Annotated in this window: 53 protein-coding genes (1 of these 53 running past the window's edge); 35 read left to right on the top strand and 18 right to left on the bottom strand. The window is 71.0% G+C overall.

Features of this window, described 5'->3' with window-relative positions; translation table 11 throughout:
• The 6 genes from AB0M54_RS09475 to AB0M54_RS09450 form a co-directional block, all read left to right on the top strand.
• Nucleotides 1-1,732, top strand: the end of a protein-coding gene (locus tag AB0M54_RS09475; RefSeq protein ID WP_364470117.1) for a GH92 family glycosyl hydrolase. 2,456 nt of this gene lie to the left of the window's left edge; 1,732 of the gene's 4,188 nt are visible here — the last part of the coding sequence; its start codon lies beyond the left edge, outside the window; the stop codon is at nt 1,730-1,732.
• 140 nt (nt 1,733-1,872) lie between these two features.
• Entirely contained in the window at nt 1,873-2,535 is a 663-nt protein-coding gene (locus AB0M54_RS09470) for an HAD hydrolase-like protein (protein ID WP_364470115.1), read from the top strand.
• 88 nt (nt 2,536-2,623) lie between these two features.
• Complete coding sequence (locus AB0M54_RS09465; RefSeq protein ID WP_364470113.1) at nt 2,624-3,382, top strand: SDR family oxidoreductase; 759 nt, start codon at nt 2,624-2,626, stop codon at nt 3,380-3,382.
• Nucleotides 3,382-6,399 (top strand): SUMF1/EgtB/PvdO family nonheme iron enzyme, encoded by a 3,018-nt coding sequence (locus AB0M54_RS09460; RefSeq protein WP_364470111.1) that lies wholly within the window; start codon nt 3,382-3,384, stop codon nt 6,397-6,399. The genes AB0M54_RS09465 and AB0M54_RS09460 overlap by 1 nt, the downstream gene beginning before the upstream one ends.
• Nucleotides 6,396-6,617: a hypothetical protein gene (locus AB0M54_RS09455; RefSeq protein WP_364316376.1), complete on the top strand. Its 222-nt coding sequence runs from the start codon at nt 6,396-6,398 to the stop codon at nt 6,615-6,617. Before AB0M54_RS09460 ends, AB0M54_RS09455 begins: the two co-directional genes overlap by 4 nt.
• Nucleotides 6,618-6,739: 122 nt before the next feature.
• Entirely contained in the window at nt 6,740-7,591 is an 852-nt protein-coding gene (locus tag AB0M54_RS09450; RefSeq protein WP_364316378.1) for a hypothetical protein, read from the top strand.
• Here the strand turns inward: AB0M54_RS09450 and AB0M54_RS09445 are convergent.
• The 5 genes from AB0M54_RS09445 to AB0M54_RS09425 form a co-directional block, all read right to left on the bottom strand.
• Nucleotides 7,556-8,008 carry a hypothetical protein gene (locus tag AB0M54_RS09445; RefSeq protein ID WP_364470109.1) on the bottom strand — a complete coding sequence of 151 codons (453 nt, stop codon included), beginning with the start codon at nt 8,006-8,008 and terminating at the stop codon, nt 7,556-7,558. The genes AB0M54_RS09450 and AB0M54_RS09445 overlap by 36 nt on opposite strands.
• Before the next feature lie 95 nt (nt 8,009-8,103).
• Complete coding sequence (ligD, locus tag AB0M54_RS09440) at nt 8,104-9,048, bottom strand: non-homologous end-joining DNA ligase (RefSeq protein WP_364470107.1); 945 nt, start codon at nt 9,046-9,048, stop codon at nt 8,104-8,106.
• 1 nt (nt 9,049) lies between these two features.
• On the bottom strand, nt 9,050-9,391 hold the full coding sequence (locus AB0M54_RS09435; protein ID WP_364316385.1) for a hypothetical protein: 342 nt from the start codon (nt 9,389-9,391) through the stop codon (nt 9,050-9,052).
• A 45-nt stretch (nt 9,392-9,436) separates the two neighbouring features.
• Nucleotides 9,437-10,441 (bottom strand): MerR family transcriptional regulator, encoded by a 1,005-nt coding sequence (locus AB0M54_RS09430; protein ID WP_364316387.1) that lies wholly within the window; start codon nt 10,439-10,441, stop codon nt 9,437-9,439.
• Between the two features lie 67 nt (nt 10,442-10,508).
• The gene (locus AB0M54_RS09425; RefSeq protein WP_364316390.1) at nt 10,509-11,600 is read right to left on the bottom strand and encodes an acyltransferase; all 1,092 of its coding nucleotides are present in this window, start codon (nt 11,598-11,600) and stop codon (nt 10,509-10,511) included.
• Nucleotides 11,601-11,767: 167 nt separating this feature from the next.
• On the opposite strand from AB0M54_RS09425, the gene AB0M54_RS09420 reads away from it, so the two are divergent.
• From AB0M54_RS09420 to AB0M54_RS09405, 4 genes are all read left to right on the top strand, one after another.
• On the top strand, nt 11,768-12,769 hold the full coding sequence (locus AB0M54_RS09420) for a LacI family DNA-binding transcriptional regulator (RefSeq protein ID WP_364316393.1): 1,002 nt from the start codon (nt 11,768-11,770) through the stop codon (nt 12,767-12,769).
• Nucleotides 12,770-12,887: 118 nt separating this feature from the next.
• Nucleotides 12,888-14,150 (top strand): extracellular solute-binding protein, encoded by a 1,263-nt coding sequence (locus AB0M54_RS09415; protein WP_364316396.1) that lies wholly within the window; start codon nt 12,888-12,890, stop codon nt 14,148-14,150.
• A gap of 119 nt (nt 14,151-14,269) precedes the next feature.
• Nucleotides 14,270-15,142 carry a sugar ABC transporter permease gene (locus AB0M54_RS09410; RefSeq protein ID WP_364317158.1) on the top strand — a complete coding sequence of 291 codons (873 nt, stop codon included), beginning with the start codon at nt 14,270-14,272 and terminating at the stop codon, nt 15,140-15,142.
• The gene (locus AB0M54_RS09405; protein WP_364316399.1) at nt 15,139-16,029 is read left to right on the top strand and encodes a carbohydrate ABC transporter permease; all 891 of its coding nucleotides are present in this window, start codon (nt 15,139-15,141) and stop codon (nt 16,027-16,029) included. The genes AB0M54_RS09410 and AB0M54_RS09405 overlap by 4 nt, the downstream gene beginning before the upstream one ends.
• Nucleotides 16,030-16,191: 162 nt before the next feature.
• Here the strand turns inward: AB0M54_RS09405 and AB0M54_RS09400 are convergent, their stop codons facing one another.
• Entirely contained in the window at nt 16,192-16,539 is a 348-nt protein-coding gene (locus AB0M54_RS09400; protein ID WP_364316402.1) for an MmcQ/YjbR family DNA-binding protein, read from the bottom strand.
• Nucleotides 16,540-16,585: 46 nt separating this feature from the next.
• On the bottom strand, nt 16,586-17,986 hold the full coding sequence (locus AB0M54_RS09395; RefSeq protein ID WP_364470105.1) for a hypothetical protein: 1,401 nt from the start codon (nt 17,984-17,986) through the stop codon (nt 16,586-16,588).
• A gap of 76 nt (nt 17,987-18,062) precedes the next feature.
• Between AB0M54_RS09395 and AB0M54_RS09390 the strand changes: the two genes are divergently transcribed.
• Entirely contained in the window at nt 18,063-18,935 is an 873-nt protein-coding gene (locus AB0M54_RS09390) for a DUF1932 domain-containing protein (RefSeq protein ID WP_364316406.1), read from the top strand.
• A gap of 14 nt (nt 18,936-18,949) precedes the next feature.
• Here the strand turns inward: AB0M54_RS09390 and AB0M54_RS09385 are convergent, their stop codons facing one another.
• From AB0M54_RS09385 to AB0M54_RS09375, 3 genes are read right to left on the bottom strand one after another with little or no spacing between them, the layout of a single operon-like run.
• Nucleotides 18,950-20,092, bottom strand: a complete 1,143-nt coding sequence (locus AB0M54_RS09385) for an epoxide hydrolase family protein (protein WP_364316409.1) — start codon at nt 20,090-20,092, stop codon at nt 18,950-18,952.
• Nucleotides 20,089-20,916 (bottom strand): LLM class flavin-dependent oxidoreductase, encoded by an 828-nt coding sequence (locus AB0M54_RS09380; RefSeq protein ID WP_364470103.1) that lies wholly within the window; start codon nt 20,914-20,916, stop codon nt 20,089-20,091. The genes AB0M54_RS09385 and AB0M54_RS09380 overlap by 4 nt, the downstream gene beginning before the upstream one ends.
• A gap of 12 nt (nt 20,917-20,928) precedes the next feature.
• Nucleotides 20,929-21,540: a TIGR03086 family metal-binding protein gene (locus AB0M54_RS09375; protein ID WP_364316414.1), complete on the bottom strand. Its 612-nt coding sequence runs from the start codon at nt 21,538-21,540 to the stop codon at nt 20,929-20,931.
• 51 nt (nt 21,541-21,591) lie between these two features.
• Here AB0M54_RS09375 and AB0M54_RS09370 point away from each other — a divergent pair, with 51 nt between their 5' ends.
• Nucleotides 21,592-22,035 carry a MarR family transcriptional regulator gene (locus AB0M54_RS09370; RefSeq protein ID WP_364470101.1) on the top strand — a complete coding sequence of 148 codons (444 nt, stop codon included), beginning with the start codon at nt 21,592-21,594 and terminating at the stop codon, nt 22,033-22,035.
• Between the two features lie 21 nt (nt 22,036-22,056).
• On the opposite strand, the gene AB0M54_RS09365 is transcribed toward AB0M54_RS09370, so the two are convergent.
• The 3 genes from AB0M54_RS09365 to rnhA form a co-directional block, all read right to left on the bottom strand.
• A complete protein-coding gene (locus AB0M54_RS09365) occupies nt 22,057-23,568 on the bottom strand; it encodes a multicopper oxidase domain-containing protein (protein ID WP_364470099.1) in 1,512 nt (503 codons plus the stop codon).
• Nucleotides 23,565-24,050, bottom strand: coding sequence for a hypothetical protein (locus AB0M54_RS09360; protein WP_364316421.1), 486 nt, complete (start codon nt 24,048-24,050; stop codon nt 23,565-23,567). Before AB0M54_RS09360 ends, AB0M54_RS09365 begins: the two co-directional genes overlap by 4 nt.
• A gap of 73 nt (nt 24,051-24,123) precedes the next feature.
• Nucleotides 24,124-24,639, bottom strand: coding sequence for a ribonuclease HI (rnhA, locus tag AB0M54_RS09355; protein WP_364316424.1), 516 nt, complete (start codon nt 24,637-24,639; stop codon nt 24,124-24,126).
• A gap of 273 nt (nt 24,640-24,912) precedes the next feature.
• Here rnhA and AB0M54_RS09350 point away from each other — a divergent pair, with 273 nt between their 5' ends.
• The 21 genes from AB0M54_RS09350 (at nt 24,913) to AB0M54_RS09250 (ending at nt 46,549) form a co-directional block, all read left to right on the top strand.
• A complete protein-coding gene (locus tag AB0M54_RS09350; RefSeq protein WP_364470097.1) occupies nt 24,913-25,941 on the top strand; it encodes an ABC transporter ATP-binding protein in 1,029 nt (342 codons plus the stop codon).
• A complete protein-coding gene (locus AB0M54_RS09345) occupies nt 25,938-26,696 on the top strand; it encodes an ABC transporter permease (RefSeq protein WP_364470095.1) in 759 nt (252 codons plus the stop codon). Before AB0M54_RS09350 ends, AB0M54_RS09345 begins: the two co-directional genes overlap by 4 nt.
• Before the next feature lie 143 nt (nt 26,697-26,839).
• Nucleotides 26,840-27,700, top strand: coding sequence for an ABC transporter ATP-binding protein (locus tag AB0M54_RS09340; RefSeq protein WP_364316431.1), 861 nt, complete (start codon nt 26,840-26,842; stop codon nt 27,698-27,700).
• A complete protein-coding gene (locus AB0M54_RS09335) occupies nt 27,697-28,506 on the top strand; it encodes an ABC transporter permease (protein ID WP_364316433.1) in 810 nt (269 codons plus the stop codon). The genes AB0M54_RS09340 and AB0M54_RS09335 overlap by 4 nt, the downstream gene beginning before the upstream one ends.
• 468 nt (nt 28,507-28,974) lie before the next feature.
• Nucleotides 28,975-30,048: a sensor histidine kinase gene (locus AB0M54_RS09330; protein WP_364470421.1), complete on the top strand. Its 1,074-nt coding sequence runs from the start codon at nt 28,975-28,977 to the stop codon at nt 30,046-30,048.
• A gap of 26 nt (nt 30,049-30,074) precedes the next feature.
• A complete protein-coding gene (locus AB0M54_RS09325; protein ID WP_364470419.1) occupies nt 30,075-30,725 on the top strand; it encodes a response regulator transcription factor in 651 nt (216 codons plus the stop codon).
• An 89-nt stretch (nt 30,726-30,814) separates the two neighbouring features.
• Entirely contained in the window at nt 30,815-31,039 is a 225-nt protein-coding gene (locus AB0M54_RS09320; protein WP_364316438.1) for a hypothetical protein, read from the top strand.
• 2 nt (nt 31,040-31,041) lie between these two features.
• On the top strand, nt 31,042-31,944 hold the full coding sequence (locus tag AB0M54_RS09315) for an FAD:protein FMN transferase (protein ID WP_364470093.1): 903 nt from the start codon (nt 31,042-31,044) through the stop codon (nt 31,942-31,944).
• Nucleotides 31,941-32,576 (top strand): ferric reductase-like transmembrane domain-containing protein, encoded by a 636-nt coding sequence (locus AB0M54_RS09310; RefSeq protein WP_364316443.1) that lies wholly within the window; start codon nt 31,941-31,943, stop codon nt 32,574-32,576. The genes AB0M54_RS09315 and AB0M54_RS09310 overlap by 4 nt, the downstream gene beginning before the upstream one ends.
• Nucleotides 32,577-32,880: 304 nt before the next feature.
• Nucleotides 32,881-33,948 carry an NADH-ubiquinone oxidoreductase-F iron-sulfur binding region domain-containing protein gene (locus AB0M54_RS09305; protein ID WP_364470091.1) on the top strand — a complete coding sequence of 356 codons (1,068 nt, stop codon included), beginning with the start codon at nt 32,881-32,883 and terminating at the stop codon, nt 33,946-33,948.
• Nucleotides 33,945-34,154: a ferredoxin gene (locus AB0M54_RS09300; RefSeq protein ID WP_364316449.1), complete on the top strand. Its 210-nt coding sequence runs from the start codon at nt 33,945-33,947 to the stop codon at nt 34,152-34,154. The genes AB0M54_RS09305 and AB0M54_RS09300 overlap by 4 nt, the downstream gene beginning before the upstream one ends.
• A 403-nt stretch (nt 34,155-34,557) precedes the next feature.
• Nucleotides 34,558-36,003, top strand: a complete 1,446-nt coding sequence (locus tag AB0M54_RS09295; protein WP_364470089.1) for a sugar transferase — start codon at nt 34,558-34,560, stop codon at nt 36,001-36,003.
• Nucleotides 36,004-36,085: 82 nt separating this feature from the next.
• Entirely contained in the window at nt 36,086-36,886 is an 801-nt protein-coding gene (locus AB0M54_RS09290) for a phosphatase PAP2 family protein (RefSeq protein ID WP_364316454.1), read from the top strand.
• Complete coding sequence (locus tag AB0M54_RS09285; protein ID WP_364316457.1) at nt 36,883-37,833, top strand: glycosyltransferase; 951 nt, start codon at nt 36,883-36,885, stop codon at nt 37,831-37,833. The genes AB0M54_RS09290 and AB0M54_RS09285 overlap by 4 nt, the downstream gene beginning before the upstream one ends.
• Nucleotides 37,834-37,841: 8 nt before the next feature.
• Nucleotides 37,842-39,761 (top strand): hypothetical protein, encoded by a 1,920-nt coding sequence (locus AB0M54_RS09280; RefSeq protein ID WP_364316460.1) that lies wholly within the window; start codon nt 37,842-37,844, stop codon nt 39,759-39,761.
• 30 nt (nt 39,762-39,791) lie between these two features.
• On the top strand, nt 39,792-41,411 hold the full coding sequence (locus tag AB0M54_RS09275) for a hypothetical protein (protein WP_364470087.1): 1,620 nt from the start codon (nt 39,792-39,794) through the stop codon (nt 41,409-41,411).
• Nucleotides 41,404-42,315 (top strand): glycosyltransferase, encoded by a 912-nt coding sequence (locus AB0M54_RS09270; RefSeq protein ID WP_364316465.1) that lies wholly within the window; start codon nt 41,404-41,406, stop codon nt 42,313-42,315. The genes AB0M54_RS09275 and AB0M54_RS09270 overlap by 8 nt, the downstream gene beginning before the upstream one ends.
• Before the next feature lies 1 nt (nt 42,316).
• Nucleotides 42,317-43,597: an O-antigen ligase family protein gene (locus AB0M54_RS09265; protein ID WP_364470085.1), complete on the top strand. Its 1,281-nt coding sequence runs from the start codon at nt 42,317-42,319 to the stop codon at nt 43,595-43,597.
• Nucleotides 43,594-45,099 carry a polysaccharide biosynthesis C-terminal domain-containing protein gene (locus tag AB0M54_RS09260; protein WP_364470083.1) on the top strand — a complete coding sequence of 502 codons (1,506 nt, stop codon included), beginning with the start codon at nt 43,594-43,596 and terminating at the stop codon, nt 45,097-45,099. The genes AB0M54_RS09265 and AB0M54_RS09260 overlap by 4 nt, the downstream gene beginning before the upstream one ends.
• Complete coding sequence (locus AB0M54_RS09255; RefSeq protein ID WP_364316472.1) at nt 45,096-45,980, top strand: sulfotransferase; 885 nt, start codon at nt 45,096-45,098, stop codon at nt 45,978-45,980. The genes AB0M54_RS09260 and AB0M54_RS09255 overlap by 4 nt, the downstream gene beginning before the upstream one ends.
• Nucleotides 45,977-46,549: a GNAT family N-acetyltransferase gene (locus AB0M54_RS09250; protein WP_364470081.1), complete on the top strand. Its 573-nt coding sequence runs from the start codon at nt 45,977-45,979 to the stop codon at nt 46,547-46,549. Before AB0M54_RS09255 ends, AB0M54_RS09250 begins: the two co-directional genes overlap by 4 nt.
• A 10-nt stretch (nt 46,550-46,559) precedes the next feature.
• Here the strand turns inward: AB0M54_RS09250 and AB0M54_RS09245 are convergent, their stop codons facing one another.
• The 5 genes from AB0M54_RS09245 to AB0M54_RS09225 are packed head-to-tail and all read right to left on the bottom strand — an operon-like array spanning nt 46,560 to nt 50,783.
• Complete coding sequence (locus tag AB0M54_RS09245; protein ID WP_364470079.1) at nt 46,560-47,231, bottom strand: hypothetical protein; 672 nt, start codon at nt 47,229-47,231, stop codon at nt 46,560-46,562.
• Between the two features lie 60 nt (nt 47,232-47,291).
• Nucleotides 47,292-47,990 (bottom strand): GNAT family N-acetyltransferase, encoded by a 699-nt coding sequence (locus AB0M54_RS09240; RefSeq protein WP_364316479.1) that lies wholly within the window; start codon nt 47,988-47,990, stop codon nt 47,292-47,294.
• A gap of 9 nt (nt 47,991-47,999) precedes the next feature.
• Nucleotides 48,000-49,238: a hypothetical protein gene (locus AB0M54_RS09235; RefSeq protein ID WP_364316482.1), complete on the bottom strand. Its 1,239-nt coding sequence runs from the start codon at nt 49,236-49,238 to the stop codon at nt 48,000-48,002.
• Between the two features lie 3 nt (nt 49,239-49,241).
• Entirely contained in the window at nt 49,242-50,042 is an 801-nt protein-coding gene (locus tag AB0M54_RS09230; protein ID WP_364316485.1) for a glycoside hydrolase family 16 protein, read from the bottom strand.
• A gap of 12 nt (nt 50,043-50,054) precedes the next feature.
• Nucleotides 50,055-50,783 (bottom strand): alkaline phosphatase, encoded by a 729-nt coding sequence (locus AB0M54_RS09225; protein ID WP_364470077.1) that lies wholly within the window; start codon nt 50,781-50,783, stop codon nt 50,055-50,057.
• Nucleotides 50,784-50,885: 102 nt separating this feature from the next.
• Here AB0M54_RS09225 and AB0M54_RS09220 point away from each other — a divergent pair, with 102 nt between their 5' ends.
• The gene (locus AB0M54_RS09220; protein ID WP_364470075.1) at nt 50,886-52,073 is read left to right on the top strand and encodes a hypothetical protein; all 1,188 of its coding nucleotides are present in this window, start codon (nt 50,886-50,888) and stop codon (nt 52,071-52,073) included.
• Nucleotides 52,074-52,197: 124 nt separating this feature from the next.
• Nucleotides 52,198-56,843 (top strand): Calx-beta domain-containing protein (locus AB0M54_RS09215; RefSeq protein ID WP_364470073.1); only part of this gene is annotated, 4,646 nt, incomplete at its 3' end.

Genomic DNA, 56,843 nt, shown 5'->3' with positions numbered 1-56,843 from the left:
CACGCCGAGCGACTCCACCGGCGAGGCCATGTCGTGGGCGATGGATGGTTACATCAACGACTTCGGCATCGCCAACATGGCGGCGTCGCTGGGCCACGACGAGGAGGCGGAGTACTTCCGCAACCGGGCGCTGAACTACGTCAACATGTTCGACCCCTCGGTCGGCTTCTTCCAGGGCAAGAACTCGGCCGGCGGCTGGCGGCAGGGCCCGCAGCAGTACGACCCCGAGGTGTGGGGCTACGACTACACCGAGACGGACGGCTGGAACATGGCCTTCCACGTGCCGCAGGACGGGCAGGGCCTGGCCAACCTGTACGGCGGTAAGGCCGGGCTGGCGAAGAAGCTGGACACGTTCTTCGCGACGCCGGAGACGGCCACCAAGCGCGGCTCGTACAACTCGGTCATCCACGAGATGCTCGAGGCGCGGGACGTGCGGATGGGCCAGTACGGCCACAGCAACCAGCCGTCGCACCACATCATCTACATGTACGACTACGCCGGTCAGCCGTACAAGGCGCAGAAGCTGGTCCGCGAGGCGCTGTCCCGGCTCTACCTGGGCAGCGAGATCGGCCAGGGCTACCCCGGCGACGAGGACAACGGCGAGATGAGCGCCTGGCAGGTGTTCGGCGCGCTGGGCTTCTACCCGCTCCAGATGGGCAGCCCGCAGTACGCGATCGGCTCGCCGCTGTTCACCAAGGCCACGGTCAACCTGGAGAACGGCAAGAAGATCGTCGTCAACGCGCCTTCGAATTCCGCGACGAATGTGTACGTGCAGTCGCTGAAGGTGAACGGTTCTGAGTATTCGTCCACCTCGTTGCCTCACGACCTGCTCGCCGACGGCGCGACGCTGGACTTCGAGATGGGTTCGCAACCGTCGTCGTGGGGCGCGTCATCGCCCCCGCCGTCGATCACCACCGGTGACGCGGTGGCCGATCCGCTGCGTGACCTGACCGGTCCGGGCAAGGGCACCGCGTCCGAGGCCGCCCTGGTCGACGACACCACGGCCACCCGGGCCACCCTGGCCGGGAACGCGTTCCAGTACCAGTTCGCCTCGGGCGGCGAGCAGGCCACCTTCTACACGCTCACGTCCGGCAACACGGCGGGCGACCCGGCGGCGTGGAAGCTGCGGGGCTCGTACGACGGAACCACCTGGACGACCCTGGACGAGCGCAGCGGCCAGACCTTCGACTGGCGCCTGCAGACCCGCCCGTTCAAGATCGCCAGCCCCGGCCGGTACGCCTACTACCGCCTCGAGGTGACCGCCGGCACTCCGGCGCTGGCCGAGGTCGAACTCCTCGGCAAGCCGAAGCCCGCCTGCACCACCACGATCGGTGACCGGGTCGTCGGCGGCTTCACCGTCCGTTCCGGCGTCACCTGCCTCACGGCCGGCGCCACCGTCAACGGCACGATCACGGTCAAGGACGGCGCCTCGCTCTACACCAACGGCGCCACGATCAAGGGCGACGTGACCGCCACCGGCGCGGGCACCCTCTCCGTCCTGAACAGCACGATCACCGGCACCCTCAAGGCGGTCGACTCGGGCCCGGTCAGCGTGGAGAACTCAGTCGTCCGCGGCACCGTCACCATCCGCCGCAACAACACCGCCACGGTGATCGCCGCCAACCGCATCACCGGCACGCTGACCTGCTCCGGCAACGACCCGGCGCCGGTCGACAACGGCCTGCCCAACCGGGTCAGCGGCAGCAGACAGGGCCAGTGCGCCAAGCTCTGAGGTAGTTCGACATCGGGTGTGCCCGTACCGCTTTTCATGGGTACGGGCACACCCGCGTTCCGTCCCCACTCCGCGACCTGAGCGGCCCGTCCAGGCCGTGCCGCGCCCGCCGGGCGTGAGTGGTGCGAGACCATGACCCGATGAAGGCGCCTCTCGACTCCGTCCTGCTCGACCTCGACGGCACGCTGGTGGATTCCGAAGCGGGCATCCTCGGATCCCTCCGCGCGGCGTTCGCCGAGGTGGGGCTGCCCGTCCCTGAGCAGGGTCTCGGCCGTGACCTGCTCGGGCCGCCGCTCTACGTCAGCCTGCCGCCGCTGGTGGGCGAGGCCGCGACCGAGGCGATCGTGCTCGCCTACCGGCGGATCTACGCCGACACCGGCTGGCTGCTGAGTACCCCGTACGACGGAATCGGCCCGGTGCTGCGCCGCCTCGCCGACCGCGGTCTGACGCTCGCCGTGGCCACCAGCAAGCAGGAGGCCGCGGCCGAGTTGATCGTCGAGAAGCAGGGCTGGGGCGATTTGATCACCTACGTCTGCGGCGACACTCCCCGCGCGGAGCGCCCCACCAAGGCGGCGGTGATCGCCGAGGCGCTGACCCGCGTGGGCAGCAGGGCCGGGGTCATGATCGGCGACCGGCACTTCGACGTCGAGGGCGCCCGGGCGCACGGTCTGGGCTGCGTCGGCGCGGGCTGGGGATACGCCGCGCCGGCTGAATTGATCGAGGCGGGCGCGCTGACCGTATGCGCCCATCCCGCCGACCTCATTCCGGCGATCCCTCAAATGATCCCCGCCGGACGAGGGTGATCGCCCTAGCCGATTCCGTGAGCGAAGTACTACCCTGCGCTATGGGAGACGCGGTCTCCAATAGACGGTCGTCCATGTCGGAGGCGATATGCTGGGTCCGGCCGGCAGTGAGGTCTCGAATCCACTCCGAGTGCTGGTCACCGGTGGAACCGGCACTCTCGGCGAGGCCATGGTCGTCGCATTCGCCAAGGCCGGTCACCGGATCACCTTTCAATATCTCCGCAACGACCGGGCCGCCGATCGGATTGTGGACACTTTCGGCGCCACCGCATTTAAGATCGACTTTTCTCGCGATTTCGAGCTTCCGACGGCCGACTTCGACGTCCTGATCAATTGCGCGGGCATCAACGTCTCCGAGGACGAGTCACACGCGGTCGACCCGGCCGTCTGGGACCGCATGCTGCGGATCAACGTGACCGTCCCGTTCCTGCTCGCCCAGGCGATCGTCCCGGGCATGCTGCGCCGCGGATGGGGACGGATCATCAACATCGGCTCGATCTACAGCCTGCGCGGCGCGACCCGGCGGGCTCCTTACGTGGCGTCCAAACACGCGCTGAGCGGGTTGACCAAGGTGATGGCGCTGGAGTACGCCCGCACCGGCGTCACCTGCAACGAGATCTGCCCTAGTGCGGTCGAGTCGGACATGATCAATCGCATTGCCCAGATCCGCGCCGGAATGCGCGGTTCGACGGTCGACGACGTACTCGACGAATACCGATCGTGGAACCCGTTCGGCCGGATGGCGACGGCCGGCGAGATCGCCGCCGCCGTTCTATTCCTGGCGAGCGCCGAGGCCGGATTCGTCAACGGCGTATCCATCCCGGTCGACGGTGGGCAGATCGTCTGATGACCGCGGAGCGATCGGGGCGGAACATTCGATTCGGGATCTGGGGTGAGAGCCACGTCGCGGCGGACGAGTTGCGGCTGCGACTGTCCGAGGGTGGTCAGCAGGCGGTGATCATGAACGGCGACCGGGACACGCTGATCGAGTGTCTGGTCGTGCTGACCCGTCGCGAGCTGCGCCGAACGGAACTGGCCGCGCTCACCGATCTCGCCAACCGCGCGACGATGACGGTCGGGGTGGAGCCCAGCTCGGACACCGGGAACCCGGCGGGCTGGCCGCGGGACGCGAGCCTGCGGTGGAACGGCCAGATCGGAGACCTCGCCAAGGTGGCCGGCGACCTGATGAGCCTGGTCCGGCCGACCGGTCCGGTGTTCAGCACCCTGCCGATGCTGCTGCCCACCGAGGAGCCCCCGCCCGAGGCCGCGGTCGCGGACAGCCGGGAGGCGCTGGTCGACCGCCTCAACAGGTCGGTAGGCCCGCGCGTCGTCCCGGTGACCATGACGCTGTGGCAGGAGCTGTGCCGGCCGGGCCGAGCGGTCAGCGGCCTGGACTACGACCTGCGGCGCCTGGCCGCCTGGACCACCCACGAGCGCAGCCGCGCCTTCATCAACATGCGGCTGGCCCGGCCGGAGGACGTCACCGTGGGGCTCACCGGCCCGCTGTCGCTGGACGACGTCGTCGACGACCCGCTGACCCGGCCGCTGGTCATGCTCCTCGGCGAGCCCAGTTCCGGTAAGAGCCTGCAGCTGAAGTTCTACGACGCCCACGCGGCGTCCCGCTCGATCCGGCAGCGGTCGGCGGGGGCCGTCGCCCCGACGACGTTCTACGTCGCGCTGGCCGAGCAACCCGCGAAGCCGAACATCTCGCTCGACTGGCTGCGGCAGCGGTGGAAGGCGGCCGTCGACGTAGCCCGCTGGTGTGACCTCGACCAGTTCCTCGGCGACGGCGGGACGGTGCTGCTCGACGGGCTGAACGAGGGCGGCATCCGGGGGCTGGCCCTCGAGCAGTGGATGCACCAGTGGCTGGACGTGATCCACGAATTGTTCGAGCGCGGCGCGGGGAAGGTCGTGGTGAGCTGCCGGACCCGCGATCAGGTGATCCGGATGCGCGCGCCCCGCGACCAGCCGCCCACCGCCGTCACCATCCTGCCGCTCTCCAGGCCGGACATCCTGGCCATCGCGGCCGAGCGCGACATCGACATGGCGCGCCGGCTGGCCCGGGCCTTCGACGCCGATCCGGGCCTGCTCGAGCTGTACTCGACCCCGTTCCGCCTGCAGACCTACCTCTCGTCCGGCACACCGTGGGTGGCGACGACCGGCGCCCGGCTGTTCGGCGTCGACCTCTCCGCCGCGGTCGTGCGGGAATGGGAACAGGACAACCCACACGGCCGGCTGATACCCAGCCGTCAGGCCAGCAGCCTGGACGCGATCGCCCGCTCGGGTGAGGACCCCTGGCCGGTGCTGGAGACCATTCCGCTGATCCGCGGGCTCGGCTTGCTGGCCCGGGAGCTCTCCCTGCCGGCGCTGCCGAACGGGCAGGCCCGGCTGGCGATCCCGCAGGGCGACGCGGGCAACCTGCTGGCCCGGGCGATCCAGCAGGTCGACGGCCAGGCGGTCGACCCGCAGGAAGCCCTCGACACGGCCAAGGACCTGCATGTGCTCCGGGTCGATCGGGGCAAGATCCGGTTCAGCCATCCGTCGGTGCAACATCTCTTCGCGGCCGTCGGCAGCTCGCTCGAGGAGATCGTGCAACTGGCCGAGCAGGAACGGGGTGGGTGGCAGTCGGCGATCTCACCGACCGGGGTTCCCTCCGGCGCCCCGCCGAACTACTACCACCACCGCTACGACGAGCTCTTCCAGTTCTCGGCCCAGCTGCGCGGCATCGAGGTGGCGGACCGGCTGCTCGCGGTCGATCCGGTGCTCGCCGCGCGGGTCTACCTCTCGATCCGGGAGCCGGACGCCTCGGTGGCCGACCGGATCGTCGCCCGCCTGCGCGCCGACCTGGACGAGGTGTTCGTCCCCGCGGCGCGCTCCGGCATCCTGGCCGCGCTCGGCGACCTGGGCTGGACGCTGCCGTCGGCCGCCGAGGGTGGCCGCGGGGCCACCATGCTCGTGCCGGCCGGGCTGTGGCATCTGGGACAGCGGGGCGAGGCCACCAGTGCCACGCGCAGTGTCGCGAGCGAAGTCCGGGCGATCGAGCTGCCCTCGTTCCGGATCTCGCGCTTCCCGGTGTCCAACACCGAATACGCGGGGTTCGTCGCCGACGGCGGCTACGAGGATCAGAGCCTGTGGTCGCCGGAGGGCTGGGAGTGGCGGACCCGCAGGCGGACGGTCGAGCAGTTCGTCGCCGACTGGGTCCGCCGGCAGAAACGGTTGCGGCTCGACCATCCCGGCAAGGCGATCCGGCTGCTGCGGGAGAGGAAAGCGACCCCGGCCGGGGCGGCGGCCCTGGTCCGGTTCGCAGCGATGGCCGAGTCGGAGATCGTCGACTACGCCCGCGCCCTGCAGGCCCGCCCGGTCACCGCTCCGCGGTACTGGCACAAGAAAGCGCTGCGCAACCGGCTCCAGCCGGTGGTCGGCGTGTCCTGGTTCGAGGCGAACGCGTTCTGCCGCTGGCTCGGCCGGCGCCTGGGCGCCGCGGTCCGGCTGCCCAGCGAGAACGAGTGGGAGGCGGCCTGCCTGCACTCCTGGGGTCTGACCCGGACCGTGGACGTGGAGAACGCCCTCGGCCCGGCCTTCGGTAACACCCACGACCAGGGCTGGCCCGCGACCACGCCGGTCGGGACGTTCGCCGTCCGGGAGCAGGCCCATCGGCAGCTCGCGGTGGAGATGCTGGGCAACATCTTCGAGTGGGTCTTCGACTTCTATGCCCCCGGCGATCACAGCCGCCGGATCGTGAAGGGCGGCTCGTGGCGGCATGACAGCTGGCGTGCACATCCCGCCTACCGTGGACGTGGCGACGTCGACGCGCAGAACGACGACATGGGATTCCGCTACGTGATCACGGAGGGCCCGACATGAGTGGCGGCACGACCGCCGGGCGGCCCGGCGACGAACGGTCACGAGGCGGCCCGCCCACCGCGGACGATCCGATCGGCCAGATCGTCGCGCTGGCCGACGACAAGGACTCGGACGACCGGGAGATCCTCCGGAAGCTCGAGGCTCTCGGCGCGACCCTGGACGCGGACGAGATCTTCGCGGTCCTGGTCCGTTACGACACCCCGGACGTGTTGGGCTGAACCGAAGATCGGGCGTCATCGGCCCGGTTGTGCTTCGTTGGAGACCTAAGGACGCGGAGTCCGACCAAGCGGTCTATTCTGTCGCCCTTCACCTAGCGTAGCGACGGTCAGCGGAGGTTCAGGTGGTCGTAGGCGGGGCGGAGCGGCGGCTCCGGAGGCTGGTGCCGCGGGACCGGCCGGCCCTCTGGCTTCCGCTGGATGACGGCCTCATCTCCGGCCCCGAGGACCATCTGCGCGACGTCCGCGCGCTGCTGACGCCCGACGTCGTCGAGAACGTCACGGCCGTCCTGGGCTTCCGAGGTTCGGTGGCCGCGGCCCACGAGAAGCTCCTCGAACTCCCCGTTGTGATGAATCTCAGCGCCAGCACCACCCTGGTGGACCACACCCGGAAGGTGGCGGTCGGCTCGGTCCTTGACGCGGTGCGGGCCGGTGCCGACGCGATCGCCTGCCATGTCAACATGACCTCGCCCTATCAGGCCGAGCAGCTGGCGATGCTCAGCACGCGGGTCAGCGAGGCGGACAACTTCGGGATGCCGGTGGTCGCCTTCGCCTATCCCCGTGGCCTCGACTCGCAGGGCGTCGACGACAACCATCTCGCGCTGCGGGAGCGGAGTCCCGAGGAATTCGCCGCATTGGTCCGACACGGTGTCCGAGCCGTGATCGAGCTGGGCGCGACCGTGGTCAAGACGATCTACACAGGCACGGTCGACTCGTTCCGCACGGTCGTGGAGTCGGCCATGGGAGTGCCGGTGCTGATCGCCGGCGAGTCCCTCAGCAACGAGGCCGAGGCGATCGTCAAGGCGACCCAGGCGATCCAGGCGGGCGCGTCCGGAGTGGCGTACGGGCGGCAGATCTTCTCCCGGCCGCGGCCCGTCCCGTTCCTGGCTGAGCTCCGCAAGACCCTGGAGGTCGAGTGGCTGAACAGCCGTTCCCCGGGCTCAGCGGAATTCCCATCGGAGCTGGGTTCCCGCTGACGGCGGCGAACCCACGTGTGTGAGTCGTTCCAGGACACCGTCGCCGCGGCGGATCCAGGTTCGGCCGTGCGAGTCGATCACGATCAGGGCGAGGTCGCCGGAGCGGCCTTCCAGATCGACGGAGAGCATCAGATCCCGGGTCTCGCCTGGGCCGAGGCCGAGCGGGTCGGAGCTGGCCTCGTCGTCCGGCAGAGCGGCTCGCACGGTCACCGCGACGTCGTTGCTGTTGCGGACCCGTGCCTTGCGGGGGTTCGACCACCAGAGGGTCACGCGGGCCGCTTGGGCGCGTTCCGCCTCGTCCAGGGTTCGGCGGCGGTCCTTGGTCGCGCGGTAGTAGGTGAACGCGGCGATCACCAGCGATGACCCGGTGAGCAGCGAGCTGACCCAGGACGAGACGCTGCCCCACTCGGTGGTCATGCCGTGAGGATACGGGCAAGCCCGGAATTCGCGGCACGGCCCGGACGAGCCGCCTCGGTCGCGGAGCGGGGACGGGGGCTTGGTGGGCCCGTACTCTAGGAGGTTTTCTTGCGCTCCTGGGCCTTGCGCCGTTTGCCCTCGTGCATGGCGGCCACTCGGGCGATCGGGATGGTGTGGCCCTCTTCGACCAGGCCGGCGTCCAACGGCTGCGGCGGCGGCATCGCGTCGGCCCACGGGTCGCGGTCGGCCAGGCGCTCGACGGCGTTCCTGATGGTGAAGTCGGACGGTTTGACGCCGTCCAGTTCGGACCAGGAGAGCGGGAACGACACGGGGGCGCCGGGGCGGATGCGGGGGCTGTAGGCCGCCACGACCGTCGCGCCGCCGGCCCGGGTCGAATCGAGGAAGACCTTGCCGTGGCGGTCCTCGCGGATGAACGCGGTGGTGGCCAGGGCCGGGTCGAGGCGTTCGGCGCGGGCGGCGATGGCCCGGGTCGCGGCGGCCACGTCCTCGACCGGGGCGTCGTCGGGCAGCGGGACGAACATGTGCACGCCCTTGGAGCCGCTGGTCTTCAGGGCGTGGCCCATCCCGGCGTCGTCGAGGACCTGCTTGACGAGGCGGGCAGCATCGATCACCTGGGCGAAGGCGCCGCCCTCGGGCGGGTCGAGGTCCATGATCAGGTGGGTCGGGTGGTGGCGGCCGGCGAGCATCAGGGCCGGGTGGTACTCGATGGCGCGCTGGTTGCCGAACCACAGCAGGGTGCGGCGGTCGTTGCAGAGGGCGTAGTTCACGTTGCGGTGCGAGGCCTCGGCCCACACCTCGGTCCGCCGCACCCAGTCGGGCGTGTACTTGGGCAGGTTCTTCTGCATGAAGGAGTCCTGGCCGCGCAGGACACGGATCACCGACAGCGGGCGGTCGGCGAGGACCGGCAGGATGCGGTCGCTCATCGCGTCGAGGTAGTCGATCAGGTCGCGCTTGGTCACCCCGGCCTCGGGGAAGATCTCCTGGTCGAGGTTGGTGAGGTTGACGCCCTCGAGCTCCATCTCAGGCCCACCCCGCGATGCCCAGCGCCGGGAAGACCATCACCAGGGTGAGCACGATGTAGAGGCCGCCGAGCCGGCCCTGGTGGTTGCTGACCGCGATGACCGCGGCCACGAACGGCAGCAGGATGGCGACCAGCGCGGCCGCGTAGCGTTCGGCGCCGGCCGGGCCGGGGCTGGCCAGGCTCCAGCCCAGCAGCAGCGCCATCGTCACCAGCCAGGCCAGGGTGACCGCGGTGACCCGGAGGACCACCTCGGTCCGCCGGGCCACCTCGCGCCGGGGTTCGACCTTCGCCTGGGCCAGCCGCAGGGCGAACCCGGACTGCTGCTCGTCCACCGTCGTCACGGGGTTCAGCCTAGGGGCGCGCGGCCCCGCCCGCAGGGTTCGTCATCAGTCCGCGACCAGCACATCCGCGACGACCACGGCGACGTTGTCGGGGGCGCCGTGCGTGTGGGCCAGCTCGAGGAGCCGGTCGGCGGCGGCGGCCGGGTCGCCGCCGGGCAGCGCCGCCGCCAGGTCGGCCGGTGGCACGGCCGCCCACAGGCCGTCCGAGCAGAGCAGATAGCGGTCGCCGGCCAGCATCGCGCGCTGTCCCAGGTCGGGTTCGTCGGCGGTCGCGCCCAGCGCGCGGACCAGCACCGGGCGCTTGGGGTGCCCGGCCGCCTCGCCCGGCGCGATCGTCCCGGCGTCGACCAGCGTCTGCACGTACGAGTGATCCTGGGTGAGCCGGAACATCTCGCCGTTGCGCAGCAGATAGGCGCGGGAGTCGCCGATGTGGGCCAGCAGCAGCCGGTCGCCGGAGCGGACCAGCGCGGTGAGGGTGGTGGCGGGGCCGTCCATCGCCTTGATCTCCCGAGCCGCGGCGGCGATGCGGTCCCCGAGGTCCCCGAGGTCGCTGATCCCGCCACGCAGGGCGTTGACGGCGGATGTCGAGGCGTCGCGGCCGTCCGGGCGCCCGCCCAGGCCGTCGGCGACGGCGAGCACGGTGTCGTCGGCGTACGCCACATCTTCGTGGCTCTCCCGCACCGACCCGATCGCGTCGCGGGCGGCGGACTTCAGTCGCAGCGTGGTCATCGTCGTTCCTCTCAACGAATCGACGAGGAGGTCGACCTCATGGGCCCGTCGTTCGAGCCCGGACCGGAACGCCGCGACCGCCTCCGCCACCTCGGCGGGCGGCAGGTCGCACAGTTCCCGGATACGGGCGAGCGGCATCTCCACCCTGCGCAGGCGGGCGATCAACCGGGCCCGATCGAGCTGTTCCGGGGCGTAGAACCGGTATCCGGTCACCGCGTCCACCGCGGCCGGGCGGAGCAGTCCCTGCTCGTCGTACAGGCGCAGGGCCTTGGCGCTCAGCCCGGCGGCGCGGGCGAACGCGCCGATCGTCAGCAGCTCCACTCGTACCCTCCTCGTGCCGGCCTGGTGACCGGCACGAGCAAGCCTGGGGCTTCACCCAACGGGAAGGTCAAGCAGCGACCGGCTGGGGTTCGACCGATCTGGCGGGTACGGGCGGAGCACGGCGCTTCGGCCGGGGGAACGGGGACAACCGTGGCTTGCGACGGGCCGCGATGTCCTCGACCCAGCCGAGGCTGAGCACGGCCACGGCGAGCAGGGCGATGGCGATGCTGAAGTCGGTCACGTCCTCGAGGAACTGGGTCGGGATCTCCCACAGCCTCAGCGGGTCGAACAGGACCACCGCGATGGTGATCGCCACGTTGTGCCACAGATAGATGGTGACCGCCCGGTTGTTGACCATCGACACGAACCCGTCCAGCGGCCGCACCTTGGCCAGCCACGCCATGGTCGGCGACCAGCGCATCAGGGCCAGGACAAAACCGATGCTGAAAATCGCGTACGCCGGCGGGATGCCGACCAGATCGAAGCCCTGGTCCGAGGGGTGGGTGAAGGCCCAGGCCAGCGCGCCGCCGACGCAGGCGACGGCGAGCGGGTAGACGTACCGCTTGCCGACCTTGCGCAGGTCACCCTCGCGGTGGGCGAAGCCGAGCATCCAGCACGTCGCGTAGGCCAGCACGTTCTGCACGACCTCGCCGGCCCGCTGGCCGAACATGTCCGGCCGCATCATGAACACCGCCAGCAACGCCAGGGGGAGCAGCAACGTCGCGATCCGGGCCCGGCGGTAGAGCTTCAGCAACAGCGGCGAGAGCAGAACCAGCCAGAGGTACGTCACCAGGTACCAGAGGACACCGGCGGCCGGGAAGCCGAACTCGGACGACGGCGGCTGCGCGACCGGGACGACCCAGAGCAGCAGCGACCATCGCGCGTGATCCTCCCAGCCCAGCCGGAGCATCAGCGGCACCAGGATCAGGCCCATCGCCCAGAGCGCCGGCAGCAGTCGGCGGATCCGGTTGCGGATGGTCCGCGACACCGACCGGTCGAGCGACTTGACCATGAGCGAACCGCCCAGCGCGAACATCACGCCCATCGAGGGGAAGACCAGCTCGAGAGCGGCGAACGGGAAAGCGTGGAACAGCACCACCCGGATCATCGCTAATGCACGCAGAGTATCGAAGTACCGATCTCGGCTCGCGGCCTTCATGCTCGGCATGGTGCTCCTAGCTGCGTCTTTGTCGGAACCTGCTCTGGGCAGCAATTACCGAAAGTAGTTTCTTTCGCGTGGTTGCGCCCCGCCCGAACGGCCAGAGGGCAGGGGCCGACAGTTCGCGGCAGATGATCCGAAACGACATCGATGTCATACTTGCCGCCATGTCCGCGTTGCGTCGTCCCACGCTCACGCAGGTGGCGTCGCTGGCCGGGGTGAGCCTGAAGACCGCCTCCCGCGCGCTGAACCGCGAGCCGAACGTGGCCGAGGACACCGAACGCCGGGTGCGCGACGCCGCCGACGTGCTCGGCTACCGCCTCAACGGCATCGCCCGTGAGCTGCGCCGGGGCGCCACCTCGGCCCTGGTCGGGCTGATCAGCGGCGACCTGGCCAACCCGTTCTACTCGGCGGTGGCCAGCGGCATCGAGCGCGAGCTGCGCCAGCACGGTCTCCAGCTGATCACCGCCAACACCGACGAGGACGCCGAGCTCGAGCGCAGCCTGGTCGACGCGTTCCTGGAACGGCGGGTGCGGGCGATGCTGGTGGTGCCCAGCGCCGAGCGCCACGACCATCTGGCCGCCGAGGGCGCGGGCGGGGTCCCGTTCGTCTTCCTCGACCGGCCGCCGCTGGGTGTGGCGGCCGACGTCGCGCTGATCGACAACCTCGGCGGCGCCCGGTCGGCCGGGGAACATCTGCTGGCCGGTGGCCATCGGCGCATCGCCCTGGTCTCCGACCTGGCCCGCAAGGCGCCCCAGCGGGACCGGATCGAGGGCTTCGTGCAGGCGATGCAAGCCGGCGGCAACCGTGACTGGTTCTTGACGACCGACGTCCATGACGTACGCCGGGCCGAAGACGTCGTCCGTGACCTGCTCGCCTCGGAGCAACCACCGACGGCGATCTTCACGACCAACAACCGGCTCACCACCGGTGCTTTGCGTGCGTTCCGTGATCACCCTGGTGCGCCGCCGGCCCTGATCGGCTTCGACGACTTCGACCTGGCCGACGTCCTCGGCATCACGGTGGTCGCCCACGACATGGTCGCTTTAGGAAGGGAAGCCGCGCGCCTCGCCTACGCCCGGATCAGCGGCTACGAGGGTCCAGCTCGGACAGTGGTGATCTCGACGACGGTGATCCCTCGCGGTTCGGGTGAGCGCGCGCCCGCTTAGCGTCACGTTACGGCCCGGAAACGATGCCGCAATCACTCTTGACGATGTTCGGTGTTGAGCGGCAGTGTGCGACCGGTTGTCTTTGACAACGATGTCAAATAACGAGCTTGGGGGACATATGCGCTTCACGCGAGCGGCGGTTGCCGTTGTCGGCATAGCCGCCCTGTTGACCGCTGCCGCGTGTGGCAGCGGCGACGAGGGTGGCGAGGGTGGATCGACCAAGGTCGAGGTGTTCACCTGGTGGGCCGACGGTGGTGAGAAGGCCGGTCTGGACGGCCTGGTCAGCACCTTCGGCACCGCGTGTGCCGGGCAGACCTTCGAGAACGGCGCCGTGGCCGGTGGCGCCGGGGCCAACGCGAAGTCGGTTCTCGCTTCGCGGCTCCAGCAGAACACGCCGCCGGACACCTTCCAGGCGCACGCCGGCGCCGAGCTGCTCGACTACATCGACGCCGGCCAGGTCGAGGACATCAGCGCCGACTACGACAGCTGGGGACTCAAGCAGGCCTTCCCGCAGGGCCTGATCGACAACCTCACCGTCGACGGCAAGATCTACTCGGTGCCGGCCAACATCCACCGCGCCAACGTGGTGTGGAGCAACAAGAAGGTCACCACCGAGGCCGGCATCACCGCCGACCCGAAGGACCTCAACGAGTTCTTCGCCGCCCTGGACAAGCTGAAGGCCAAGGGCGTCACGCCGCTGGCCGTCGGCAAGGACTGGACCCAGCTGATGCTGTTCGAGTCGGTGCTGATCACCGACCTGGGCCCGGAGAAGTTCACCGGCCTGTGGAACGGCACCACGCCGTGGACCGACCCGGGCGTCGCCAAGGGCATCGCGGACTTCAAGAAGCTGCTCACGTACACCAACAAGGACCGTGACGCGCTCGACTGGACCGACGCCGAGAAGCTGGTCATGGACGGCAAGGCCGGCTACCAGCTGATGGGTGACTGGGAGGCCGCCGACCTCGACGCCAAGGGCTTCAAGGACTACGCCTACTTCACGTTCCCGGGCAACGGCACCACCTTCCAGTGGCTGGCCGACTCGTTCGTGCTGCCGAAGGGCGCCAAGAACGCCGAGGGCACCAAGTGCTGGCTGAAGACGGTCGGTTCGGCCGAGGGCCAGAAGGCGTTCAACACCAAGAAGGGCTCGATCCCGGCCCGTACGGACGCGGCGCCCGCCGACTACCCCAAGTACCAGCAGGCCGCCATGGCCGACTGGAAGTCGGCCAAGCAGGTGCCGTCGTGCGCCCACGGTTCGGCGTGCTCGCAGGGCTGGCAGGGCGCCGCCAACTCGGCGCTCGGCGCGTACAGCACCAACCAGGACGACGCCGCCCTGACCAAGGCGCTGACCGCGGCCGCCGAGCAGTTCGGCAAGAAGAAGTAACTCCTTTCTTCGCATTTTCTGCGTAACGAGCGGGTGGGACGGCTCCGGCCGTCCCGCCCGTGTACCGCTCGGCGCGCCACTGAAGGTGCGCCGGCTCTTGAGGAGCTCCGATGCGCCGCATGCGGCAATGGGGGCCGGGCCTGCTGCTGCTGTCCCCGTCCCTGATCCTGCTCGCCGTCTTCGTGTACGGCCTGATCGCCTGGACCGCCAAGGTCTCCTTCTCCGACGAGCACAACGCCCGCGGCTCGAAGGGCTTCGTCGGGCTGGAGAACTACGCCAACCTGTTCACCAACGACATCAACGACCGGTTCCAGCACTCGCTGAAGAACCTGCTGGTCTTCACGGTCGTGTTCCTCGTCGGCACGATGCTGCTGGGCCTGCTCTGGGCGTTCCTGCTGGAGCGCGGGGTGCGGGGCGAGGGCTTCTTCCGTACGGTCTACCTGTTCCCGATGGCCGTCAGCTTCGTCGCGTCCGGTGTGGTGTGGCGCTGGCTGATGAATCCGGCCGACGGCGGCCTGAACGCCGTGTTCGACGGCTTCGGCCTCGACTTCCTGAAGAACACCTGGTGGACCAACCCCGACTGGGGCATGGCGGCGATGGCGTTGCCGGCCGTCTGGCAGCTCAGCGGCTATGTGATGGCGCTGTTCCTGGCCGGTTTCCGGGGCATCCCGCAGGAGCTGCGCGAGGCGGCGGCGATGGACGGCGCGAGCACCTACCGGCTCTACCGCAACGTCATCTTCCCGCAGCTGACTCCGGTCGCCCTGTCGGCGCTGATCATCCTCGGGCACATGTCGATGAAGATGTTCGACCTGATCATGAGCGTGTCCGGCGCGCAGTGGCTGTCCGAGGTGCCCGCCGTCTACGTCTGGCAGGCCTTGCTCACCAGCGACTACTCGAAGGCCGCGGCGATCTCGATCATCCTGCTGCTGCTCGTGGCCGTCGTCATCGTGCCCTACCTGATCTACACCAACCGGGCGGAGAAGAGCCGATGACCACTGTCGCTTCCGCGCCGCCGACCGGCCTGGAGCCGTCGCCCGGGGTCCGCGCCCGCCGTCGTCGGTCCTTCGGTATCGGCCCGGTGATCAAGTACGCCCTGGCCATCATCTTCGTCCTCATCGTGCTGATGCCGGCCTACGTGCTGGTGGTGACCAGCTTCAAGGCGGGCAACGAGATCGGCGTGACCGGTCAGTGGAACCTGCCGACACACTGGACGGTCGCCTCCTGGGGCAAGGCCTGGACGGCGTTGCAGCCGGCCTTCCTCCGCACCTTCCAGCTGGCCATCCCCGTGGCGCTGATCAGCTCACTGATCGGGGCGGCGAACGGTTTTGTGCTGTCCCGGTGGCGGTTCCCCGGCGCCGACGTCGTCTTCACGCTGATCCTGTTCGGCATGTTCATCCCGTATCAGGCGGTGATGATCCCGCTGCGCGAGATCGTGACCCAGATCAACCTGCAGCCCGGCATCCCCACGCTGATCTTCGTGCACTGCATCTACGGCATCCCGATCTGCACCCTGATCTTCCGGAACTACTACGCCACCACGGTTCCGGAGGACCTGATCGAGGCCAGCCGCATGGACGGCGCGGGCCTGCTGCGCACCTTCTGGTCGATCATCCTGCCGATCTCGATCCCCGGCTTCGTGGTCACCATCATCTGGCAGTTCACCAGCGCCTGGAACGACTACCTCTTCGCGATCTTCCTGTCCAACACCCGCAACGGGCCCATCACGATCGCGTTGAACGCCCTGGCCGGGGCGCAGAGCCCCGACTACGCCGCCTCGATGGCCGGCGCCCTGATCACGTCCTTGCCGACGCTGATCGTCTACATCCTGCTGGGCCGCTGGTTCATCGGCGGCCTGATGGCGGGCTCGGTCAAGAGCTGAGCCCCTCCGGCGGCGCCGCCCTCCTGACCCAGCCGGGCGGCGCCGCTGGTCCCTCTCCTTCTGCTCGCCGCCTTGTCTGCGCGCTGGTTCCTCCGTGCTAATTCCTTTCGCGCTGGGTCTCCCCGCGTTGGTCTCTATCTGCGCGGGCTTTTGTCCGTGCGGCTAGCCTCTCGCGGCGATGTAGGCCGCCGAGACCTTCTTGGGCACCACCATCCGCCAGGCGTCGATCACCAGCTCCTCCATGAGGGCGTGATCGAGCTCAGCCATCCAGGCCTGCACCCACTGAAAGCGCATGTTGGCGGCATCAGGCAGATGAAAGACCCGCGGCTGGGTAGCGACCAGAGCGGCCCGTTCCTCCCGCGGAAACGCGAACCCCATGACGGTCTCATCCCGCGAGAACGCCACATAGACGATCGCCCCGACCCGAAACTTCACCCTGTCTCGAATCAGATGCTCCGAACTGCGTGGCAGCGGCCGCGCAACCTCCCGCACGTCATCAACGGTGACCATGCGAGAACGCTATCCCCGAGGTACGACACTCCTCATCCCACCGCCATCACGACGACCGAGGCTTGGGCACAGTCCGAGGAACCTCGTCCCCTTCCTTGATGCTGCCCGGCACCTTGGCCCGAGCAACCCGATCAGCCGACAACCGATAGGTCGAAGCCTGCACCAACTCATCCGGCACGTAATGCCGCCCCCGCCGCGGCACCTCAGCCTCCTGCCCTTCACCGCCCGGCTCCCCGACCATCCGTCCTGCCGCTACTCCGTGGTCTCGTCCTTCGGCCGCGCCGCCCGCCTCTCGCCTTCCGGCCGCGCCGCCTGCTTCTTGCCTTCCGGCCGCGTCGCCTCGGGCTCGCCCCTCGGCCGAGCCTTCTTGGTCTCCCATCTCGGCCGCGCGTCCTGGGTCGCGCATCCCGGCCGCTGGCGTTGCGTCTCGCATCTCGGCTGCTCTTCCGACGTCCCGCCTTTCGGTAGCGAGCGCTTCGTCCCGGATGTCGGCTGCTCGTCCTGCGTCTCTCACTACCGGCGCGAAGAATGCTCCCGAGTCTTCAACGGCACGCCTCCTGGCCGCAGCACCGTCTCGCTCAAGCTGATGCACGTCCTCAGCGCCGTGCCGACGTCCGGCCGCAGCGTCCGCCGACTCGCCGCCGAAGGAATGAGGCGCAGGCGCCGAAAACTCTTCCTCCAGCTGCTCGCGGTGGCTCATGTGCCGATACCCGAGCGGCATGCCAACAGCCGACTCGGCAATCGGCGACAACACATCCGCGGTCTCGTCGTCTTCGGCGACCCCGCCCCGGCCGTCCCAACCCGCCGGAGCCGACCGAACACCGGCACTTGCCGCGTCACGGCCGCGCCCATCGGAGAACGTCGCAGCGTTTTCCGCCAACTGCCGAACCCCGTCGACGGCCGCCTGTTCGCGTTCTTGCGCTGCGCGTGCGGCGTGTTCGCGTTCTTGCGCCGCGCGTGCCGCTTGTTCGCGCTCCCTGACCGCACGTGTTACGTGTTCGAGTTCCTGTGCCGCCAGCGCCGCGTGCTCACCTTCTTGAGCCTCGCGCGCGGCGTGTTCACGTTCTTGCGCCGCGTGTGCCGCATGATCGCGTTCTTGAGCCGAGAACGCCGCGTGATCGCGCTCCTGGGCTGGGAGCGTCGTCGGTGGCGCGGTTGGCGCGAGGGCCGTTCCCAGGGCGCCGGCGGATGACGTTGCCAGGGCCGCCTGTGCGGCGATGGGCGGGTCGGACGGGGTGGCGGTCGGAGTGGCCGCGGTGGGCTGCGCGGGCTGGGAAGCGATGCGCGCGGCCGTGCTGAAGGTGCTCTCGGTGGCCGCGTCGAAGCCGTCGCGGTAGGCGTCCTCGCGATCCGTCGCGCTCCGCTGCCATTGGTGGTAGCGACCGGCGGCGTAACCCGCGAGCGCGAAAAGGACAGCGAAGATCGACGACACGAGGGGGGCGGTCATCCCCCGATTCTGGCGATAAGTATCGACTGAGAGCTATGGCCCGTTTGATTTACCCCGATCGTGTAAGGATCAATAAATGACGACTGTGGGTCTGGTGAGTCCGGGATACATGGGGTCCGGCATCGGCTGGGCCCTGCGACAGGGCGGCGCCCGGGTCGTGGCCACGGTCGCGGAGAGGTCGGCTCGCACGCGCCGCCTGGCCGACGAGGCCGGCCTCGAACTCGTGCCCACCCTGTCCGACGTGGTGGCCGACGCCGACGTCGTACTCTCGATCACCCCGCCGGGCCGCAGCCTCGCCGCGGCCGGGGCCATCGCCGCCGCCTTGAAAGCCACCTCATCGCGCGCCATCGTCGCCGACCTCAACGCCGTGTCGCCCACCACGATGACCGCCGTGGCCCACGAACTGTCGCCCGCGCCCGTCGTCGACGGCGCGATCTCGGGCGCGCCGCCGAACGTCCGCCCCGGCGCGCGCATCTTCCTGAGTGGCGAACACGCCGCCGCCATCGCCGATCTGCCCTGGTCGGGTCAGGTTCAGCCGATCATCGTGGGCGCCGAGGTCGGCGCCGCCAGCGCGACCAAGATGTGCACCGCCAGCGTCTACAAGGGTTTGGGCGCCCTGCTGACCCAGGCCATCCGAACGGCCGGCCACCACGGCGTCCTGGACGCGGTCGTGGCCGACCTGAGCCGGAACGACGTGGCCGACCTGGCCGGCGTCGTCTCCTCCGCCACCAAGGCCCACCGTTTCGTGGACGAGATGCATGAGATCGCCACCACCCAGTCGGCGGCCGGCCTCACCCCCGACCTCTTCACCGCGATCGCTGCCGTCTACCAGGACGTATCCACCACGACCCTCGCCGAGGGCGACCCTGAGACCACCGACTTCGCCCTCCCGGCCGCCGAGATCGTCGACCGCCTCAACCATCGACGTCCCGCTCCACCATCGGCCTGAGCTCTCCGCGGAGATCATGAGCTGGGGATATCGCTGGTCAGGGCACGAGCGCAGGCGATCACTTCGGCGGCAAAGAGGGCGGGTTGTTCGAAGGCCGCGAAGTGGCCGCCGCGCGGGGGCTCGCTCCAGTAGCGGATGTCGGTGAAGCGGCGTTCCGCCCAGCGGCGCGACGGGCGCGGGTTCTCCTTCGGGAAGATGGTGCAACCGGTCGGCACGTCCACCCGGTCGGCGACGCCGCCGCGGAAGCGGGTCTGCACCCGGGCGAAGCTCTCCGCGTACAGTCGCGCGGCCGACGCTCCCGTCCCCGGCAGCCAGTAGTGCATGAGGTTGTCGAGCAACTCGTCGCGCGTCAGCACGCTCGCGAGGTCGCCGTCGCAGTCGGTCCACGCCTGGAACTTCTCGATGATCCAGGCGCACAGCAGCGCGGGGGAATCCACCAGGCCGTAGCCGATGGTCTGCGGCCGGGTCGCCTGTTCCAGGGAGTAGCCGTCGCCCGTGCTGGCCGAGGTCAGCGACGCGGCGGCCGCCTGCTCGGCCGGGGTCCAGTCGGCGGCGGTGGCCGTGTCGGGCGGAACCAGCGGCGGCATCAGGTGTAGCCCGATCACCCGGTCGGGGCGGCGCTTGCCGATCTCGGTGCTGACGCTGGTGCCCCAGTCGTGGCCCTGCGCGATGAACCAGCCGTAGCCGAGCCGCGTCATCAACTCGGTCCAGGCATCGGCCGTCCGCTCCACCGTCCAGCCGGGGCCGTCCGGCCGGTCGCTGAAGCCGTACCCGGGCAGCGACGGGCAAACCACGTGGAAGTGTTCGCTCAGCGGCCCGAGGACCTTCTCGAACTCGATCACCGAACCGGGCCAGCCGTGCGTCATGATCAGCGGAGTCGCGTCGGGCCGAGCCGATCGCACATGCCAGAAGTGGATCGCGAGCCCATCGATCATGGTGCGGAACTGTGGCACCGCGGCCAGCCGCGCCTCGGTGGCCCGCCAGTCGTACTCGTCGGCCCAGTAGCGGCAGAGCTCACGCACGTAGGCCAGCGGCGGCCCCTGCTCCCACCCGGGCGTCGTGGCCGGCTCGGGCCAGCGGGTCCAGCGCAGGCGGTTGCGCAGCTCGGCGATCTGATCGTCGCTGACCCGGAAGCGGAACGGCTCGATCGTCGTCATGCCGGGCTCCGGGGCGGCCCGGCCGCGATCCGCTCGGTGATCTGAGCCATGCGGTCGTCGCTGTTGTGTGGCATCTCCCAGCGCGTCTCCATCCACCACGTGCAGCCCGCCTCGGCCAGCGGCCGCACCGCCTCCCACGCGGCGGCCGCGTCGTCGGCCGGCGTCTCGCCCTCGGCGAGGATGTCGAGACCGGCCGGAGCGCCCTGTTCGGCGAGCCAGGCTCGGGTGTCACGGATGTTCGCCGGCGTCTGCTCGTGACCGGGAATGAGCCCGTCGCACTTCAGGACACGGCGCATCGACCGGGGCCGCGGCCACTTCGCCACCACCCAGATCGGCACCCGCTCCTGCACCGGACGGCCGACCTCGGCCAGGTCGTTGCGGTCCACCGCGTACTGGTAATGCACGCCCTCGGCCCGGGCCTCGCCGGCCCACAGCGCGCGCATCAGGTCGATGCCCTCGTCCATCATGTCGGCGCGGGTGTGGAGGTCGAGCTCCTCGCCGGTCTGTGGCAGGTCGGTGGTGATGGCGCCGACCCCGATGCCGAGGATCGCCCGGCCGCCGGAGAGCTGGTCGACGGTCGCGACCTGACTCGCCACCTTCCACGGCCGGCGCCACGGGAGCGGCGTGAGGATCGTGCCCAGGCGGACCTGGGAAGTCTGCACGGCGATCGCGGCGAGCAGGCTCCACGCGTCGACGCCGTAGGCCGCCTCCCACACGAACACGCCGTCCCACCCCGAGCGGTCGGCCAGGACCGCCTGCTCGAGCTGCTGAGTCGCGGTGCCGCCAGGAAGGATCACGCCGTAGCGCATCGTCTGCTCTGCCATGCTCCTGTCCTATCAGGCGAGCCCGACAGTTTTCGGCCGCCAGCTCACCGACCTGCCCAGCCGAGCGAGAAATTCGGTCTCGGGCGACACACCGGGCGGGAACGGAACGCCCGGCGCGAAGGCGGCGCCCGCCTGCGTGCGGGAGTCGTCGTCGGGCACCTGGCGGGCGACGGGCAGCGCCGCCGCCAGCGCGTCGGGCGGCGGCGACCAGGGCAGGCCGAGCGTGGCGGCGACATCCCAGCCATGCGCCAGGTAGTCGACCAGGTGGAAGCTGATCGCGAGGCGCCCGGGCACCGGTTCGGGACGGATCTCGGGCAGGTGGAAGGGGTGGTCGAGCACACCGTCGGCTTCGAACGCCGAAAGCACGACGGCGGCGCTCACGGCGTACCCCTCGAGGGGTTTCGGGTCTTGCCACCTTGGGCGCCAGGCCGCCTCATCGGGCCCGCGCTCGATGGCGGCCGCGGCGAAGCCCTCGTGTTGGGCGGTCATGTGGGCGAGCAGGGCGCGCAGATTCCACCCGTCGCACGGCGTTGGCCTGGTCAGGTCGTCGGGCGTCACGCGGCTCACCAGGTCGACGGTGGCTCGGACGGCTTCGGCGTCGGCTCGGATCAGATCGATATGCATGCGTTTACGATCTACCTGAGCGTACGATCTGTCAACGGGTATCGTCGCGGCGTGACAAGCGACACGGATCGGCCCGATCTGGGCGCGATGGCGGCCCGGCTGGCGCGTCTGCTGATCACCCTGGAGCAGCCGATCCTGGCCGAGAACAACCTGTCGATGTGGGCTTATGTGGTGCTTTCGGCGCTGCGCGACGAGCCCATGCGTACGCAGGCGGCGCTGGCCAAGGCCATCGGCGCGGACAAGACGCGGCTCATACCGGTGCTCGACGACCTGCAGCGGCGGGGGCTGATCGAGCGCGAGCCCGACCCGGCCGATCGGCGGGTCCGGCTGCTGGCGCTCACGGCCGCGGGGCAGGACGTCCACTCGGTGGTCCGGGTGGCGATCCGAGCGGCCGAGCGAGGCCTGCTCGATCGGTTATCCACAGGGGATGAGCAGGTCTTTCTCCGTTGCCTCGAACATTTGTCGGAGGGTGGTGCTAAACCTGACGCCAACTGAGGGAGGTCCTCGATGCAGGCGTCAGATCACGTCGAAGTTGGCCATCATCGCCATGTCCTCGTGCTCGAGGTTGTGGCAGTGCAACATGTACTTGCCGCGGTGGCCGGCGAACTTCGCCAACACCTCGACCGTTTCGTACGGTCGTACGTCCACCGTGTCCTTCCAGCCCGTCTCCCACGGCTCCGGCGATCGACCAGAACGCGACAGCACCTGGAAGTGGGCCAGGTGCACGTGGACCGGGTGGTGGAAGTCGCTGGTGAAGCGCCACAGCTCGACGGTGTCCAGCCGAGGCGTGGCCAGGCTGCCGGCGGGGTCGTAGAGCTGGCGGTTGACCGTCCACCGCCCCTCGTCGTAACGGAAGTCGAACTGCCGCTCGGTGACCGCGTCGGCCGTGGTGAGCGGGGGCTCCGCGGCGGGCACGAGCCGGTCCGGCACCCGGCTGTCGTCGGCGGCCTTGCGGGCCACCGCGAAGCGCATCACCTCGGCGGTCGTGCCGATGCCGAAGTCGTTGACCAGGGTCACCTCGGTGCCGATCGGCAGGGCGGCGAAGTCCACCACGACGTCGTAGCGTTCGCCGGGCGTGACGATGATCTCGGTGTGCGTGATCGGCGCGGGCAGCAGCCCGTCGTCGCTGCCGATCTGGATCATCGGCAGCCGTTTCCCGCCGGCCTCGAGGGCGAGCCGGTAGCGGCGGGCGTTGGAGGCGTTGACCAGCCGCAGCCGATAGCGCGCGGCGTCCACCTCGTGCCGGGGCCACGGGGCGCCGTTGACGAGGATCACGTCGCCGAAGACGCCGGTCACGAACTGGCCGCGGGCGCCCGGCCGGTGCATCGCCATGTCGTGCGACGGGTAGGCGAACGAGCCGTCCTCCTCGAAGGCGCGATCGCAGATCATCAGGGGCAGGTCGCGGTCGTCGCGGGGCAGTGGCAGCGCCTCTTCCCGCGGGTCGGTGATCTGGTAGAGGCCGAGCAGCCCGCGCCACACCTGCGGGCCGGTGAAGTCCATCCGGTGGTCGTGGTACCAGAGCGTCGCCGCCCGCTGATTGTTCGGGTAGCGATAGTCGCGGCTGACGTCGTGCACCTGGCGTGCCGTCGGCGGGGCCGGCGAGTAGCCGCGCGGGACGGTCAGGTCGGTGGGGAAGCCGTCGGAGTCGGGCGGGGTGACGCCGCCGTGCAGATGGGTCGAGGTCGGCACGGGCAGTTCGTTGCGCATCGTCACCACGGCCGGTCGGCCGGCACGGACCCGCAGAGTCGGCCCGGGGAAGGTGCCGTCGTAACCCCAGATGCGGGTCGTCCGGCCGGGCAGCAGGCTGACGTCGGCGGCCTTCTGGGTGAGCACGTAGTGGTCGGCGTCGGCGGTGACCCGCACCGGGCGGGCGATCGCGGGGATCGGCAGCGGGGCGGTGAACCGGGCGGGCAGAGCCTTGCTGGTCAGCAGCCGACCGGTGCCCGGCCCGTCGGAGGCTCGTCCACATCCGGCCGCCGCGGCGGCCACGCCGGCGAGCGTGAGGAGGCCGCGCCGGGTCAGGCTCATCGACGGGTCCGATATGCGCAGGTCCACCAGGCGAAGCCGCCGATCAGGCCCATCAGCGCCACCCCGATCGGGATGTGCAGGCCGACCATGCGGGCGAAGCCGAGACCGGCCTGCACGGTGATCAGGAACCAGATGCCCGAGGTCAGCGCGATCGGCCACCACGGGCCCCGGCCGGGGCGGACCAGCAGAACCGCGCCGACGACGAGCAGTCCGGCGGTCAGGAACAGCAGGGTGCCGTTGGCGCTGTGCAGGCCGAGCAGCGAGACGTCCCCGGTGATGAAGCCGCCGGCCAGTGCGGCTTGGAGCAACACCTGGATAAGGACGAGCAAGGAGACGCCGCGGAGCAGCGCGATCGGCCAGCGCGCGCCCGGCCGGCGCCCGGCTAAGGGGACCGGAGGGGGCGCGGCGCCCGGCGGTTCCAGCGCGGCGCTCACGGGCATGGGCGTGGACGGGTTTCCGGGCAGACCAGGGTTCTTGAGCACGGCTTCATCCTTCTGGCGAAGGCGAACGAGCGGATCCGGCGCCGTACCTAAGGGTGGGCCGGATTTAGGCAGCTCAGAAGAGGCCGACGGGCCCGGGTTCGCTCAGGGTCGGCGTCGCCGGTGGGAGATTGACGGCGCCGTCGACGGCCTCCTGGAGCCCGCGGGCCGCCAGGCGGTCGGCGCGTTCGTTCTCCGGGTGCCCGGCATGGCCCTTGACCCAGTGCCACGCCACCTGATGACGGCTCACCGCCGCTTCCAGGCGCTGCCACAGGTCGACGTTCTTGACGGGCTGCTTGGCGGCGGTCTGCCAGCCGTTGGCCTTCCACCGGGGCAGCCACTTCGTGATGCCGTCGCGGACGTAGACGCTGTCGGTGTAGAGCATCACGGTCAGCGGCGCCCGGGTCAGCGACTCCAGCGCGCGGATCGGCGCGGTCAGCTCCATCCGGTTGTTCGTGGTGGTGCTCGCCTCACCGCCGCAGAGGTCACGCTCGACGCTGCCGTAGCGCAGGACCGCGCCCCAGCCGCCGGGGCCGGGATTCGGGATGCATGCCCCGTCTGTGTAGATCTCGACGACGGTTCGGTCGGTCATGGCGGGCACCCTACCGATCGCGATGGGCTGAGTCTCGCGCGCGGCCGGGGGAGGACGGGTGCGGACGCAACAGTTCCACCTCAGGGAGGAGCGGTGCGGCCGCGGGGAGGAGGAAAGGGCGCCTCCGGCCCGGTAGGCAGGGGGGAGCGGAACGGGAGAGGCGGGACAATGCTGGTGACGGAACGTCGCGAGGCTCGGCGTCGGGCGGAGGCCGGGCGCAACGTATCGTGGCCGGAGCGGATCCGCCGGGATTCGCCGGGACGATGGGGCGGGATGAGTCAGGCCGGGGCCGTCGAGGTGCGGGACGTGGTGGTTCGCTACGGCGACGTCACCGCTGTCGACGGTGTCTCGCTGACCGCTCCGCGTGGGCAGGTGCTCGCCCTGCTCGGCAACAACGGCGCCGGGAAGACGAGCCTGCTCCAGGTGTGCGAGGGGTTCCGGCGGCCGGATGGCGGGACCGCCACGGTGCTCGGGCTCGACCCGGTCGGCGACCACGACGCGCTGATGCCGCGGATCGGGATCATGCTGCAGGCCGGGGGCGTCTACCCGTGGGCGACCGTGGGAGAGATCCTGGAGTTGTTCGCCGGGTTCGCCGCGACGCCGCTGGACACCGGGATGCTGCTCGACCGGCTGGGGCTACGCGGGGTACGGCGTACCCGCTGGCGGCGGTTGTCCGGCGGCGAGCAACAACGGCTCGCGCTCGCGGTCGCGCTCGTCGGCCGGCCGGAGATGGTGTTCCTCGACGAGCCGACGGCCGGCATGGACACCGAGGCGCGGCACACCACCTGGCGGCTGGTCGAGGAACTCCGGGCCGACGGGGTGTCCGTCCTGCTCACCACCCATCTCTTGGACGAGGCCGAACGGCTCGCCGACCAGGTCGTGATCATGCGGTCGGGCCGGGTGGCGGCGACCGGCACGCCGGCCGAGCTCACCGCGGCGGCCGGCATCGACCTGCTGGAGGTTCGCGCCGACGCCGGGCTGCCGGTGGCGCGGCTGGCCGAGCGCATGGATGCCAAGATCGACGAAGGGTCGCCGGGTGAGTACGCGGTCGCCGGGGAACTGGACAGCGCGGCGATCGCCGCGGTCCTGTCCTGGTTCGCGGAGGTGGGTGCCCAGGTGACCGCCGTGAACTCGCGCCGGCGGACGCTCGAAGATGTCTACCTCGCGCTGACGTCGCCGAAGGCGCACGCCGAGCCCGGGGCGCACGCCGAGCCCGGGGCGCACGCCGAGCCCGGGGCGCAGGCCGAGCCTGAGGCGCAGGCCGAGGCGGCGGCGCAGGCCGGGCCGGGGGCGCCGCGATGAGCGCCGGGACCTTCGCGCCGGCGCCGGGGCGGGCCGCGCGCGGCACCGTGATCCGGCGGCAGATCAAGATGGAACTGCTGCTCACGGCCCGTCGCGGCGAGGCGGTCGTGCTGGCCATGGGTGTGCCGCTGCTGGTGATGCTCGGCGCGGGGCTCACCGATGTGACCAACGTGCCGGGCGACGACCGGCTGGCGTACGTGGTGCCGGGGGTGCTCGCCCTCACGGTCATGTCGACGGCGTTCACCGGGCAGGCGATCACCACCGGGTACGAGCGCAGCTACGGCGTCCTCAAACGACTCGGGGCGTCGCCGCTGACCCGGTCCGGGCTGCTGTTCGCGAAGACGTCGGCGATCCTCGGGCTGGTCCTGGTGCAGTTGCTGGCACTGGCCCTGGTCGGGCTGGCGGTCGGCTGGCGGCCCGAGTTCGGGCACCTGCTCCCGGCGGTCGGGATCACGGTGCTGGCCGTGGCCGCGTACTCGGGGCTGGCCCTGACGATGGCGGGTCTGCTCCGGCCGGAGACGGTGACCGCCGGCGCGACGCTGATCTACGTGGTGATGCTGTCGGTGGGCGGGATCATGTTCGCGGCGCCGGACCTGGGCGTGGCGGGGTGGTTCGTGCTGCCGCTGGCGGCGCATGCGCAGGCGTTGCGGGATGCGCTCGGAGGCACGGCGATCCCGGGGTCGATCTGGCTGAGCCTGGCCGCGTGGGCGGCACTCGGCGTCACCGCGGCGACCCGGTTCTTCCGCTGGGAGTAGCCCGCAGCGCAGTAGCGGGGAGCAGCCCCCAGCGCAGTAGCGGGGAGCAGCCGGAGGCCGGTCGTGTCCATCGATCGGTTGACACGGGATGACGGCCGCGTGGACGTCGCGGTGGGGTGTCGTCAGGCGGAAGTCTCTACGACATGACAGCTATCGAGGTTCGTGGGCTGCGGAAGGCTTACGGGGGACGGGACGCCGTGGCCGGTGTCGACCTGAGCGTGGCCGCCGGCGAGGTGTTCGCGTTGCTCGGGCCCAACGGTGCGGGGAAGACGACGACCGTCGAGATATTGGAAGGGCATCGGCGGCGGGACGCCGGTGACGTGCGGGTGCTCGGGATCGACCCGGGCGCGGCGGGACGGGCGTGGCGGGCCCGGATCGGGATCGTGCTGCAGACGGCCACCGACGCGGCCGACCTGACCGTGACCGAGATCGTGCGGCACGTGGGCGGGTTCTATCCAGATCCGCGGCCGGCCGCCGAGGTCATCGAGATGGTCGGGCTGACGGACAAGGCCAAGTCCAAGATCCGGGCGCTGTCCGGTGGGCAGCGGCGCCGGGTCGACGTGGCGCTCGGCGTCGTCGGGCGGCCCGAGGTGCTGTTCCTGGACGAGCCGACCACCGGGTTCGACCCGGAGGCGCGGCGACAGTTCTGGGATCTGATCCGGGCGCAGGCACGCGAGGGCACCACGATCGTGCTGACCACGCACTACCTCGATGAGGCCGAGGCGCTCGCCGACCGGCTCGCCGTGATCTCGGCCGGCCGGATCGTCGCCGAGGGCAGCCCGGCCAGCCTCGGCGGGCGCGCCACGGCCGAGGCCACCGTCCGCTGGGACGGCCACGCCGAGTCCACCGCCAATCCGGCCGAGTTGATCGTCAAGCTGCACGCCGAGGGCGCCGACCTGAGCCGGCTCACGGTCAACCGGCCGACGCTCGAGGACACCTACCTGACCTTGATCGGCGAAAGCAACAGGACCGGCGAAACCGCACAGAACGGAGAGACGCGATGACCGCTCTGCCGTCGACCCTGCACAACGGGCTCAGCCGCGGCTGGGTCGAGTTGTTGCAGTTCGTCCGGGACAAGACCGCGATGATCTTCACGTTCTCGTTTCCGGCGCTGCTGCTGGTGCTGTTCGGGACGATCTTCGGGAGCGACTACAACGAGCTCGGGATCAACGGCGCGCAGATCTTCGCGGCGAGCATGATCGCGTACGGGATCGTCTCGACGTCGTTCATCACGATGGGTATCGGGCTGGCCGTCGACCGGGAGGACGGCACGCTCAAGCGGTTGCGTGGCACGCCCGTCACCGCCACGGCGTACTTCATCGGGAAGTGGATCTTTGTGGCGGCGATCAGCCTGCTGGAGGTGGCTGTCCTGCTCGCGATCGGGGTGTGGGGCTTCGACATGCCGCTGCCGGGTGATGCCGGCAGCTGGTGGACGTTCGCGTGGATCTTCGTCCTCTCGGTGATCTCCTGCACGTTGCTCGGCATCGCGGCCAGCTCGCTGGTCCGCAACGCGCGCACCGCCGGGGCGATCCTGAATGTGCCGGTCGTCGCGCTGCAGTTCCTGTCCGGGATCTTCATCAACCCGATCACGCAGCTCCCGGACTGGATGATCAACCTGGCGTCGGTCTTCCCGGTCAAGTGGATCGGGCAGGGCTTCCGCTCGGTCTTCCTGCCCGACGCGATGGTCCGCGACGAGGTCGCCGGCGCGTGGGAGCTGGGGCGGGTCGCGCTGGTGCTCGGCGCCTGGTGCGTGGTCGGCCTGGTCCTGTGCCTGGTCACCTTCCGCTGGACCGATCGCCGCGATCGCTGACCCAACCCCAAGATCAAGATCGATCCGACGGGTACGCGGCGCGGCACCGCCCGCCGACTCAGGGGCCGGCGGGCAGCGATGCGCATGCGTGCTCAGAGCAAGGGGTCGCGCCGCGCAGCGATATACCTGGGTCCAGGGCAAGGTCGCGCTGCGGGTGTTGCCTATATGCGCTCAGAGCAAAGGCGTCGATGGAGGATGGTCGCGGGGATGCGCGGAGGCGGTGGGGACATGACGGCGTCGGCCGAAAAGCAGGGGCGCGGCGATGAAGAGGGGCACGGCGATCAGGAGGAAAGGCGCGGCGAGGAGCAGAGGCGCGGTGAGGAGGAAAGGCGCGGCGAGGAGCAGAGGCGCGGTGAGGAGGAAAGGCGCGGCGAGGGGCAGGACGGGGAGCGGCACGAGACGGCGGGTGGGGGTGCTGAGGCTGATCGGCGGTGGGGGCTGTTTCTGGGGATTGTCGCCGTGGGGGTGATGGTCGCCACGCTCACCGTTACCGAGATCGAGCTGGGGCGGCGGCTGGTGGGGGCCGCGTCGATTGTGGTTATCGCGGTGGTTTATGTGGTTTGGGGGCGGTCGCTGCTCACCCGGGATGATGTGCGGGCCGGGACTGTGGTTGTCGGGGTCGTGCTTCTGGTCTTTGCCGTCGGGACCTACGAGGCATCGGTCGTCAGTTATCTGCTCTTCGCGGTTTGTCCGCTGATTTTCCTGCTGTTGCCGTTGCGGCCGGCGGCGCCTCTGGTTGTTGTCGCCTGTTTGGTTCCGGTGCTCTGTGCGGTGGCCCGGGATGGGTGGAGCACCGAGATCCTCACCCACCTCGGGTCGATCTTCCTGGTCTCGGCCGCGCTCGCGGTGTGGCTGGGCACCTGGATCAACCGGGTCATCGCGCAGAGCCGGGAACGCGGTGTGCTCATCGCCGAGCTCCGGGCCAGCCGGGCCGAGGTCGTCCGGCTGTCGCACGAAGCCGGGGTCGCGGCCGAGCGGGCGCGGCTGGCCGGCGAGATCCATGACACGCTCGCCCAAGGGTTCACCAGCATCATCACGCTGGTGCAGGCGGCCGATCCGGCGCTGGCCAACGAGCGCCTGGCGCTGGCCGTACGCACCGCTCGGGAGAATCTCGCCGAGTCCCGCGCCCTCATCGCCGCGCTCGGGCCCTCCGCGCTGGCCGACGCCTCGCTGGCGGAAGCCGTGCGGCGGCAGGCCTCGAGCTTCAGCGAGACCACCGGCATCCCGGCCACCGCGCGGGTCACCGGGGAACCGCGGGCGCTGCCGACGGCCATCGAGGTCGTGCTGCTCCGCGCGGCGCAGGAGGCGCTCACCAACGTCCGCCGGCATGCGGGGGCGCGGGAGGCGGACCTGCTCCTGGCGTACCGCGACGAATCGGTTCGGCTCGTGGTGCGCGACGATGGGCGCGGCTTCGACCCGGACGGGGCGCGGGGCTTCGGGCTGACGGCGATGCGGGCGCGGGCCGAGCAGGTGCGGGGGTCGCTGCTGGTGCGGAGTGACCCCGAGACGGGTACGACGATCGAGCTGGAGGTCCCGGCGTGAGCGTTCCCGGCATGAGCGGCGCCGGCATGAGCGGCGCCGGCTCCGAGAGGAACGGGGGCGCGATCCGCATCCTGCTGGTCGACGACCATCCTGTGGTCCGGCACGGGTTGCGCGGCATGCTCGACGCCGAGCCCGACCTGACCGTGGTGGGCGAGGCGTCCTCCGGCGACGGCGGCGTCGAGCGGGCGGCCGAGCTGCGCCCGGACATCGTGCTGATGGACCTGCGCATGCCGGACGGCGACGGGGTGGCCGCGACCGGCCGCATCCTGGCCCGGGTGCCGAAGACCCGGGTGGTGGTGCTGACCACCTACGAGACGGACCGGGACATTCTGCGCGCGATCGAGGCCGGCGCCTGCGGCTACCTGCTCAAGGACGCGTCGCCGACCGAGCTGGCGGACGCCGTGCGGGCCGCGTACCGCGGGGAGACCGTGCTCGCGCCCAGCGTGGCCTCGACGCTGGTCCGGCAGGTCCGCAAGCCGGCGCCGCCGGCGCTGTCGGCGCGCGAGGCGGAGGTGCTGCGGCTGGTCGCGCGGGGCCGGACCAACGCCGAGATCGGCAAGGAGCTGTTCATCTCGGAGGCGACGGTCAAGACGCATCTGCTGCGCGTGTTCAGCAAGCTGGGCGTCGCCGACCGCACCGCCGCCGTTACGACCGCTATGTCCCACGGGCTGCTGTGACTCTCACAGGGACTGCTCAGGGCCGACACAGACGAGAGCTAGCCGCGTCGGGCATTTTTGGTTGAGCCGTCAACCAAGGGAGATGCCCGATGGACCGCGACACCGGACTTCGCCGCAGCGTGGCACTGACCCTCGCGCTGATCGGCGCCAGCATCACCGGCGCGACCGGGGTGGGGATAGCCGCCTACGCCGCGTCCTCTCAAGAGGCGACCGACGAGCAAGAGACGACCGATCAGGGCGCCACCAGCGACTCGCCGGCGATCACCGACAGCGGGGACAGCGACAGCGGCCAGGCCACCTCCGGGGGTTCCTGATCATGCCGCTCGTCGAGTCACTGCCGATCACCGAGAACACCGCCCAGTGGCCGGTCTGGGGCACCACCGCCCGCATCGTCGTCACCGACCCGCGCCGCCTGGCCGCCGCCACGGTCCTGGTCCGCCACGAACTGGCCGCCGTCGACACCGCGTGCAGCCGCTTCCGTCCCGACTCCGAACTTCGTCGCGCCTGCGCCACCAAAGGCGGGATGAGGGTCAGCCCCCTGCTCGCCGACCTGGTCGAGGCCGCCCTGGCCGCGGCCGAGCAGACCGGCGGCGACGTGGACCCGACGGTCGGCGGCATCCTGGCGGGCCTCGGCTACGACCGTGACTTCGCCGCCATCACGGGACGCCCGGCCGCACCCGCGATCCGCGTCTTCCCCGTACCGGACTGGCGCGCCGTATCGCTGAACGGCGACCGTCTGACCGTACCCGAGGGGGTTCTGCTCGATCTTGGCGCGACGGCCAAGGCCGCGGCCGCCGACCGAGCCGCACGCACCGTGACGACCCGGCTGGGCGTGGGCGTGCTGGTGGCCCTCGGCGGCGACATCGCCACGGCCGGTGACGCGCCCGAGGGCGGCTGGCGGGTGCTCGTGCAGGACCGTCCCGGCGATCCGAAGTGCACGGTGCGGTTGCCCGCCGGCGCCGCCCTGGCCACCTCGAGCACCCAGTCCCGCCGCTGGTCACCGGGCCTGCACCACATCATCGACCCGCGCACCGGTCGCCCGGCGCCGGACGTCTGGCGCTCGGCCTCCGTGGCCGCTTGGTCGTGCCTGGCCGCGAACACCCTGAGCACCGCCGCGCTGGTCCGCGGCCACCGCGCCACCGCGATGCTGGCCACCGTGCCGAGCCGGCTGGTCACCGCGACCGGCGACGTGCTGCGCCTGGGCGGGTGGCCGGCATGACCGACGCGCTCTGGTACACCGGCCGTGGCACCGGTGTCATGACGTTGGTGCTGCTCAGCATCGTGGTCGCCCTGGGCATCGCCGCCCGCGACGGCCGTACCGCCTTCGGCCTGCCCCGCTTCGTGGTCAACCTGGTGCACCGCAACGCCGCCCTGCTCGCCCTCACGATGCTGCTGATCCACGTGGTGACGCTGCTCTTCGACCCGTACGCCAAGCTCACCCCGCTCGACCTGATCGTGCCGTTCGCCGGCGACCGCCGCCCGTTCTGGCTCGGCCTCGGCACCCTGGCCCTCGACACGCTGGCCGCCATCGCCATCACCACCGCGCTGCGTCACCGCCTCGGCGTCCGCACCTGGCGCATCGTGCACTGGCTGGCCTACCTGAGCTGGCCCTTGGCCCTCCTGCACGGCATTCAGACCGGCACCGACGCCCGCGCCTGGTGGATGTGGACGATCGTCGCCGCCTGCGGTGCGCTGGTCCTGGCCGCCGTCGCGTGGCGCCTGTCGCCGAACTTCGGAAGACCAAGACTGCGTAGGTACGGGCACAGCACAGTCCCGCCTTCTCGACCGGCCAGGACCTCGGTCCAGGCCGTCCCCCGCAGCCGGGTTGTCCTGCCGGGAGACCCCGGATGAAGCGCCCTGTGGACAGCCCCCAAATCCTGTCGTACCCCCCGCCTACATTTGCGCCCACCCAGTGCCGGGGTGGGGGAGGGGGCGGTGCGCCGCGACGAAAAATGATCTTGAGAGGCGCGAACCGATGACCGTCCTGACGAACACCCTGACCAGACGGCTGCTGGCCGACGACGCACAGCCGCGAACCGGAGCGCAGAGCTCGGCGCGTCCCATGGCGGCGCGCCCCGGAGCGGCGCGTCCCGAAACGGCGCGTTCCAGAGCGGCGCGTTCCGGAGCGGCGGGGCTCGGAGCGGCGCGTCGCGAGGTGGCGACTCCGCGGCTGAGCCGGGAAGCGCTGATCGGCCTGCTGCGGGAGGCCGGGCTCACCGGGCGTGGTGGCGCCGGCTTCCCGGTGTGGCGCAAGCTCGCCGCCGTCGCCGGCGCCCCGGTCGTCATCGGCAACGGGTCGGAAGGGGAGCCCGCCAGCGCGAAGGATCGTGTGCTCCTGACGTACCGGCCGGATCTGGTCCTCGATGGTCTGCGCCTGGTGGCGGATGCGCTGGGCGCCCGGGAGTCGCACCTCTATCTGCCGGCCGACCTGCTGCCCCATCTGGCCGCACACCAGCGGGCCGTGACCCTCACGGCCGCGCCGGAGCGGTTCGTGGCGGGTGAGGCCTCGGCCGTGGCCAACGCGGTCGCCGGCCGGGCCGCCGTGCCCTCGGACCGGACGGCCCGGCTGGCGCAGCGGGGCATCGTGGTGCAGAACGTCGAGACGCTCGCCCACATCGCGCTGATCGCCCGCCACGGCCCGGCCTGGTTCCGTGCGGCCGGCACGGCCGACGAGCCGGGCACCTTCCTGGCCACGGTCGGCGGCGCGGTGGCCCGGCCGGGGGTGCTGGAGGCGGGTTACGGCGTGACGCTGGCCGAGCTGGTCGACGGGGCCGGCGGCGCGACCGCCACGATCCAGGCGGTGCTGGTCGGCGGCTACCACGGCGCCTGGGTCCCGGCCCGGCCCGACCTGCCGGTGAGCCGGGCCGCGCTGGCGCCGTACGACGCTTCCCCGGGCGCCGGCGTCGTCCACGTGCTGCCCGCCGACGCCTGCGGCCTGGCCGAGACCGCGCGCATCGCCGGCTACCTGGCCGACCAGGTGGCGGGCCAGTGCGGTCCCTGCGTGAACGGCCTGCCGCGGCTGGCCGACGCGCTCATGCGGCTGGTCCATGGCGAACCCGATGTCAACGAGGTCACGCGGCTGGCGCGCAGCGTCGAGGGCCGTGGCGCCTGCCACCACCCGGACGGCACGGTTCGCCTGATCAGAAGCAGCCTGCGCACCTTCGCGGCCGACGTCGACGCCCACCTGGCGGGCCACTGCCGGGCGAACGGAGCACCCCGATGACCCAGCGCCTGCACATCGACTGGACCGCGTGCGACGGCCGTGGCCTCTGTTCCGAGCTGCTTACCGAACTGCTGGTCGAGGATGAGTGGGGATTCCCCCTGGCCCGCGACGGCGCGTCCGAGCCGGCCGTGCCCGCGGCTCTCACCGGTGTCGCCGAGAAGGCGGTCCGCCGGTGCCCGGCGTTGGCCCTTCGACTTCTACGCTGATCGATATCCGCCGGACCCGTCCCGCTCTGTCCATTGTCAGTGGCACTTGTCACGATTCATCGACGTCCCTCTCTGGTCTGACCTGCCTCCTGTGTTAACGTTCGGTGCCCCCAATCGCACCGGACCAAAGAATCTTGAAGCTCATTGTCCGATGTAGAGCCGGGCCGATGAATGGCGCTCGAATCAAGCTCGCAACCAAGTTGTGAGGTTCTTTGGGGAAAGGTGTCGGTATTCTCTCGGACCTCACTTGAAGTTCACCGCAATTGGGGATCGGCGGGCGAATGATCGTTATGCCTCGTGGGCGTGGGGACTCACTCGAAACAGGGGCGTCGTGACGACGACGGACATGACGGCGGACGACGCCGACACCGGATCGATACCGACTACGACTTCGTATTTCGGCGTGACCGAGCGCGACCTCGGCGACGCCACCGGACGCCGGCTCGCCGACCGCTGGGTGTGGGAAGCGCGCTACGTCAAGTGGCTCTTCATGGTCGACTTCGCCGCCACGCTGGTCGCCACCCTGGTGGCGTATGTGCTGCGGTTCCAGGGCGCCGCGTACGCGACCTGGTACCTGGTGTTCTCGGCGCTGCTCCCGCCGGTCTGGCTGGGGCTGCTGGCGCTGACCCACGCGTACGAACGACGCCTGCTCTTCGTCGGCACCGACGAATACCAGCGCGTGCTCCGGGCCGGCGCCCGCCTCACCATCGGCCTGGCCCTGTCGTCGTACGTGCTGAGGGCCGAGCTGGCCCGCGGCTACGTCCTGATGGTCCTGGTGCTGACCACCAGCCTGTCCCTGCTGGGCCGATGGCTGCTGCGCCAGCGCCTGCACGGCGCCCGGGCCAAGGGCCGCGCCATGCACCGCGTGCTGGTGCTCGGCCACGCCACGGCGGTCGCCGAGATGACCCGTCAGCTGCACCGCCGCTACCACCACGGCTTCCAGGTGATCGGCGCCTGCCTGCCGGCCAACCAGCTCGACGGCGCCGCGAGCGTGGTCGACGTGCCGGTGTTCGGGGCGCTGGCGGCGGCGGCCAACTCGGCGGCGGCGGCCGGGGCCGACACCGTGATGGTGCTGTCCTGCCCCGAGCTGGACGGCCCGATGCTGCGCCGGCTGGCCTGGGAGCTGGAACGCGACGACATCGACCTGATCGTGGCCTCGTCGCTGGTGGACACCGCGGGTGACCGGATCACCGTGCGGCCGGTCGACGGGCTGCCGATGATGCATGTCGAACACCCCCGGCTGATCGGCGGCCGGCGCCTGATCAAGGGCGTCTTCGACGTGACCGGCGCGGCGTTCCTGCTGCTGCTGTTCGCGCCGGTGTTCCTGGGCATCGCGATCTGGATCAAGCTCGACACGGGCGGCCCGGTGTTCTTCCGGCAGACCCGGGTCGGCCGCGACGGCGAGTCGTTCCGGATGTTCAAGTTCCGCACGATGCACGTCGACGCCGAGCAGCGCCGCGAGACGATGGACCAGAGCAACGACTTCGCCGGCGTGCTGTTCAAGATGCGGCACGACCCCCGGGTGACCCGGGCCGGCCGGGTGCTGCGCCGGCATTCGCTGGACGAGCTTCCGCAGCTCATCAACGTGCTGCGGGGAGAGATGTCGCTGGTCGGGCCGCGTCCTCCGCTGCACGCCGAGGTCGAGCAGTACCCCGAGGACATGCGCCGGCGACTGGTGGTGAAGCCCGGGATGACCGGGCTGTGGCAGGTGAGCGGCCGGTCGGATCTGTCCTGGGAGGACTCGATCCGGCTCGACCTGCGGTATGTGGAGAACTGGTCGCTCACGGTCGACCTGGTGATTCTCATGCGGACCGCGATGGTCGTGATGCGGGGCCAGGGGGCCTACTGACGGACGCGGGGGCGGGAGCGAGCGGTCAGGGACGGGCCGCGGGAAACGGGTTCAGGCATTGGTAACGCTTCATCTCATCGCCGTGCTGGCGGTGATTGTGCCGGTGGTGTTCGGACCACTGCTGGCGTACGGACCGGGGCGACGGCTGGCCCGCGGCGAACTGGCGAGCCGGATCGGCACGGCGGTGGACGGCCTGGTGACGGCGTTCGGCCGGCCGGGCGCCGCGCTCACCGTGGTGCTGGCCTGGTCGGCGGCCGTCGTGGCGGTGTTCTGGCCGATCGGCGAGCTGGCCCACGGGCTGGAGAAGGCCGTCGACCGGCCGGTGCTGACCTGGGTGGCCACCCGGCGCAGCCCCGGCTTCGAAGCCTTCAACTGGTTCTACACCGGGCTCGGCGACCGCTACCCGCTGAAGTGGGTGACCGTCGTCGGGGCGGTGGTCTTCGCCGTGCTGTGGCGGCGCCGCTTCTGGATCCCGCTGCTGGCCATCCCGGCCCAGTTCGTGCTGGAACAGTACGTGCAGGCGATCATCGCCGGGATGGTCGACCGCGGCCACCCGCCGACCGGGCTGGGCACCTACCCGTCCGGCGGCATCGCCCGGATCGTCATGGTGTTCGGCACGCTGGCGCTGTTCGCCGCGCTCACCTGGCGGTTCAACCGCAAGATCCAGGTCGCGCTGGGTACGGCCGTCCTGCTGCTCGCCAGTTACGAGGGGTACTCCCGCGTCTACGTGCAGAAGCACTGGCTGACCGACGTGCTAAGCGGCCTGCTGTTCGGCCCGGCGCTGTTCGCCGGCTTCGCCCTGGCCGTGTGCGTGCTGGCCGGGGTCACCGGGGCCGGGGTCAGAGGGAACGCACCGGCGACGAGCCTGGAGCCGGTGTCATGACGGCGCTCCTGGTCGCCTCGACCGGCGGGCACCTGGCCGAGCTGCACGACCTGGTGCCGCGCCTCGACGTGCCCGACCGGCGCTGGGTGACGTTCGACAGCCCGCAGAGCCGGTCGTTGCTGGAGGGCGAAGACGTGGTGCACGTACGCCCGTCGACCACGCGCGACGTGGCAGGGATGCTGCGGACCATGATCGTGGCCCGGCGGATGCTCCGGAGCGGGCGGTACGACGAGGTGTTCAGCACCGGGGCGAGCATCGCGCTGTCGTTCTTCGTGCCGGCCGTCGCCACGGGCGTGCGGTGCACGTACATCGAGAGCGCGACCCGGACGGACGGCCCGTCGCTGACCGGCCGGCTGGCGGCGCGCCTGCCGCGTACCCGGCTCTTCACCCAGCACCGCTCCTGGGCCGACCACACCTGGCGCTACGGCGGGTCCATCTTCGACAGCTTCCGCGCCGAGCCGACGCCGCCACGCCCGGTGCGCAAGGTGGTCGTCACGCTCGGCACCCATCCCGGGTACGCGTTCCCGAGGCTGCTCAACCGCCTGGTCGACGTCCTCCCGCGCGGCCTCGACGTGCTGTGGCAGGTCGGCGCGACCACGATCGAGCGGATGCCGGCCGGCGCCCGCGCCCAGGTGCCGATCGCCGAGATGCGCCGGGCGCTGCGCGACGCCGACGTGGTCATCTCGCACGCCGGGGTCGGGTCGGCGCTGGCCGCGATGCAGGCCGGCCGCCGGGCGCTCTACGTGCCGCGCCGCCGCGCGTACGGCGAGCACGTCGACGACCACCAGGTCGCCATCGCCCACGACCTGGAGAAACGCGATCTCGTGGTGGCCCGCGAGGCCGACGAGATCACCTTCGCCGACCTGGAGACCGCGGCCGGCTGGTCGGTGCGCAGTCGCCCGGGTGTCACACCGTTCCGTCTCACGTCCGAGCAGTTCGTTCCCTAGGAGGGCACGTGTCCCTACTCCGTCGGCTCCTGGTGCCGGCCGCCGTCGCAGGTCTGGTGGTCGGGCTGACCGCCGTGCCCGCCGCCGCGGTGTACGTGCCGGCACCGGCCGCCGCGACCATCGTCTCGGCCGATCCCGTCGATTACACGCCGCACTTCCAGAACGGCGACGTGCGGGCGTTCACCCAGATCGGCAACACGATCTACGCCGGCGGGGCGTTCACCGGGGTCAAGGCCTCCGGCGCGTCGAGCTGGTCGGCGGCGAGCTACCTGGTCGCGTACGACGCCACCACCGGCGCGCTGAAGACCGGCTTCACGCCGGCCTTCGACGGGGCGGTGCAGGCGCTCGCGGTGAACCCGGACGGCAAGCTGATCGTGGGCGGCAACTTCGGCACGGTGAACGGCGTGGCCCGCAAGAACCTGGTGGCGATCGACCCGGCCACCGGCGACACCGTGGCCAGCTGGGTCGGCCGCGGTGACGGCGGCGTGGTCCGGCGTACGGTCGTGAAGGGCAACCAGCTCTACATCGCGGGCGCCTTCCACTGGGTCAACGGGACCGAACACTCGCTGCTGGCGCGGCTGAACGCGACGACCGGCGCGATCGACGCCGGCTTCCAGGTCGACGCGAGCGGCGCCCGCCCGTACGACAACTCCTTCGAACTGGTCTGGGCCCTGGCCCTGTCGCCGGACGGGAACACGCTGGTCGCCACCGGCAACTTCACCGTGGTGAACGGGCAGAGCCGCAACCAGGTCGTGATGGTCGACGTCAGCGGCGTGCCGGCGGTCGCCAACTGGACCACCGACCGCTACGTGGCCGCCTGCGGATCCGGGCGGTTCCCGTTCTACGCCCGCGACGTCGACTTCTCCGACGACGGCGGCTACTTCGTGATCGGCGCGGACGGCGCCAGCGGCGACGCGTACTGCGACTCGATCGCCCGCTTCGAGACCTCGCACCGCGGCGCGGTCACCGCCACCTGGGTCGACTTCACCGGCACGGACTCGGTCACCGCGATCGAGGCGGCCGACGGCCTGATCTACGTCGGCGGGCACTTCCGCTGGCTGAGCAACGCCAACGGCAGCGACGTCAGGGGCCCGGGCGGCATCGACCGGTACGGCTTCGGCGCGCTCGACGCCACCAACGGCCTGCCGGTGGCGTGGAACCCGGGCCGCTCGCCCGGCGACGCGCTGCCGCCCGGCGGCACCGAGTGGGGCCCGATCGTCTGGGAGATCTGGAAGGGCTCGAACGGCGTCTACATCGGGCAGGACTCCGACGGCGTGGCCCAGGAGTACCACGGCCGGCAGGCGCTCTTCCCGACCGCGGGCGGCCGGACCATCGCGGTGCAGAACGCGCCGGCGGCCACCAGCGGCTACCTCTACCGGGGTGGGGGCGCGACCGCGTTCACCAAGGTCGCGTTCAACGGCACCGCGCTGGGCGCGGCCACCAGCAGCACCCAGACCCAGCTCAACGGGGCCAAGGCGGCGTTCTCGCTGAGCAACAAGGTCTACTGGTCGACCACCGCCGGCAAGCTGAACGCCTCGGTCTTCTCGGCCGGCTCGGCCGGCGCGCCGTGGGAGGCCAGCGGCTTCAACACCTGGTTCAACGCGTCGACGATGACCGGCGCGTTCTACCTCAGCGGCCGGATGTACTACACGTTGTCGGGCAGCAACGCGCTCTACTACCGCTACTTCACGCCGGACGGCTCGATCATCGGCTGCACCCAGTTCACGTTGCCGACGACCGGCGTCGACTGGTCGACCGTCCGCGGCCTGGCCTGGGCCAACGGCAACGTCCTGTACGGATCCACCACCGGTGTCCTGAAGCGGGCGGCGTTCAACCCGGCCGCGGCCAACGCGGTCGTCGGAACGACCGCGTCCCAGATCGCCGGTTCCGGCTGGAACAACCCCACGCTGTTCTTCGCCACCAGCTAGACCGCTCCAGCGGCGCAGAGGGAGTAACTCATGGATGTCATGGATTCCGTGGCCGGTAACCGGCAGCGGGTGGTCGGCTTCGCCGACGTCGTCCGGATCCCGCTGCGCCGCTGGCGCATCGTGCTCGCCGCCACCGGCCTGATGCTCCTGGCCGTGGCCGGCTATCTGCTCCTGCTGCCGGCCACCTATCACGCCACCACCGTGGTCGTGCTGCGCCCGGTGGTGACCGACCCGTTCACGCTGCCGTCCAGCGGCGCCGACCGGGCCATCAACATGACCGCGGAGACCGGCGTGGCGCTGGGCAACGACGTCATCGACGCGACCTCCCGCGCGCTGGGCCGAGACGCCGACGACGTGCGGGAGGCGCTCAGCGTCGAGGTGCCGACCGGCGGCGCCGTGCTGCGTTTCGGCTACGCCGACGACGCCGAGGACCGCGCGATCGCCGGGGCCAACGCCGCCGCCAAGACCTACCTGCACGTGCGCGAGGCGCTGTACCAGAAGCAGCGGGAGGGGCTGCTGCTCTCCTACGACAGCACCCTGCGCCAGGTCACCGACCAGCGGAAGGCCGCGCAGAAGGGCATCCCGGACGAGGAGGACGGCCAGGAGGGCACGCCCGCGCGTACGCAGGCCATGCTCGACCAGGTCGCCGCGCTGAACGACCAGATCGCCCAGCTCGCCAACCAGCGCGCGAAGATCGCCTCGGCCGACCTGACCCCGGGCGCCATCACCGGCGCGGCCCGCGCGCCGCTGCCCTCCAGCCACGACGCCTGGCAGCTCTACGTGCTCGGCGCGCTGCTCGGCGGCCTGCTCGCCGGCGCCGTCGTGGCCCACGCCCGGGAGGCGCTGGACGGGCGGGTCCGCTCCCTCGAACAGGCCGCCGACCTGATCGGTGTGCCCGCCCTGGGCACCGTGCGCGCGGCCGGCCGGCACACCGCCGACGCCGCGGCGGCGGACGCCCGCTACGTGTCGCTGGCCCTGCTCAAGTGGATCCGGCTCAACCCCAACCGGCCGCTGGTCATGCTCTCCGGCCGGGACGACGAGGGCCGCACCGCGGTGTCGGTGAACGTCGCCGTGGCGATCGCCGAGGCCGGTCAGGACGTGTGGCTGGTCGCCGCCCCGGAACTGCACGAAACCCTGCGGAACGTGCTCTTCACCGCGCAGAAGCGCACCCCGCCGCGGGCCCGGGTGCTCCGGGCCGGTGAGGCGCAACGGCACAACGGCTCCCCGGCGCCGGGCGTCACCCTGCTGCCCGCGGTGCCCGGGCCGCCGCAGGCCGACGACCCCGAGGCCACCATGGTCATCGAGCACGAGACCGGCCAGTCCGTGCTCGCCCCGCCGCGGATCTACACGCCCGCGTTCGGCGACGCCTACGGCTCGGACGGCCGGCGCCCCACCGTGGTGGCGATCGGCGGCGGCGTGGTCCGGCTGGTCGCCCTGAGCGACCAGCCGATGGCCGGGGTCATGGTGGTCGACGCGCCGCCGTCCGACGTGGACGAACGAGGGGTACGCGCGGCGCAGTACGGGACGGCCGTACTCGTGGTGGCCCGCGACCGCACCCGCAACCGCGACCTGACCCGCCTGGTCGACCGGCTCCGCTCGGCCGGCGCGCAGACCGCCGGGTTCGTGCTCACCGGCGGCAAGGGTGCGTAACCCGCCCACCGTCAGCGTCGTGGTCGCCACCCGCGACCGGCCGGGCCTGCTCGAACGCGCGGTCGCCAACATCCTGGCCCAGGACTACGCCGGCGAGATCGAGTGCCTGGTGGTGTACGACCACGCCCCGATCCGCGAGTTCGAGATGCCCCACCGCCCCGGCCGCAAGCTGCGCTTCCTGCACAACTCGCGAACCCCCGGCCTGCCCGGCGGCCGCAACAGCGGCGTCGAGGCGGCCTCGGGCGACCTGCTGGCCTTCTGCGACGACGACGACATCTGGCGCCCGGCCAAGCTCACCCGCCAGGTCGCGCTCCTCGACGACCCGGCGATCGGCGCGGTGAGCTGCGGGCTGCGCCTCAAGGGCCCCGGCATCGACCGGGAACGGGTGCTCGACCGCGACCGGGTCACCTTCGACGAGTTCCTCGCCGACCGGGTGATGGAGGTGCACTCCAGCACGATGCTGGTCCGCGCCACCACGTTCGCGGCGGCCGGCCCGGTCGACGAGGAGATCCCCGGCGGCTACGGCGAGGACTACGAGTGGCTGCTCCGGCTCAGCCGGCACACCGACGTGGCGATCGTCCGCGAGCCGCTGGTCACCGTCGACTGGCACGGCGGCTCGTTCTACTTCGGCCGCTGGGCCACCATCGTCGAGGCCCAGCGCTACCTGCTCGGCAAACACCCGGAACTGGCCCGCAGCCGCGCCGGGACGGCCCGCATCCGCGGCCAGATCGCGTTCGCCCTGGCCTCCAGCGGCCGCCGCGTCGAGGCGATCCGTGAGCTCGCCGCGGTGGTGCGGCTCAACCCCCGCGAGAAGCGGACGCTGGTCATCGTCCCGGTGATCACCGGCCTGCTCTCCGGCGACCGCGTGCTGCGGATGGCCCAGAAGCGCGGCAAGGGGATCTGAGGTGGCGATCGAGGTCGCCCGGCCGCGGCAGTCCTGGCTCGTCCGCCCGGCCGGCCTGCCGCTGTGGCCGCTGTACGCGATGTTCGCGCTCATGCCGGTCTGGTGGGGCCTCGGCGTCCTCTACTTCGTCTGGCCCTTCTTCGGCCTGGTGCTGTTCATCCTGATGGCCACCCGCGGCCGCATCCGGCGACCGGCCGGCACCGCGTTCACGCTGGCGTTCCTCATCCTGGTGGCGATCAGCGCGATCCGCCTGGAGAAGTCGACCACGGCGCTGGTCTTCAGCCTGCGGCTCGGCCACCTGCTGACCGGCTTCCTGCTCGGCGTCTACGTCTACAACCTGGCCCGCGACGGGGTGGCGTGGTCGCGGATCGCCAACCCGCTGATCCTCTACTGGCTCGGGCTGGTCGCGCTGGGCTGGTTCGGGGTGCTGGCGCCGACATTCCACGTGCCCAGCCCGTTCGCGCTGCTGCTGCCGGACGGCATCGCGTCGGAACGCTACGTCTCGGCGCTGACCACCCTGTCGTCGACCGAGTTCAACCCGGCCAGCCAGAACCCGATCTACCGGCCGGCGGCGCCCTACCCGTACACCAACAACTGGGGCACCGCGTACTGCTTCTTCGTACCCATCGTCCTGGCCTGCCTCACCGCGATCCGCAACCGGCGCACCCGCGTCGTGCTGTTCGTCTCGCTGCCGCTCTCGGTCGTCCCCGCCTTCCTCACGCTCAACCGCGGCATGTTCATCGGCCTCGGCGCCGGCCTGCTCTACCTGCTCGGCCGCGAGATCGCCCGCGGGCGGGTACGGCTGATGCTGCCGATCGCGGTGATCGTGCTCGCCGGCTGGATCATCACCCTGTTCATCCCCGTGGTCGAGCTGATCGACAACCGCACGTCGACCACCGCCAGCACCCGCGACCGCCTCGACATCTACGCGCAGACCTGGTCGGCGGTGATGCGGTCACCCTTGATCGGGTACGGCCACCCGACCACCGTGGACACGACCTACGCGGCCGAGCCGCTGGGCACCCAGGGCCTGCTCTGGCAACTGCTCTACAGCCACGGCATCCCCGCCACGATCGTCTTCTACCTGATCTTCGCGGTGATCGCCCGGCGGATGGCCGCCGCCGTCACGCCGACCGGGCTGTGGCTCAGCTCGCTGCCGGTGATCGCGGTCATCATCACGCCGTTCTACTCGTACGTCGACCCCAACCTGGCCGTGCTGTTCGGCGCCATCGGGCTGGGGCTGGCGGCGGTCGACGGGCCGGTCAACCGGGGTGCCACATGACGCTGCTGGACGCGCGACGCGTCTCCCGGGGCGGCGCGATCGGGGTGGCGGGGGCGGCGGTCAACGGCGTGCTCGGGTTCGTGCTCACCACGGTTCTGACCCGGGTGTACGGGGTGGACGGCGCCGGGGTGCTGTTCACGGTGATCGGCTTGGTCACGATCGCCGGGGCGGTCTGCTGCCTGGGCGCCGACACGGCGTTGATGTGGGCCATGCCACGCCTCCAGCCTGTGGACAACCCGGTCGAGCCATCGATTTCGTCGGCTACGGTGACACCCACCCAGTGCCGGGGTGGGGGTGGCGGAAGCCGCGCGAAGATCAAAAATCGACCGGATCGCGAACGCGGCATGCTCGTCGCCACGGCGCTGATCCCGAGCATCAGCGTCGCGGTGCTCGTCGCGATCGCGGGCGTGGCGCTTGCCGAGCCGCTGGCCCGCGCGCTGGACCTGCCCGATCCCACGCTCCTGCGGATGGCTTTCGGCGGCGTTCCGCTCATCGTCGCCGCCACCGTCCTGATGGCCGCGGTCCGCGCCACCCGGCCGGTCACCGCCTACGTCGCCGTGCAGTTCGTGCTCGTCCCGCTGCTCCGCCCGGCGCTGCTCGTCGCCGCGGGCGGCTCCCTGCTGCTCGGCTTCGGCGCCTGGCTGGCCCCCCTCACGGCGGCGCTGGTCATCGGCGCCGTCCTGGCCCCGAGACCGAAGAAACCCAAGGCGTGGCGGGTGTTCTGGGGTTATGCGCTGCCACGCGCGGCCTCGGTGGCGGTCGACGCGAGCAGCATGTGGGTCGGCGTGCTGCTCACCGGCGCCCTCAGCGGCCCGGCCGAGGCCGGTCTCTTCGCCGCCGCGGGCCGGTATGCGCTCGCCGGACTGCTCATCATGCAGGGCCTCCGGGTGGCGATGGCCCCGCACCTCTCGCGCCTCCTGGGCGGGAGAGGCGCGGGACAGCGCCACGAGGCCGCCACGCTCTACCGGAAGACCACGCAAGCGATCGTGGCGCTGTCCTTCCCCGCGTACCTTCTGCTCGCGGTCTTCGCGCCGGCCTTTCTCGGCCTGTTCGGCGGCGATTTCCCCCGGGCGGCCGGCCCGCTCGCCGTGCTGGCCGGCGCGATGCTGGTCAACGTCGGTGTCGGCCTGGCCCAGACGGTTCTGCTGATGAGCGGCAACAGCCGGGGCCACCTGTACGCGACGCTGACCGGTCTGGCCGCGAACGTCGCGGCCGCGTTGCTGCTGGTCCCGAGGTACGGGGCGATGGGCGCCGCGCTGGCCTGGTCGCTCGGCATCGTCGCCGAGAACGTGATCGCCGCCGCGCTGGCCCGCCGCGCTTTGCGGGAGCCGCTATCCTCGCGTCCGCTGTGGCTCACCGCCGCCGGCGTGACCGCGGTGACGGGACTGGCCGCGGCGGCGGGCGTGGTCGCGGGCGGCCGCGGGCTGGGCGGGCTGGCGACGGCGCTGGCCCTGCTCCTGCCGGTCGTGTTGGTCGCCGCGGTGCTGAGGGGGAGACGGTGACGGCGAAGGATCTCATCAAGGGCGTCGCGCCCCGGCAGGCGCGCGAGCAGATCCGCGAGGTGCTGGTCCGGTACGGCGTGCGGACGAGCGACCAGCGCCCGCTGCCCGACTTCCTGATCATCGGCACGAAGCGCGGCGGCACCACGTCGCTGTGGAACTACCTGCTGCAGCACCCGCTGGTTCCGCGCCTCTTCCCGGCCTGGAACACCAAGACCAGCCACTACTTCGAGGAGAACCACCACCGCGGCGAGGCCTGGTTCCGCTCGCACTTCCCGACCGCCAAGCAGCGGGCGGCGCTCGAACGCAAGCACGGCGCCCCGCCGAAGGTGGGTGAGGCCGCGCCGCTCTACATGTTCCACCCGCTGGCGGCGGCCCGGGTGGCCCAGCTGATGCCCTGGGTCCGCATCATCGTGCTGCTCCGCGACCCGGTCGAACGCGCCTTCTCACACTGGAAGGAACGCCGCGGCGAGGGCGTCGAGCCGCTCTCCTTCGAGGACGCGCTGGCCGCCGAGCCCGATCGCACGGCCGGCGAACGAGCCAAGATGATCGTCGACCCGCACTACTTCTCCCAACCCTACGACTGGTACGCCTACCGTGAGCGCGGCGTCTACCTGGACCACCTCTACCCGTGGCTGGACCGCTTCGACGAGTCCCAGTTCCTCGTCCTGCCCAGCGAGTCCCTCTACGCGAGCCCCGCCGCGACGTACGCCCGGGTCCTGGATTTCCTGAACCTCCCACCGCTCGACCTGCCGTCCTACCAGGCCCACAACACCCGGCCGAGCCCGGCGATGAACCCGGCCACGAGGGCCGAGCTGGCCGCCTTCTACGCCCCGCACAACGCCGCCCTGGCGGCCCACCTGACCATGACGTTCCCCTGGTGACGCTCTCCACGCCGCCGGTCATCGCCGCCGGGTCGCTGTCGGCGCGACCACAGCCGCTGCTGTCCGCGGCGGGTGGCCTGCTCCTGCGGCCCTGGGAAGCAACCGACGCGCCGGTGTTCCACGCCGCCTATCAGGATCCGGAGCTGCGGCGCTGGCACACCAACCGGCCCGACTCGGAGGATGACGTCCGCGGCTGGTTCGACGGTTACCGGGCCGACTGGGAACAGGAGCGCGGCGCCCACTGGGCGGTGACCCGCGGCGGCGAGGTCGCGGGCCGCATCGCCGCGCGGGGCTTCGACTTCGGATCGGGTGTGGCCGGCTGCGCCTACTGGGTGGTGCCGGCCGCACGCCGTGCCGGGGTCGCGTCGGGCGCGCTGGCGGCCGTCAGCGCGTGGGCGTTCGGCCCGGCCGGCTTCCACCGGCTGTATCTCGATCACTCGACCCGCAACATCGGTTCCTGCCGGGTGGCGACGAAGGCCGGCTTCGAGGCCGAGGGCGTCATGCGCAGCGCCGCCGTCCACGACGACGGCCGCCACGACATGCACCGGCACGCCCGGATCAGGGTATGACGGACCGGGCCTACTCGGTCGGGAGCTTGACCTGCGAGATGTTCGTGCGGACGAACGTGCCGCCGTCCCACTTGTAGGTCTGCGTGATCTGCAGGTCGGGGCAGCAGGTCGGCGCCTTCTTGCTCAGCGCCTTCGAGGTGACCGTGACCCGGCGGCCGTCGATCCGCACCGCGGCCGAGGTCAGGTCCTGGTCCTGGCCGATGTCGACCAGCGGGATCAGGTTCTCGATGTCACGGTCGTTGCCGGGGTAGATGAGCACGTGGGCGCCGTCCGCACCGCTCAGGTAGACGCAGGTGCCGGCGACCACGACCTCCTTGCGGCCGTCGCCGGTGAGGTCGACCCGCTTGGTGCTGTAGACCTGGGCCCGGCCCTTCGCCTCGGGAACATCGGGGCAGTTGAGGTCGTAGAACATCTGCTTGCGGAAGTCGACCTTGGCCCAGGTGACCTTGTCACTCGCGCCGCCACCACTACCGCCGGAGGTCGTCGAAGGCTTGGCCGGCTTCGACGAGGTGGGCTTCGACGGAGCTGAAGGCGTGGCCGGCGCGGTCGGCGCGGAAGAAGGAGGCGTGGCGGCCGGGCCCGCGGCGCCGGGCCGGGCGGCCGGTCCGGTGCAGCCCGCCGCCGCGGTCAGAGCGATACCGGCCGACAGGCCCGCGACGACGATCTTCTTGACGTGCGACATCTGAGGTCTCCCGTGTTCGTTGTGAGGAGTTCAGCTTCTTGGATCTCGCCGCCGGTGTGCTCACGGTTTCGTGCCAGCCGCCCCCGCTGTCGTGTAGCTGGCAAAACGGGTCCGGCCGCGCCGCGTGAACCCCATCGACTCGTAGAGCCGGATCGCGGTCGTGTTGAACGCCGCGGTGTGCAGGAACGGGACGTCGCCGCGGCCCCGGATGTTCGCCGCCACCGCCCGGACCAGCCGGGTGGCCAGCCCGCGACCGCGGTACGCCGGGTCGGTGCACACCGCGCTGATCTCGGTCCAGCCGGGCGGGCGCAGCCGCTCACCGGCCATCGCCACCAGCCGTCCGCCGGCACGCAGGCCCAGGTACGTACCCATCTCGACGGTCCGGGGTTCGAACGGCCCCGGATCGGTCCGCTGCACCAGGTCGGCGATCTCGGGCAGGTCGGCCGGCCCGAGCACCACCGCCTCGGCGTCGGGCGCGACCGCCACCCCGTCGCCGGCCATCTGCACGCCGTCGACGCCGCGGAAGAACGTCCAGCCGGCCGGGATCGTGTCGAACGGCCCCATCAGCGTGATCTTGCCGCCCGGCCCGGCCAGCGTCGCCGCGTCGGCCCAGGCCGCCGGGTCGGCGGGGTCGTCCAGCGCGTGCCAGGGTGACATGTCGGCCGGGTAGCGCGCCGCCCGGCCCGCCCGCTCCGCGAAGTGCGCGTGCGGCCCGGTCAGCGCGGCCCACGCGGGGTTGTCGAGTACCGAATCGTCCACGGGACGACGCTATGCCAGCCGCCCGGCGAGGGTGTCGAGCAGGGCCGGGTGCAGCCGCCGGTTCCAGCCCGCGCCGCCCGAGAGCTGATAGGCGCGCAGCCACAACTCGATCAGGTAGGCGTCGCCGACGAACCGCTGCCGCCGCTCGTCCAGCCCCAGCTCCCGGCCGTGCTCACGCAACGCGTCGTCCATGGCGGCCGCGCTCGGCCCGGTCGCCGCGCCGCCCGACAACGCCATCTGGAAGAACTGATGAGCCAGATCAAATCCCAGTGGTACGTCCGGAGCACTGTTCTCCCAGTCCCAGAGCAGCAGCCGGCCGTCGTGGCGGCCCATGTTCCACGGCACCCAGTCGCCGTGCCAGTGCCCGAAGGCCAGGTCGAGATCGCCGTCCCGGGCCACCAGCGCCTCGATCGCGTCGTCGACGGTGATCGCGCCCGGTGACTCGGCCGCGGCCAGCCCGGCGCCGGAGGCCCGCCGCCGCCAGCCGGCCAGGAAGCTCGACGACGCGAACGGCGCCCGCGGCCCGGCGACCCGGGCCACCGCCAGCATGGCCGCCGTCCGGGGCGAGGCCGGTCGCCGGACGCCGCGGACCTGCCGGGGCATCGGGGCGATCACCGCGATCTCCCGCTGCTGCCACTGGGTGTGCAGCAGGAGCCCGGGCGCCTCCGGGAAGTCGGCGGCCGGTGGCGGCAGGGACGCCAGCGTCGCCGCCTCGTCGCGCACCATCGCGCGGGTGCCGGCGTTCCAGCCGATCTTGGCGTACCCCCGGGCCCGGCCCTGATCGTCGAAGAGTTGCAGGGTCGGCTTGTGGTGCGGGTCGGGCGGGCGGATGCCGATGGCGGCGTGCAGTCGCGGCGTCCCGAGCAGGTCGGCGAGGTGCTCCCAGAGCAGGGGACCGCCGGTGACGGTCAGGATCGGGGCCCGGGTGAGACCGAGCAGTCCGGCGCGGGCGAGGCCGCCGACCACGGCCCGGGTGGCGCGGACCCGGGGCGGCCGCAGCGCGTTGTAGGCCAGCACCGACGCCGCGGTCACCCGGCGCGAGGCGAGCGGGAGCAGGAACTTCGCGTCATCGAGGGACGGCAGCACGGCGTACCGGACGGCCGGCGGCCCTTGATCGCCGACCGTGAGCCGGAGCATCGGGTCGGGGAAGACGGCCCGGGCGACCCAGCCGAGCCCGTCGGTGCGCGAGCGCGGATCGCCGGGCGGGAACTCGGGCTCAGCCGACGGCCTTCGCTGACGCGGGATCACGGGCTAGACCATAGGCGAGCGTTGATAAACACGCACATGGTCGACGACGAATTCGGCGGGGAAGGCGGTGGCCGCGTCCGGGGCGCCGAGCCAGCCGCCGACCTGCAGGTTGAGGCGCAGGTTGTACGGCTTGTGGAAGATCTCGTCGAAGAACGGCGTGGTCGACCGGTCCCGCCGCCACACCTGGTGGCCGTCGATGGACCAGGTCAGCGCGGTCGGCGTCCACTCGGTGAGGTAGGTGTGGAAGCCGTCGCCGGGCGTGCCACCGCTGGGCAGCATGACCCGGATATCCTGTTTGACCGGCGAGTAGTCGTAGAAGATCGCCGCCGTGGCCCGGTCCTGCCAGCGGTCGCCACCCGGCAGCTCGACCACGTCGATCTCGCCCTTGCCGCCGTCCTCGGGCCGCAGCCAGAAGGCCGGCCAGATCCCGGCCGACGTGCCCGCCCGGGGTGATCGGGCCCGGATCTCGAACCGGCCGTAGGTCCACGCGGCCCGGCCGATGGTGTCCAGGTACGCCTGCGTGTACCGCCGCGTCTCCGGCCCGCAGCGCACGGTTTTCCGCAGCCCCCGGATGACCAGGAAGCCGTACCGGATGTAGGAGTTGGCCGGGTCGTCGACGTTGCAGCCGAGGTCGACGTCGCGGCCCTCGCCGTCCCGGATCGTCCACTTCGTCCGGTCGATCGTCCGGGCGTCGAACTCGTCGCCCCAGACGAGGCGCCAGCCGTCCGGTTTGTCCGGGGACGGCGACGGCGGCGTGCAGCCCGCGATCAGGATGAGGAGCACCAGGATCCGGAAGGGCCGCACGCCGCCACGGTACTAAGACCAGTCCCACATTCGCAGCCTGGAGAAGCGTCTCGGAAGCGAATGGGAAACCGGTCTTAAGAGACGCCGAGCGCGCGCCGCATGGTGACGTTGGTGCGGCTGGGCCGCGTTGCGGGCGGTGTTCAGGGCGCAGCGCGACGGCGCGGTCCCGGTGCGGGTCGGCTTGGGGCCCACCCACTCCAGGTCCATGTTGTTCGGCGCGAAGGCGCCGAGAACCGGGCCCTTCGGGTTGGCCGGGAGGCCGGCCAGGCCGGTGACGATCGAGTAGCCGTTCACCTGGGCCTGCTGCAGCACGGTCAGGTCCTTGTACGTGCCGGCCTTGACCTTCTGGTCGAAGTACTGCTTGCCGCCGCCGACGGTGACGTCGGCCCTGGTCTCGACCAGTTGCTCGGCGATCGAGCCGGCGCCGCCGTTGACCTTGTCGGTGACCGCGCAGGTGGCCATCGCGTCGGGGCCCTTGCAGTCGCGGTTGACCACGTGCGAGACGAGCATGGCCGGGGTGGCGTCCTCGAGCTCGGCGGTGGTCACGTTGCCGGTGCGGAAGCCGGCCGTCTTGGCCTTCTCCAGGATGGTCGGCTTCGGCCGCCCGTCCGGCGTGACCGAGATGGCGCCGTTGTAGGTCTTGTGGCCGGTCGCCCAGCCGGTGCCGGACGCGGCCGAGTCGGTCACGTAGTCCGGGACCGTCGTCCTACATGTGTGAACGGTGGTCAGGGCCCACGCCATCAGCCCCGTGAGGACCGCAGGTTAACGCGGCCTGAACGGCTCTGACCGAAACGGCGATCTGTCCCCGCTTTCACCTGGCCGGGGCTTCCTATCATCGGGCGCGTGCGGATGATCCGGGTGCTTCGGGCAGGACTGGCCGTGGCCGTGTGCCTGGGCGCGCTGATCGCGGCGGTCCGGCTGGTCGTCGCCGATCACCACCCCGCTTCGGTACGCCGTCAGCTCGCGTTCGTGCGGTCCGAGCTGGAGTCGGGCGCCGCCCACGACGCCCAGGCGATGTTTCCCGAGGGCTATTTCTTCATGTACGCCCTCTACGGCCTGACCGAGGTCGACCTGGGCCGGGGCGAGCCGCCGCCGGACCGCGCCGACGAGCTGGCCGCCGCCCGCTGGGCCCTCGCCGCCCTCGACTCGGCCGACGGCCGCGCCCCCTTCGACGCCGGCCTGATCCCGTCCTTCGGCGTCTTCTACCGTGGCTGGAGCAACTGGCTGCGCGGCGGCATCGTCGCCCTCGACCCGTCCGGTCCGGAGGCGACCCGCTTCGAGCGTGACTCCGCCGAGCTGGCCGCCGCCTTCGACGCCTCGCCGACGCCGTTCCTGGCCGCCTACCCGGGCCAGTCCTGGCCGGTCGACTCCACCGTGGCCATCGCCTCGCTGCGGCTGCACGACAAACTCTTCCCGCCGCGCTACCAGCCGGCCGTCGACCGCTGGGTGGCCGCGGCGAAGCAGCGGCTCGACCCACGGACCGGTCTGTTGCCGCACCGCGCTGACCCGGACACCGGCGCGCCGACCGAGGTGGCCCGTGGCACCTCGCAGAGCATGATCCAGCGGTTCCTGGTCGACGTCGACCCGGCGTTCGCCGCCCAGCAGTACGGTCGGTTCCGCGAGCGGTTCCGCGCCTTCGGGCCGGCCATCAGCGAGTTCCCGGCCGGGGTGCCGGGGGAGGGCGACGTGGACTCCGGACCGCTGCTGTTCGGCGTGAGCCTGTCGGCCACGGCGGTGACCATGGGTGCGGCCCGGGTCCAGGGTGACGACCGGCTGGCCGACGCGCTGACCGGTCTGGCCGACGTCGCCGGGGTGCCGATCGACACCCCGCACACCCGGCGCTACGCGTTCGGCGTACTCCCCGTCGGAGACGCCTTTGTGGCCTGGTCGAAGAGCGCGCGCCCGTGGGTCAGTACCCCGCCGGCCGGACCACCACCGGACCTCGTGTGGTGGTGGTGGGTTCCTGTTCTGACGGTTCTGTTGGCGATTGCGTTCTTCTCGGTGGTTCTGAGCGGTATCCGGGCCCGGTAGAGAAATCTATTCGCGCCTTTTGCCAGTAATCCTTCGGTTACGTTACGTCCGACGTACGTGCGATTCCGCCTGAAGGAGACGTTGAGCCATGCACTACTCCTCGGGGGCTCGACGCTCCCTCCGGATGCTCCTGGCGACGGCGGTCGCCGCGTTCATCGGTCTCGTCCCCGCGGTGTTCGTGGCCACTCCGGCCTACGCCGCCGGCGAGGTCGACTTCACCAGCGACCAGGAGTCGGTGGAGAACGACGCCTTCGTCTTCGAGCTCGTCCGCCAGGGCGGGTCGCCGGACAAGCTCGACCTGACCTACACCACCGAGGACGGCACGGCCGAGGCGGGCAAGGACTACACCGCGATCAGCGGCACCACGTCCTTTCCGGCCGGCAGCACCCGCGCGACCACCAAGAAGTTCACCGTCCAGGGCCTCGCCGACGCGCTGGACGAGGACGACGAGACATTCACGCTCAAGTTCACCGGCACGGTCGGCGGGCAGCCGATCGTCCGGGAGGCCCAGGGCATCCTCGACGACGACGACGTGACTCCCACCTACACCCTGGCGATGACCGATACGGTCACCCATGCGGTGATCGGATCGGTCAACGAGAACGTGCCCGCGGCACGGATCACCGCGACCCTGTCGGCGGTCTCCGGCCGTGCCGTGACGATCCCGCTCAGCACCTCGGACGGCACCGCCGTCCAGCCCGACGACTACACCGGACAGACGAACACCCCCCTCTCCATCCCGACCGGTCAGACCACCGGCTACGTCGACGTCCCGATCAACGACGACCTGTTCGACGAGGAGGACATGGAGACCTTCTCGGTGGCCGGCTCCGGCGAGACCAACACCACCGCGGCGCCCGGACCGGCGCTCCAGGTGCAGATCGCGGACAACGACGCGATGCCGACGGTGAACGTCCTGGGGCCCGGCGCTGAAACCGAGGGGACCCAAATCGACTTCACGGTGAACCTCTCCGCGGCGTCCAAGCGCGTGGTCACCGTGGTCGCGAACACCGAGACCGGCACGGCGTCGTCGGCCGACTTCACCGCGGTCACCAACCAGTCGGTCGTGTTCTCGCCCGGCGAGACGATCAAGACGGTGTCCGTGCCCACGACGACCGACGCGCTCGACGAGCTCACCCCGGAGGACTTCAAGGTCAAGCTGACCGCGCCGGGAGCGCCGACCCAGGGCTACTACACGGCCGGGACGATGGAGGCCACTGGCCACATCACCGACGACGACGCCCTGCCGGTGGTCTCGATGAGCCCGGCGTCGGTGACCGAGGGCAATGTCGGCGTCCGGGACGAGACCTTCACCGTCTCGCTCGGCGCCGCCTCCGGCCGCGAGGTGCGGGTCGGCTACGCGGTGCAGGGCGACTCGGCCACCGAGGACGAGGACTTCGAGGCGGTCACCCCGGGCGAACTCGTCTTCGCGGCGGGCCAGACCACGAAGACGTTCACCGTGAAGATCAAGAGCGACGTCAAGGACGAGCCCAACGAGGACTTCAAGGTCATCCTGTCCAACGCCGCCGGCACCGCGAGCCTGGCGCCGGGTGCCATGCACACGGTGACGATCAACGACGACGACGCCCTCCCGCAGCTGTCGACCTTCCCCGACCTCACGATGGCCGAGGGCGACACGCAGGAGACCAAGAACATCCAGGTCGCGCTGACCAACCCGAGCTCCAGCTCGATCACTCTGGACGTGACCGCCACACCCGGCAGCGCGGTGATCATGGCCGGCTCTCCGGGCGCCAACGACTTCGAGGCGCCGAGCAGCACCGTTACCATCCCGGCCGGCCAGACCACCGCGAACGTGACGTTCCAGGTCAACGGCGATGAGGTGTACGAGGGCCCGGAGTCGGCCACGATCAAGGTGGCGACCACGCTGAACGATCCCGCCGTCGCGGCCGGCGACCTGACCTCGACGCTCACCCTCAACAACGACGACGACGCCCCATTGGTCGAGCTGCAGGCCCAGACCGGCCGGACCGAGTCACAGACCGCCGCGATCACCGCGACCGTCACCGGCGTCTCCCAGGACCCGGTCGCGATCACGCTCGCCGCCGCGGGCGACGCCCCGCCGAACGGCGACCCCGCCGAGCCGGGCGACTTCGACGCCACCAACCTGCTCGCCGCGGTGAACCTGCCGGCCGGCGTCATCAGCAACCCGTGGACGGTCGGCACCGTCGACCTGATCCCCGACACCGCCGACGAGAACGCCGAGACGGTCAAGGTGTCGCTGACCGGCGTCCCGGACGTCGCGCCGGTCTGGCTGACGATCAACGACGACGCGGCCGACAAGACCCCGACCATCGTCGCGGCCGGGCTGCAGAAGAACGAGTCCGACGGCACCGTGCAGGTACCGGTGACGCTGAACTTCAGCCTGAACGGCAACCAGGCTCTCACCACCGAGAAGCGGATCACCGCCGGGTACACCACCGAGGACGGCACCGCCAAGCAGCCCGGCGACTACACCACCGCCACCGGCACCGTCGACTTCGTGGCCGGTGACGTCAGCGAGTCGATCCCGGTGACCATCAACGAGGACACCGTCTTCGAGCGCACCGAGCTGTTCAAGGTCAAGCTGGCCACCCCGTCGCCCGGCGACGCGCCGATCGCCCCGGCGAGCGTCGACGTGGAGATCGCCGACAACGACTCCGGCCAGGAGCCGGTGCTCGACGACCTGGTCGCCCCGGCCGCGTTCGCGGAGGGCACGGCGGGCACGGCCGACTTCACCGTCAAGCTCGACCGCGTGGCCGCCGAGGACGTCGACGTCAAGGTGACCGTCACCGACGGCTCGGCCACGCATGGGGTGAGCGGACCTGGCAAGGACGACTTCGAGTTGCCGGCCAGCCCGGTGACGGTTCACGCCGGCGACACCTCACTCGTCGTCCCGATCACCATCAACAACGACGACGTGTTCGAACACACCGAGACCGCCACCGTCGGCATCGAGCTGGCCCCGGGCGAGACCGACGCGGTCAACGCGCCGCAGCCGGTGTCCGCGACTCTCTCCATCGTTGACGACGACCCCGAGCCGACCGTGGTGCTGAACACGGTCGACGGCGCCGAGGGCAGCACCGTGCCGGTGACGGCCACGATGACCGGTGTCACCCAGGACCCGATCGCGATCACGGTGGTGGCGGCCGGTGCCGTCAATGCGGGTAGCCACCAGGCGGATCCGCAGGACTTCACCGCGACGTTCACTGCCACCAACTTGCCTGGCGGCGCGTTCAGCAACCCGATCGCGTTGGGTTCGATCCTGCTGGTCAACGACACGATCGACGAGTACGACCAGACGGTCAAGGTCACCCTGACCGGGCTGACCAGCACTCCCACGCCGGCGTGGGTGACTATCGCGGATGCCGGCAGTGACAAGGCGCCGACCGTCGTGCCGGCCGGGGTGCAGGTCAACGAAGACGCCGGCGTCGCCGCGGTGCCGGTGACTCTCGACTTCGGGCAGAACGGTAACCTGGCTCTGACCACGGAGCGGAAGATCACCGCGTCGTACGCCACTGCGGACGGTACTGCCAAGCAGCCGGGTGACTACCTGACCGCGGCCGGCACGGTCGAGTTCGAGCCGGGTGACACCGGCAAGTCGATCCCGGTGACGATCAAGACTGACGGTGTGTACGAGCGCAGCGAGACCTTCGCGGTGAACCTGTCCGACCCGTCGCCGGGTGACGCGCCGATCGCTCCGACGAGTGTGACGGTGCGGATCGATGATGTCGACAGCGGCGCCAAGCCGGTTCTCAACCAGCTCGCCGCCCCGGTGACCACGGTCAAGGAGGGCGTGACAACCACCGCCGGCTTCACGGTGCAGCTCGACCGCCCGGCCTCCGAGGACGTCGATGTCACGGTGACTGTTACTGACGGCTCGGCCACGCATGGGGTGAGCGGATCCGGCAAGGACGACTTCGAGTTGCCGGCCAGCCCGGTGACGGTTCACGCCGGCGACACCTCGCTCGTCGTCCCGATCACGGTGAAGGACGACGGCGTGTACGAGCTCATCGAGACCGCCACGGTCAAGGTGGTGGTCGCCGCTGGTGAGCTGGACGCCGTCGACGCATCGTCGCCGGTGACCGCCACCCTCTCCATCGTTGACGACGACCCCGAGCCGACCGTGGTGCTGAACACGGTCGACGGCGCTGAGGGCAGCACGGTGCCGGTGACGGGCACGATGACTGGTGTCACGCAGGACCCGATCGCGATCACGGTGGTGGCGGCCGGTGCCGTCAATGCGGGTAGCCACCAGGCGGATCCGCAGGACTTCACCGCGACGTTCACCGCGACCAACCTGCCCGGCGGCGCGTTCAGCAACCCGATCGCGTTGGGTTCGATCGTGCTGGAGAACGACACGGTCGACGAGTACGACCAGACGGTGAAGGTCACCCTCACCGGCCTGACCACCACTCCCACCCCGGCCTGGGTGACCATCGCGGACGCCGCCGGTGACAAGGCGCCGACCGTGGTGCCGGCCGGAGCCCAGGTGAACGAGGATGTCGGTTCCGCTGCGGTGCCGGTGACCCTCGACTTCGGGCAGAACGGCAACCAGGCTCAGACCACCGAGCGGAAGATCACCGCGGCGTACACCACGGCCGACGGGACTGCCAAGCAGCCGGGTGACTACCTGACCGCGACCGGCACGGTCGAGTTCAATCCGGGTGACACCGCCAAGTCGATCCCGGTGACGATCAAGACCGACGGCGTGTACGAGCTGAGCGAGACCTTCGCGGTGAACCTGTCCAGCCCGTCGCCGGGTGACGCGCC

The sequence above is a fragment of the Actinoplanes sp. NPDC051470 genome (assembly GCF_040682035.1).
Lineage (GTDB): Bacteria > Actinomycetota > Actinomycetes > Mycobacteriales > Micromonosporaceae > Actinoplanes.
Note: the sequence above shows the minus strand (reverse complement) of the source record. Positions and strands in the feature narration are given on the sequence as shown.

What these genes read in the sequence shown, in the direction of transcription:
- AB0M54_RS09470 (WP_364470115.1), top strand. Translation starts at nt 1,873, where the DNA reads ATGAAGGCGCCTCTCGACTCCGTCCTGCTCGACCTCGACGGCACGCTG.
- AB0M54_RS09465 (WP_364470113.1), top strand. Translation starts at nt 2,624, where the DNA reads ATGCTGGGTCCGGCCGGCAGTGAGGTCTCGAATCCACTCCGAGTGCTG.
- AB0M54_RS09460 (WP_364470111.1), top strand. Translation starts at nt 3,382, where the DNA reads ATGACCGCGGAGCGATCGGGGCGGAACATTCGATTCGGGATCTGGGGT.
- AB0M54_RS09455 (WP_364316376.1), top strand. Translation starts at nt 6,396, where the DNA reads ATGAGTGGCGGCACGACCGCCGGGCGGCCCGGCGACGAACGGTCACGA.
- AB0M54_RS09445 (WP_364470109.1), bottom strand. Translation starts at nt 8,008, where the DNA reads ATGACCACCGAGTGGGGCAGCGTCTCGTCCTGGGTCAGCTCGCTGCTC.
- ligD (WP_364470107.1), bottom strand. Translation starts at nt 9,048, where the DNA reads ATGGAGCTCGAGGGCGTCAACCTCACCAACCTCGACCAGGAGATCTTC.
- AB0M54_RS09425 (WP_364316390.1), bottom strand. Translation starts at nt 11,600, where the DNA reads ATGAAGGCCGCGAGCCGAGATCGGTACTTCGATACTCTGCGTGCATTA.
- AB0M54_RS09420 (WP_364316393.1), top strand. Translation starts at nt 11,768, where the DNA reads ATGTCCGCGTTGCGTCGTCCCACGCTCACGCAGGTGGCGTCGCTGGCC.
- AB0M54_RS09415 (WP_364316396.1), top strand. Translation starts at nt 12,888, where the DNA reads ATGCGCTTCACGCGAGCGGCGGTTGCCGTTGTCGGCATAGCCGCCCTG.
- AB0M54_RS09410 (WP_364317158.1), top strand. Translation starts at nt 14,270, where the DNA reads ATGCGGCAATGGGGGCCGGGCCTGCTGCTGCTGTCCCCGTCCCTGATC.
- AB0M54_RS09405 (WP_364316399.1), top strand. Translation starts at nt 15,139, where the DNA reads ATGACCACTGTCGCTTCCGCGCCGCCGACCGGCCTGGAGCCGTCGCCC.
- AB0M54_RS09400 (WP_364316402.1), bottom strand. Translation starts at nt 16,539, where the DNA reads ATGGTCACCGTTGATGACGTGCGGGAGGTTGCGCGGCCGCTGCCACGC.
- AB0M54_RS09395 (WP_364470105.1), bottom strand. Translation starts at nt 17,986, where the DNA reads ATGACCGCCCCCCTCGTGTCGTCGATCTTCGCTGTCCTTTTCGCGCTC.
- AB0M54_RS09390 (WP_364316406.1), top strand. Translation starts at nt 18,063, where the DNA reads ATGACGACTGTGGGTCTGGTGAGTCCGGGATACATGGGGTCCGGCATC.
- AB0M54_RS09385 (WP_364316409.1), bottom strand. Translation starts at nt 20,092, where the DNA reads ATGACGACGATCGAGCCGTTCCGCTTCCGGGTCAGCGACGATCAGATC.
- AB0M54_RS09380 (WP_364470103.1), bottom strand. Translation starts at nt 20,916, where the DNA reads ATGGCAGAGCAGACGATGCGCTACGGCGTGATCCTTCCTGGCGGCACC.
- AB0M54_RS09375 (WP_364316414.1), bottom strand. Translation starts at nt 21,540, where the DNA reads ATGCATATCGATCTGATCCGAGCCGACGCCGAAGCCGTCCGAGCCACC.
- AB0M54_RS09365 (WP_364470099.1), bottom strand. Translation starts at nt 23,568, where the DNA reads ATGAGCCTGACCCGGCGCGGCCTCCTCACGCTCGCCGGCGTGGCCGCC.
- rnhA (WP_364316424.1), bottom strand. Translation starts at nt 24,639, where the DNA reads ATGACCGACCGAACCGTCGTCGAGATCTACACAGACGGGGCATGCATC.
- AB0M54_RS09350 (WP_364470097.1), top strand. Translation starts at nt 24,913, where the DNA reads ATGAGTCAGGCCGGGGCCGTCGAGGTGCGGGACGTGGTGGTTCGCTAC.
- AB0M54_RS09345 (WP_364470095.1), top strand. Translation starts at nt 25,938, where the DNA reads ATGAGCGCCGGGACCTTCGCGCCGGCGCCGGGGCGGGCCGCGCGCGGC.
- AB0M54_RS09340 (WP_364316431.1), top strand. Translation starts at nt 26,840, where the DNA reads ATGACAGCTATCGAGGTTCGTGGGCTGCGGAAGGCTTACGGGGGACGG.
- AB0M54_RS09335 (WP_364316433.1), top strand. Translation starts at nt 27,697, where the DNA reads ATGACCGCTCTGCCGTCGACCCTGCACAACGGGCTCAGCCGCGGCTGG.
- AB0M54_RS09330 (WP_364470421.1), top strand. Translation starts at nt 28,975, where the DNA reads ATGGTCGCCACGCTCACCGTTACCGAGATCGAGCTGGGGCGGCGGCTG.
- AB0M54_RS09325 (WP_364470419.1), top strand. Translation starts at nt 30,075, where the DNA reads ATGAGCGGCGCCGGCTCCGAGAGGAACGGGGGCGCGATCCGCATCCTG.
- AB0M54_RS09320 (WP_364316438.1), top strand. Translation starts at nt 30,815, where the DNA reads ATGGACCGCGACACCGGACTTCGCCGCAGCGTGGCACTGACCCTCGCG.
- AB0M54_RS09315 (WP_364470093.1), top strand. Translation starts at nt 31,042, where the DNA reads ATGCCGCTCGTCGAGTCACTGCCGATCACCGAGAACACCGCCCAGTGG.
- AB0M54_RS09310 (WP_364316443.1), top strand. Translation starts at nt 31,941, where the DNA reads ATGACCGACGCGCTCTGGTACACCGGCCGTGGCACCGGTGTCATGACG.
- AB0M54_RS09300 (WP_364316449.1), top strand. Translation starts at nt 33,945, where the DNA reads ATGACCCAGCGCCTGCACATCGACTGGACCGCGTGCGACGGCCGTGGC.
- AB0M54_RS09285 (WP_364316457.1), top strand. Translation starts at nt 36,883, where the DNA reads ATGACGGCGCTCCTGGTCGCCTCGACCGGCGGGCACCTGGCCGAGCTG.
- AB0M54_RS09275 (WP_364470087.1), top strand. Translation starts at nt 39,792, where the DNA reads ATGGATGTCATGGATTCCGTGGCCGGTAACCGGCAGCGGGTGGTCGGC.
- AB0M54_RS09260 (WP_364470083.1), top strand. Translation starts at nt 43,594, where the DNA reads ATGACGCTGCTGGACGCGCGACGCGTCTCCCGGGGCGGCGCGATCGGG.
- AB0M54_RS09245 (WP_364470079.1), bottom strand. Translation starts at nt 47,231, where the DNA reads ATGTCGCACGTCAAGAAGATCGTCGTCGCGGGCCTGTCGGCCGGTATC.
- AB0M54_RS09225 (WP_364470077.1), bottom strand. Translation starts at nt 50,783, where the DNA reads ATGGCGTGGGCCCTGACCACCGTTCACACATGTAGGACGACGGTCCCG.